General features: G+C 38.5%; 49 protein-coding genes, 11 tRNA genes and 2 rRNA genes (2 of these 62 only partly in view). 8 read left to right on the top strand and 54 right to left on the bottom strand.

From position 1 onward, the window contains the following. From Q5794_RS01255 to Q5794_RS01190, 14 genes are all read right to left on the bottom strand, one after another. Positions 1-498, bottom strand: a 23S ribosomal RNA gene (locus tag Q5794_RS01255); it reaches 2438 nt to the left of the window's first position. 225 nt (positions 499-723) lie between these two features. Continuing rightward, positions 724-2275 (bottom strand): 16S ribosomal RNA (locus Q5794_RS01250). Together the 16S and 23S rRNA genes with 11 tRNA genes alongside form the textbook arrangement of a ribosomal RNA operon. 87 nt (positions 2276-2362) lie before the next feature. Next, a tRNA-Gly gene (locus Q5794_RS01245) sits at positions 2363-2436 on the bottom strand. Positions 2437-2440: 4 nt separating this feature from the next. After that, a tRNA-Arg gene (locus Q5794_RS01240) sits at positions 2441-2517 on the bottom strand. 89 nt (positions 2518-2606) lie between these two features. Continuing rightward, a tRNA-Leu gene (locus tag Q5794_RS01235) sits at positions 2607-2692 on the bottom strand. Between the two features lie 22 nt (positions 2693-2714). After that, a tRNA-Leu gene (locus Q5794_RS01230) sits at positions 2715-2797 on the bottom strand. A gap of 12 nt (positions 2798-2809) precedes the next feature. Beyond that, positions 2810-2882: transfer RNA gene (locus tag Q5794_RS01225), tRNA-Lys, on the bottom strand. A gap of 4 nt (positions 2883-2886) precedes the next feature. Next, positions 2887-2961: transfer RNA gene (locus Q5794_RS01220), tRNA-Gln, on the bottom strand. An 11-nt stretch (positions 2962-2972) separates the two neighbouring features. Further along, positions 2973-3048 (bottom strand) — tRNA-Asp (locus Q5794_RS01215). Positions 3049-3076: 28 nt separating this feature from the next. After that, positions 3077-3152 (bottom strand) — tRNA-Val (locus Q5794_RS01210). A 24-nt stretch (positions 3153-3176) separates the two neighbouring features. Beyond that, positions 3177-3251, bottom strand: a tRNA-Glu gene (locus Q5794_RS01205). Between the two features lie 9 nt (positions 3252-3260). Then, positions 3261-3351: transfer RNA gene (locus Q5794_RS01200), tRNA-Ser, on the bottom strand. A gap of 3 nt (positions 3352-3354) precedes the next feature. Beyond that, positions 3355-3429: transfer RNA gene (locus Q5794_RS01195), tRNA-Asn, on the bottom strand. Between the two features lie 134 nt (positions 3430-3563). Next, a complete protein-coding gene (locus Q5794_RS01190; protein ID WP_192998191.1) occupies positions 3564-4013 on the bottom strand; it encodes a SprT family protein in 450 nt (149 codons plus the stop codon). A 109-nt stretch (positions 4014-4122) separates the two neighbouring features. Here Q5794_RS01190 and cmpA point away from each other — a divergent pair, with 109 nt between their 5' ends. Continuing rightward, complete coding sequence (cmpA, locus tag Q5794_RS01185) at positions 4123-4239, top strand: cortex morphogenetic protein CmpA (RefSeq protein ID WP_013055014.1); 117 nt, start codon at positions 4123-4125, stop codon at positions 4237-4239. A 57-nt stretch (positions 4240-4296) separates the two neighbouring features. On the opposite strand, the gene Q5794_RS01180 is transcribed toward cmpA, so the two are convergent. The 13 genes from Q5794_RS01180 to acpS all read right to left on the bottom strand — a co-directional run bounded on the left by Q5794_RS01180 (position 4297) and on the right by acpS (position 15198). Further along, positions 4297-6471 (bottom strand): Tex family protein, encoded by a 2175-nt coding sequence (locus Q5794_RS01180; protein WP_192998192.1) that lies wholly within the window; start codon positions 6469-6471, stop codon positions 4297-4299. Between the two features lie 84 nt (positions 6472-6555). Further along, positions 6556-7161, bottom strand: coding sequence for a PP2C family serine/threonine-protein phosphatase (locus Q5794_RS01175; protein WP_013081423.1), 606 nt, complete (start codon positions 7159-7161; stop codon positions 6556-6558). Then, on the bottom strand, positions 7161-7955 hold the full coding sequence (gene sigB, locus Q5794_RS01170) for an RNA polymerase sigma factor SigB (RefSeq protein WP_013055011.1): 795 nt from the start codon (positions 7953-7955) through the stop codon (positions 7161-7163). Before sigB ends, Q5794_RS01175 begins: the two co-directional genes overlap by 1 nt. Continuing rightward, positions 7921-8406: an anti-sigma B factor RsbW gene (gene rsbW / locus Q5794_RS01165; protein ID WP_013055010.1), complete on the bottom strand. Its 486-nt coding sequence runs from the start codon at positions 8404-8406 to the stop codon at positions 7921-7923. Before rsbW ends, sigB begins: the two co-directional genes overlap by 35 nt. Continuing rightward, complete coding sequence (locus Q5794_RS01160) at positions 8403-8735, bottom strand: anti-sigma factor antagonist (RefSeq protein WP_013055009.1); 333 nt, start codon at positions 8733-8735, stop codon at positions 8403-8405. The genes rsbW and Q5794_RS01160 overlap by 4 nt, the downstream gene beginning before the upstream one ends. 59 nt (positions 8736-8794) lie before the next feature. Continuing rightward, positions 8795-9805, bottom strand: a complete 1011-nt coding sequence (locus tag Q5794_RS01155) for a PP2C family protein-serine/threonine phosphatase (protein ID WP_013055008.1) — start codon at positions 9803-9805, stop codon at positions 8795-8797. A gap of 13 nt (positions 9806-9818) precedes the next feature. Next, entirely contained in the window at positions 9819-10220 is a 402-nt protein-coding gene (locus Q5794_RS01150) for an anti-sigma regulatory factor (protein ID WP_013055007.1), read from the bottom strand. A 3-nt stretch (positions 10221-10223) separates the two neighbouring features. Beyond that, positions 10224-10580, bottom strand: a complete 357-nt coding sequence (locus Q5794_RS01145) for an STAS domain-containing protein (RefSeq protein WP_013055006.1) — start codon at positions 10578-10580, stop codon at positions 10224-10226. 2 nt (positions 10581-10582) lie between these two features. Then, a complete protein-coding gene (locus tag Q5794_RS01140) occupies positions 10583-11419 on the bottom strand; it encodes an RsbT co-antagonist protein RsbRA (RefSeq protein ID WP_013055005.1) in 837 nt (278 codons plus the stop codon). A 157-nt stretch (positions 11420-11576) separates the two neighbouring features. Continuing rightward, positions 11577-11927, bottom strand: a complete 351-nt coding sequence (ndoA, locus tag Q5794_RS01135; RefSeq protein ID WP_013055004.1) for a type II toxin-antitoxin system endoribonuclease NdoA — start codon at positions 11925-11927, stop codon at positions 11577-11579. Positions 11928-12412: 485 nt separating this feature from the next. After that, complete coding sequence (gene alr / locus Q5794_RS01130) at positions 12413-13603, bottom strand: alanine racemase (protein WP_214988956.1); 1191 nt, start codon at positions 13601-13603, stop codon at positions 12413-12415. 113 nt (positions 13604-13716) lie between these two features. Continuing rightward, positions 13717-14775, bottom strand: a complete 1059-nt coding sequence (locus tag Q5794_RS01125) for an outer membrane lipoprotein carrier protein LolA (protein WP_192998194.1) — start codon at positions 14773-14775, stop codon at positions 13717-13719. A 57-nt stretch (positions 14776-14832) separates the two neighbouring features. Further along, positions 14833-15198, bottom strand: coding sequence for a holo-ACP synthase (acpS, locus tag Q5794_RS01120; RefSeq protein WP_214988972.1), 366 nt, complete (start codon positions 15196-15198; stop codon positions 14833-14835). Between the two features lie 64 nt (positions 15199-15262). On the opposite strand from acpS, the gene Q5794_RS01115 reads away from it, so the two are divergent. Both Q5794_RS01115 and Q5794_RS01110 read left to right on the top strand, forming a co-directional pair. Then, a complete protein-coding gene (locus tag Q5794_RS01115) occupies positions 15263-15499 on the top strand; it encodes a hypothetical protein (RefSeq protein WP_251034310.1) in 237 nt (78 codons plus the stop codon). Next, positions 15474-15836 (top strand): rhomboid family intramembrane serine protease, encoded by a 363-nt coding sequence (locus tag Q5794_RS01110; RefSeq protein ID WP_251034311.1) that lies wholly within the window; start codon positions 15474-15476, stop codon positions 15834-15836. The genes Q5794_RS01115 and Q5794_RS01110 overlap by 26 nt, the downstream gene beginning before the upstream one ends. 8 nt (positions 15837-15844) lie before the next feature. On the opposite strand, the gene uvsE is transcribed toward Q5794_RS01110, so the two are convergent. The 4 genes from uvsE to Q5794_RS01090 all read right to left on the bottom strand — a co-directional run bounded on the left by uvsE (position 15845) and on the right by Q5794_RS01090 (position 21180). Beyond that, positions 15845-16816 carry a UV DNA damage repair endonuclease UvsE gene (uvsE, locus tag Q5794_RS01105; protein WP_214988957.1) on the bottom strand — a complete coding sequence of 324 codons (972 nt, stop codon included), beginning with the start codon at positions 16814-16816 and terminating at the stop codon, positions 15845-15847. A gap of 94 nt (positions 16817-16910) precedes the next feature. Continuing rightward, positions 16911-18422, bottom strand: a complete 1512-nt coding sequence (locus tag Q5794_RS01100) for a DEAD/DEAH box helicase (RefSeq protein ID WP_214988958.1) — start codon at positions 18420-18422, stop codon at positions 16911-16913. 196 nt (positions 18423-18618) lie between these two features. Continuing rightward, positions 18619-20001, bottom strand: a complete 1383-nt coding sequence (murF, locus tag Q5794_RS01095; protein ID WP_192998197.1) for a UDP-N-acetylmuramoyl-tripeptide--D-alanyl-D-alanine ligase — start codon at positions 19999-20001, stop codon at positions 18619-18621. Between the two features lie 96 nt (positions 20002-20097). Then, the gene (locus Q5794_RS01090; RefSeq protein ID WP_013054995.1) at positions 20098-21180 is read right to left on the bottom strand and encodes a D-alanine--D-alanine ligase; all 1083 of its coding nucleotides are present in this window, start codon (positions 21178-21180) and stop codon (positions 20098-20100) included. Between the two features lie 293 nt (positions 21181-21473). Here Q5794_RS01090 and Q5794_RS01085 point away from each other — a divergent pair, with 293 nt between their 5' ends. The 3 genes from Q5794_RS01085 to Q5794_RS01075 are packed head-to-tail and all read left to right on the top strand — an operon-like array spanning position 21474 to position 23801. Further along, the gene (locus tag Q5794_RS01085) at positions 21474-21986 is read left to right on the top strand and encodes an FMN-binding protein (RefSeq protein ID WP_192998199.1); all 513 of its coding nucleotides are present in this window, start codon (positions 21474-21476) and stop codon (positions 21984-21986) included. A gap of 11 nt (positions 21987-21997) precedes the next feature. After that, positions 21998-22930: an FAD:protein FMN transferase gene (locus Q5794_RS01080; RefSeq protein WP_374988595.1), complete on the top strand. Its 933-nt coding sequence runs from the start codon at positions 21998-22000 to the stop codon at positions 22928-22930. Continuing rightward, positions 22914-23801: an RnfABCDGE type electron transport complex subunit D gene (locus Q5794_RS01075; protein WP_214988959.1), complete on the top strand. Its 888-nt coding sequence runs from the start codon at positions 22914-22916 to the stop codon at positions 23799-23801. The genes Q5794_RS01080 and Q5794_RS01075 overlap by 17 nt, the downstream gene beginning before the upstream one ends. 16 nt (positions 23802-23817) lie before the next feature. On the opposite strand, the gene Q5794_RS01070 is transcribed toward Q5794_RS01075, so the two are convergent. From Q5794_RS01070 to mscL, 10 genes are all read right to left on the bottom strand, one after another. Next, positions 23818-24684 carry a sensor histidine kinase gene (locus Q5794_RS01070; protein WP_374988594.1) on the bottom strand — a complete coding sequence of 289 codons (867 nt, stop codon included), beginning with the start codon at positions 24682-24684 and terminating at the stop codon, positions 23818-23820. A gap of 360 nt (positions 24685-25044) precedes the next feature. Next, entirely contained in the window at positions 25045-25722 is a 678-nt protein-coding gene (locus Q5794_RS01065; RefSeq protein ID WP_214988961.1) for a response regulator transcription factor, read from the bottom strand. A gap of 150 nt (positions 25723-25872) precedes the next feature. After that, a complete protein-coding gene (locus Q5794_RS01060; RefSeq protein ID WP_374988593.1) occupies positions 25873-26985 on the bottom strand; it encodes an acyltransferase in 1113 nt (370 codons plus the stop codon). Between the two features lie 225 nt (positions 26986-27210). Beyond that, positions 27211-28284 (bottom strand): PotD/PotF family extracellular solute-binding protein, encoded by a 1074-nt coding sequence (locus Q5794_RS01055; protein WP_042992389.1) that lies wholly within the window; start codon positions 28282-28284, stop codon positions 27211-27213. After that, the gene (locus Q5794_RS01050) at positions 28281-29087 is read right to left on the bottom strand and encodes an ABC transporter permease (protein ID WP_214988963.1); all 807 of its coding nucleotides are present in this window, start codon (positions 29085-29087) and stop codon (positions 28281-28283) included. The genes Q5794_RS01055 and Q5794_RS01050 overlap by 4 nt, the downstream gene beginning before the upstream one ends. 1 nt (position 29088) lies before the next feature. After that, positions 29089-29889, bottom strand: a complete 801-nt coding sequence (locus Q5794_RS01045; protein ID WP_192998206.1) for an ABC transporter permease — start codon at positions 29887-29889, stop codon at positions 29089-29091. Beyond that, complete coding sequence (locus tag Q5794_RS01040; RefSeq protein WP_374988592.1) at positions 29879-30988, bottom strand: ABC transporter ATP-binding protein; 1110 nt, start codon at positions 30986-30988, stop codon at positions 29879-29881. The genes Q5794_RS01045 and Q5794_RS01040 overlap by 11 nt, the downstream gene beginning before the upstream one ends. A gap of 20 nt (positions 30989-31008) precedes the next feature. Continuing rightward, positions 31009-31551, bottom strand: a complete 543-nt coding sequence (locus tag Q5794_RS01035) for a helix-turn-helix domain-containing protein (protein ID WP_214988964.1) — start codon at positions 31549-31551, stop codon at positions 31009-31011. A 133-nt stretch (positions 31552-31684) separates the two neighbouring features. Further along, entirely contained in the window at positions 31685-33754 is a 2070-nt protein-coding gene (locus Q5794_RS01030; protein ID WP_374988591.1) for an LTA synthase family protein, read from the bottom strand. 196 nt (positions 33755-33950) lie between these two features. After that, a complete protein-coding gene (mscL, locus tag Q5794_RS01025; protein ID WP_192998209.1) occupies positions 33951-34346 on the bottom strand; it encodes a large conductance mechanosensitive channel protein MscL in 396 nt (131 codons plus the stop codon). Positions 34347-34626: 280 nt separating this feature from the next. Here mscL and Q5794_RS01020 point away from each other — a divergent pair, with 280 nt between their 5' ends. Next, on the top strand, positions 34627-35163 hold the full coding sequence (locus tag Q5794_RS01020) for a L,D-transpeptidase (RefSeq protein ID WP_214988966.1): 537 nt from the start codon (positions 34627-34629) through the stop codon (positions 35161-35163). 37 nt (positions 35164-35200) lie between these two features. Here Q5794_RS01020 and Q5794_RS01015 read toward each other — a convergent pair whose 3' ends face one another. The 12 genes from Q5794_RS01015 to sigW all read right to left on the bottom strand — a co-directional run bounded on the left by Q5794_RS01015 (position 35201) and on the right by sigW (position 51381). Beyond that, positions 35201-35686 (bottom strand): VOC family protein, encoded by a 486-nt coding sequence (locus Q5794_RS01015; RefSeq protein WP_214988967.1) that lies wholly within the window; start codon positions 35684-35686, stop codon positions 35201-35203. An 89-nt stretch (positions 35687-35775) separates the two neighbouring features. Beyond that, positions 35776-36918: a mannitol-1-phosphate 5-dehydrogenase gene (locus tag Q5794_RS01010; protein WP_214988968.1), complete on the bottom strand. Its 1143-nt coding sequence runs from the start codon at positions 36916-36918 to the stop codon at positions 35776-35778. 5 nt (positions 36919-36923) lie between these two features. After that, on the bottom strand, positions 36924-39014 hold the full coding sequence (locus tag Q5794_RS01005; RefSeq protein WP_374988590.1) for a BglG family transcription antiterminator: 2091 nt from the start codon (positions 39012-39014) through the stop codon (positions 36924-36926). A 60-nt stretch (positions 39015-39074) separates the two neighbouring features. Next, on the bottom strand, positions 39075-40967 hold the full coding sequence (locus tag Q5794_RS01000; protein WP_374988589.1) for a PTS mannitol transporter subunit IICBA: 1893 nt from the start codon (positions 40965-40967) through the stop codon (positions 39075-39077). A gap of 160 nt (positions 40968-41127) precedes the next feature. Then, the gene (locus tag Q5794_RS00995) at positions 41128-42237 is read right to left on the bottom strand and encodes an SH3 domain-containing protein (protein WP_374988588.1); all 1110 of its coding nucleotides are present in this window, start codon (positions 42235-42237) and stop codon (positions 41128-41130) included. A 158-nt stretch (positions 42238-42395) separates the two neighbouring features. Further along, positions 42396-43112, bottom strand: a complete 717-nt coding sequence (locus tag Q5794_RS00990) for a YebC/PmpR family DNA-binding transcriptional regulator (protein ID WP_013054976.1) — start codon at positions 43110-43112, stop codon at positions 42396-42398. Positions 43113-44005: 893 nt separating this feature from the next. Then, entirely contained in the window at positions 44006-45808 is a 1803-nt protein-coding gene (gene glmS, locus Q5794_RS00985) for a glutamine--fructose-6-phosphate transaminase (isomerizing) (protein ID WP_192998215.1), read from the bottom strand. Positions 45809-46238: 430 nt separating this feature from the next. After that, positions 46239-47585 carry a phosphoglucosamine mutase gene (gene glmM, locus Q5794_RS00980; protein ID WP_013054973.1) on the bottom strand — a complete coding sequence of 449 codons (1347 nt, stop codon included), beginning with the start codon at positions 47583-47585 and terminating at the stop codon, positions 46239-46241. Between the two features lie 28 nt (positions 47586-47613). Continuing rightward, positions 47614-49191 carry a YbbR-like domain-containing protein gene (locus tag Q5794_RS00975; protein WP_374988587.1) on the bottom strand — a complete coding sequence of 526 codons (1578 nt, stop codon included), beginning with the start codon at positions 49189-49191 and terminating at the stop codon, positions 47614-47616. Then, entirely contained in the window at positions 49184-50005 is an 822-nt protein-coding gene (gene cdaA / locus Q5794_RS00970; protein WP_013054971.1) for a diadenylate cyclase CdaA, read from the bottom strand. The genes Q5794_RS00975 and cdaA overlap by 8 nt, the downstream gene beginning before the upstream one ends. Positions 50006-50197: 192 nt before the next feature. Continuing rightward, positions 50198-50803 carry an anti-sigma factor gene (locus tag Q5794_RS00965; RefSeq protein ID WP_214988953.1) on the bottom strand — a complete coding sequence of 202 codons (606 nt, stop codon included), beginning with the start codon at positions 50801-50803 and terminating at the stop codon, positions 50198-50200. A 14-nt stretch (positions 50804-50817) separates the two neighbouring features. Continuing rightward, complete coding sequence (gene sigW / locus Q5794_RS00960) at positions 50818-51381, bottom strand: RNA polymerase sigma factor SigW (RefSeq protein ID WP_374988586.1); 564 nt, start codon at positions 51379-51381, stop codon at positions 50818-50820. Positions 51382-51545: 164 nt separating this feature from the next. Here sigW and Q5794_RS00955 point away from each other — a divergent pair, with 164 nt between their 5' ends. Then, a complete protein-coding gene (locus Q5794_RS00955) occupies positions 51546-51707 on the top strand; it encodes an aspartyl-phosphate phosphatase Spo0E family protein (protein ID WP_013054968.1) in 162 nt (53 codons plus the stop codon). Between the two features lie 81 nt (positions 51708-51788). Here Q5794_RS00955 and rocF read toward each other — a convergent pair whose 3' ends face one another. Then, on the bottom strand, positions 51789-52500 hold the 3' portion of the coding sequence (gene rocF / locus Q5794_RS00950) for an arginase (protein ID WP_214988954.1). 188 nt of this gene lie beyond the right edge of the window; 712 of the gene's 900 nt are visible here — the last part of the coding sequence; its start codon lies beyond the right edge, outside the window; it ends in the stop codon at positions 51789-51791.

Below are 52500 nucleotides of genomic sequence, written 5' to 3'. Positions count from 1 at the left end.
CACTATCGGTCACTAGGTAGTATTTAGCCTTGGGAGATGGTCCTCCCAGCTTCCGACGGAATTTCACGTGTTCCGCCGTACTCAGGATCCACTCAAGAGGGAACGAAGTTTCAACTACAGGGTTGTTACCTTCTTCGACGGACCTTTCCAGGTCGCTTCATTTACTTCGTTCCTTTGTAACTCCGTATAGAGTGTCCTACAACCCCAAGAGGCAAGCCTCTTGGTTTGGGCTAATTCCGTTTCGCTCGCCGCTACTCAGGAAATCGCATTTGCTTTCTCTTCCTCCGGGTACTTAGATGTTTCAGTTCCCCGGGTCTGCCTTCAATATCCTATGTATTCAGATAAAGATACTGCTCCATTACGAACAGTGGGTTTCCCCATTCGGAAATCTCCGGATCAAAGCTCACTTACAGCTCCCCGAAGCATATCGGTGTTAGTCCCGTCCTTCATCGGCTCCTAGTGCCAAGGCATTCACCGTGCGCCCTTTCTAACTTAACCATTAGCGAATAAATGGTACAACATAATGTTGTGTTATTTATTGGTTTGATTAAAGAAAAGTTTCACTTTTCCTCAGCAATTACTGTTATCTAGTTTTCAAAGAACAATCGCAACCAAAATTCTTCTTATCTAATAAGAAGAAAGTAGTGTGCTTTCTATAATTGAGAGATTGAACTCTCAAAACTGAACAAAGTGTCAAAACGTACGTCATGTAAAAATCCTTAGAAAGGAGGTGATCCAGCCGCACCTTCCGATACGGCTACCTTGTTACGACTTCACCCCAATCATCTGTCCCACCTTAGGCGGCTAGCTCCTTACGGTTACTCCACCGACTTCGGGTGTTACAAACTCTCGTGGTGTGACGGGCGGTGTGTACAAGGCCCGGGAACGTATTCACCGCGGCATGCTGATCCGCGATTACTAGCGATTCCAGCTTCATGTAGGCGAGTTGCAGCCTACAATCCGAACTGAGAATGGTTTTATGGGATTGGCTTGACCTCGCGGTCTTGCAGCCCTTTGTACCATCCATTGTAGCACGTGTGTAGCCCAGGTCATAAGGGGCATGATGATTTGACGTCATCCCCACCTTCCTCCGGTTTGTCACCGGCAGTCACCTTAGAGTGCCCAACTGAATGCTGGCAACTAAGATCAAGGGTTGCGCTCGTTGCGGGACTTAACCCAACATCTCACGACACGAGCTGACGACAACCATGCACCACCTGTCACTCTGTCCCCCGAAGGGGAACGCTCTATCTCTAGAGTTGTCAGAGGATGTCAAGACCTGGTAAGGTTCTTCGCGTTGCTTCGAATTAAACCACATGCTCCACCGCTTGTGCGGGCCCCCGTCAATTCCTTTGAGTTTCAGTCTTGCGACCGTACTCCCCAGGCGGAGTGCTTAATGCGTTAGCTGCAGCACTAAAGGGCGGAAACCCTCTAACACTTAGCACTCATCGTTTACGGCGTGGACTACCAGGGTATCTAATCCTGTTTGCTCCCCACGCTTTCGCGCCTCAGCGTCAGTTACAGACCAAAAAGCCGCCTTCGCCACTGGTGTTCCTCCACATCTCTACGCATTTCACCGCTACACGTGGAATTCCGCTTTTCTCTTCTGCACTCAAGTTCCCCAGTTTCCAATGACCCTCCACGGTTGAGCCGTGGGCTTTCACATCAGACTTAAGAAACCGCCTGCGCGCGCTTTACGCCCAATAATTCCGGATAACGCTTGCCACCTACGTATTACCGCGGCTGCTGGCACGTAGTTAGCCGTGGCTTTCTGGTTAGGTACCGTCAAGGTACGAGCAGTTACTCTCGTACTTGTTCTTCCCTAACAACAGAGTTTTACGACCCGAAAGCCTTCATCACTCACGCGGCGTTGCTCCGTCAGACTTTCGTCCATTGCGGAAGATTCCCTACTGCTGCCTCCCGTAGGAGTCTGGGCCGTGTCTCAGTCCCAGTGTGGCCGATCACCCTCTCAGGTCGGCTATGCATCGTTGCCTTGGTGAGCCGTTACCTCACCAACTAGCTAATGCACCGCGGGCCCATCTGTAAGTGATAGCCGAAGCCATCTTTCAATCATCTCCCATGAAGGAGAAGATCCTATCCGGTATTAGCTTCGGTTTCCCGAAGTTATCCCAGTCTTACAGGCAGGTTGCCCACGTGTTACTCACCCGTCCGCCGCTAACGTCATAGAAGCAAGCTTCTAATCAGTTCGCTCGACTTGCATGTATTAGGCACGCCGCCAGCGTTCATCCTGAGCCAGGATCAAACTCTCCGAAGAAATGTTTGACTTGCTCAATTTAAAAATAAAAATTAACGTTGACGTTGACGTTTGTCGCTTTGTTCAGTTTTCAAAGTTCAATATGTTTGGAGCGGGTGATGAGAATCGAACTCACGACATCAGCTTGGAAGGCTGAGGTTTTACCACTAAACTACACCCGCAATATGGCGCGCCCGAGAGGAGTCGAACCCCTAACCTTTTGATCCGTAGTCAAACGCTCTATCCAATTGAGCTACGGGCGCTTCTTATGATGTTTACCGCTGTTGTTTTGGCGACTTTATTATAATATCATTTCTATCTTCTTATGTCAACACTTTTTAAAAAGTTTTTTTGGTGCGGCCGAGAGGACTTGAACCTCCACGGGGTCGCCCCCACTAGGCCCTCAACCTAGCGCGTCTGCCATTCCGCCACGACCGCTAAATACATAAAATGAATAAGATGCGGGTGAAGGGACTTGAACCCCCACGTCGTAAAGACACTAGATCCTAAGTCTAGCGCGTCTGCCAATTCCGCCACACCCGCAAGAAATGAAAATGAGCCATGAAGGACTCGAACCTTCGACCCTCTGATTAAAAGTCAGATGCTCTACCAACTGAGCTAATGGCTCTTTATGGCTGGGCTAGCTGGATTCGAACCAACGCATGACGGAATCAAAATCCGTTGCCTTACCGCTTGGCGATAGCCCAATAATTTAAAATGGCGGTCCCGACGGGAATCGAACCCGCGATCTCCTGCGTGACAGGCAGGCATGTTAACCGCTACACCACGGGACCATCCAAAATTATGTATAAAACAGTCAAATGGTGGAGGATGACGGGATCGAACCGCCGACCCCCTGCTTGTAAGGCAGGTGCTCTCCCAGCTGAGCTAATCCTCCACAGAGTATGTAAATAAAAATCAATGGTGACCCGTACGGGATTCGAACCCGTGTTACCGCCGTGAAAGGGCGGTGTCTTAACCGCTTGACCAACGGGCCATTATAAAATGGCGGAGAAGGAGGGATTTGAACCCTCGCGCCGCTTACACGACCTACACCCTTAGCAGGGGCGCCTCTTCAGCCACTTGAGTACTTCTCCATATGGCTCCACAGGTAGGACTCGAACCTACGACCGATCGGTTAACAGCCGATAGCTCTACCACTGAGCTACTGTGGAATAATATTTATCAGACTTCTTACATTGTAATCGACATTATATGTAATGTCAATAAGTTTTTGTGATTTCTTTGCCGTTTATTTGAGACGGCTTTATTAATTTATCATAATCAATCTATTTTAGTCAAGCATCTTCTACATTTTTTTTAATTTACCTTTACACTTGCCACAAACATATTTAACCGTGTTCACTTTTCTTTTTCGAACATATTTTTGATCACACTGCATACATACATATATGTACTCTTTTTTCTTTCCATCACTTTCTTTTTTCAATGCCTGACAAAAGCGGGGGGCGCCTACTTCTTTCATTAGCCTTTTAAAGTCTTGATCTCCATGCTTATACCCTTTCCCCTCAATATGCAAATGATAGTGACAGAGCTCATGTTTAATAATTTCTACTATTTCTTGTCTGCCATATTGTTCAAAGTATTTGTAGTTTACTTCTATATTAGATGTACGTAACAAATACCTTCCACCTGTCGTACGTAAACGAGAATTAAAAGTGGCTTCATGACGAAATGGTTTGTGAAACAGCTTCAATGAAATTTCTTCTACAAGTATTTGTAAATCCTTATCATTCATTTTATATACTCCTCTACTGTATGAAATCACCTGACTAGCTCTTTGGGCATACACTTCATTACATACTCACTATTCACCTTATCATAAATGAAAAGGAGTGATTGTCCTTATGCCAATGTGGCTACAAAAACAAATGAGGCGCGCTTATTCTGAAAAAGACCGTGCACAAATAAAATTGCTCAATCAATGTTGGTTTTTTTATCAAAAAAATAATTCCGCTTCTTAAATCACTTCTTTTTACAAATAAAATTGCCTTTTCAGAAAATCTGAAAAGGCAATTTTATTATTGATGGGGCGGAATCATCGTCAGTGCGACTCTTCCTTTTTTCATATCTACGTCTTCTACCCACACATTCACCAAATCTCCTACTGAAATGACATCGAGGGGGTGCTTAACGTACCGATTCGTTAATTTAGAAATATGGACTAGGCCGTCTTGCTTAACTCCTATATCGATGAACGCTCCGAAGTCTACGACGTTTCGCACCGTACCTTCAAGCTGAATACCTTTGGCAAGGTCCTCTAGCTTCAAAATATCCTGACGGAGCAAAGGTTTTGGCAGTTCATCACGAGGATCTCTTTCCGGTCTTACGAGCGCTTCTATAATGTCTTTTAAAGTAAGCTCCCCTATACTTAGTTCTTCTGATATTTCGGGTAAAGAAATATGTTTTAATGCTTCTTTTACTTTCTCCGTTCCAAGCTCAGTCTCTTTCACTTCAGCTTTCTTTAAAAGCTTTTTAACGTCTCCATATGTTTCAGGATGGATACCCGTTCTGTCTAAAGGTTCTTCACCTTCTATAATACGTAAAAACCCAATACACTGCTCATACGTTTTAGCGCCTAGACGCGGAATTTTCTTCAACTGTTTTCGGTTAGAGAATTTTCCGTTTTCATCCCGATATTTTACAATGTTTTGAGCAACTGTCTTATTTAGACCAGCAACGTATTGGAGAAGCGAAGCAGAAGCCGTGTTTGCATTTACTCCTACCTGATTTACTACTGTCTCTACAATAAAAGTCAGTGAATCATTTAATTGCTTTTGAGACACATCATGCTGATACTGCCCTACTCCTACCGACTTAGGATCGATTTTCACAAGTTCAGCCAGCGGATCTTGCAGCCTTCTGGCAATCGATACAGCGCTTCGCTCTTCTACTTGAAAATCAGGAAATTCCTCTCTAGCAACATCAGAAGCCGAATACACGCTTGCTCCCGCTTCATTCACAATCAAATAATAAACTGAGTTTTCAATTTCTTTAAGAACATCCGCTACAAATTGCTCCGTTTCGCGAGATGCCGTTCCGTTTCCAATGGCTACTACTTCAATAGGGTATTCAGCGAACATTTTCTTTAATTTATTTTGCGCTTCAGCTGCTTTTCTCACAGGAGGATGTGGATAAATAACATCAATTTTTAATACCTTGCCTGTTTCATCTACTACAGCTAATTTGCAACCTGTTCGAAAAGCTGGATCTACTCCTAATACCACTTTCCCTTTCAATGGAGGTTGGAGAAGAAGTTTTCGTAAGTTTTCAGAAAAGATGTGAATGGCTCTTTCTTCCGCTTTTTCTGATAGCTCTTTACGGATTTCGCGTTCAATAGATGGTTCTATTAAGCGTTTATAAGCATCTTCTGTAGCTGAGATGATATAACTTTCGGCTGAAGAATCCCTTTTTTTGATTACTTGTTTATGTAAATATGAAAGAATACGATCTGTAGGCGCATCAATACTCACTTTTAAAATACCGTCTTTTTCTCCTCTATTCATAGCTAAGATACGATGAGGAACGATTCGCTTTACCGCTTCTGTATATTCATAGTACATTTCATAGATATTTTTTTCATCTTTTTCCGGATCTTTGACTGAAGTAACAATTATGCCATCTTTTACAGTGGTCGTACGAATCCATTGACGATAAGACGCTTCGTCAGAAATTTGTTCTGCTACAATGTCTAGGGCTCCCTGAATAGCTTCGTCAGAAGATTGAACTCCCGCTTCTTCATTTATGTATGTTTGTGCTTCATTCTTCACGTCAGAACGTGGAAAACTTAGTAGCCACTCTGCTAATGGTTCAAGACCTTTTTCTTTTGCTACAGTTGCTTTTGTACGTCGTTTTTGCTTAAAAGGGCGGTATAAATCTTCTACTTGCTGCAATTTCTTCGCTTGATGAATTTGAGCAGCCAGTTCCTCAGTTAATTTCCCTTGCTCTTCAATTAATCGAAGAACTTCCTCTTTACGCTCCTCTAAATTCATTAAGTAGTTCCAGGAATCTAAAATATTCCGGATTTGGACTTCATCCAAAGCACCAGTTTGTTCTTTTCTATATCGAGCAATAAAGGGAACTGTATTACCGTCTTCTACTAAAGCAATTACGTTTTGTACTTGCTTTTGTGAAATCTCCACCTCTTTACTTACACGTTGAACAATTTGATTATCTAATTTCGTTGCGACAGACACAGCTTATCCTCCTACCTAAATGAAACTTTGTCTCTATTGTAACAAAACTCACATGCAATAACACATGTGAGCTAAAAAGAAAGGCTATGCAGTTGGAAGATGACCAGCGATATACGTAATATCGTCATTATGAGATCGAATTGCTGCCTGTAGCCGTGTCGACAATTGATCTACATTCATCGAGTTAGCAAAAACAGATTTAATCTCTTTTAATTCTAAGCCATCTGTATGAATCAAAAATTTAGAACCGGAGTCATATGGGAAGGTTTGTGTGCGGAACTTTTGAATTTTCCCTGATAAAAAACCTTGAATTGGCAGAGGGTACGTTAATTTCCCCTCCGGAGAATACAGATAAAAGCGGATATTACCTACATTTGTATAATGAAATTCGTTATGTTTTTTATCAATTTTCAAAATAGCTACTGCCGCGCCTCTTGTATGTCGAGTAGCTTTGTTGCACTTAGAAATGATCTCATCCACATCTAGATGATGATGAGCTTTCGCGACATCCGTAACAGCTACAGAAGCGGCTCTAGCTTGTTCACCGCTTCCTAATCCATCTGCCACTGCACATAGAAAATAGTCATCCGTTTCTTTGACATAGTAACTATCTCCACAACATACGTTCCCTTGCTTTGGCTCTTGGTATATATGAGTTTGAATCAACTTTGTATTAGGGTCTACTGTCATCACGACATATACTCCGAATCGTTAGAATCTGAGCGAGCTGCAGTCCTTAGCTTATCAAGAGCTCTTCTTTGCAGTCGAGATACATGCATTTGAGAAATCCCTAACTTCTCACCGGCATCTTTTTGACTCAGATTTTCAATAAATGTATAGCGAATCACTTCTTTTTCTCTATCGCTTAATACATGAAGAATCTTTTCTAACACTAAGCGTTGATCAGTTTTCTCATAACCTGACTCTTGTTCACCTACTAAATCAAGGATTGTAACAGTACTTCCATCAGAGTCTGCTTCAATGGAATGATCAACAGACAACGCTTGATAACTTTGCCCCATCTCCATCGTTTCTAAAATTTCTTCCTCTGTCACTCCGATATGATCAGCAATTTCTTTCACTTGAGGAGATCGCTGTAAACGGGTTGTTAGCTCTTCGACAGCTGCTTTAATTTTAGGACCTAATTCTTTGATGCGGCGCGGTACGTGAACACTCCACGTTTTATCGCGTAAAAATCGCTTAATCTCTCCAATGATTGTAGGAACAGCAAACGATTCAAAGCTTCTTCCAAATGAAGCATCATACCTTCTAATAGCTCCTAACAGTCCTAGCATCCCTACCTGCACAATATCTTCATGTAAGCTTCTGCCTTTTGAATAACGACGTGCAATAGATTCAACAAGATTCTTGTAATGTACTACTAGATCACTTTGTGCTTCTTCATCCTGCGTTTTTTGAAAGCGCTCAATTCGTTCCTGAACCTGTTCTTTAGTTAATTTCATAGGTTGAGACTGTGTTTTCATCACTCTCCACCTGCTCTCTTTGCACATACTTAGTCATCATTAGCGTTACACCTTTTGAATTGACCATTTTCACTTCGTCCATTAGTGTTTCAATTAAATATAAACCAAGTCCACCTTCAGGAAGAAATTCAACTTCTTTTGATGTTTCATAAGGTCCTATATGTTCCTTAAGCTCTTCAAAATTAAAGCTTTCACCTTTATCGACCACCATGATTTCTAAACGGTCATCAAATAAACCAAAACCTACTCTCACTTCACCATTTTCTTCATTCTTGTAAGCATGCTGTACGGCATTTGTACATGCCTCACTCACAGCAATTTTCATATCTTCAATTTCATCATAAGAAAAACCCATCCGGTTCGCTACACCAGACAGCGTCAGTCGAATAATCGCTACGTAGTCTGGCTTAGCAGGAATCTTCATCTCAACAAAGTCATAAGGCTGTTTCATTTTACGCCACCTTCTACTTGTGAATTCACGTTTAAAATGTCTGTGAGGCCCGTAATATCAAATAAGCGCTTGATGCGCTCTGATACACCAACAAATTTCAAAGAGCCGTTATTTTTCTTATTGGCTTTTAACAATGCAATAAATACACCTAGTCCTGTACTATCCATGTATGATACATCGGTTAAATCGACTATAATTTCCGGTTCAGTATGTTCAGTAATTTCCATGAACTTTTCTTTTAGCTTAGGTGCTGTATATGCGTCAATCTCTCCAGCCAGCTTAATACGATATGCTTGACCGTCTTTTTGTATATCTATTTTTAAATTCATCGTATTAGTAGACCCCCTCTAATTTTGTGCTATCTTTTCTTTACCCTTATTTAGAATACTTAAACTAAACTCTTCAAAATAATCAATGTAAAGTCATCTCTCAATTGAAAGTGCTGTAATTTTTCCAGCTCTTTATATACAGATTCTACAATTTCTTGAGGAGACAAATGCATGTATTTTCGAATTAATTTTATGATGTCCAATCTTTCAATAAATCCTTCTTCAGTTCTGCATTCTGTTACGCCATCTGTTAACAGAACAATCATATCGCCTTTTGAAAGCTGCTGCTCGTACTGAAGATATTTCACATGGCGATCGACTCCTAGCACGAGTCCTTTTGCTTCCAAATCTTCAAATGAATCAGCTTTGGCATCATAATAAAAACCTGGTTCATGCCCTGCAGATGCATAATCAAATAAGTTCGTCTCGGGATTATAGCTTCCGTAGAACATCGTAATAAACATACTTGGATCTACGTTTCGCTCTACAATATTATTCAAGTTTTCTAATACATAACTTGGATTTTTTCTTGAGTCCGGTAAGCTGTCCATTGCATACTTGATCATAGACATACACATTGCAGCTGGAATTCCTTTTCCAATCACATCGGCAATGGCAATACTTAACCCACCATGCTCTTCTTCTACAAAGTGAAAATAATCTCCGTTCATCTGTTTAGCCGGTACGCTAATCGCACCAATTTCTAAAGTTGAACTAGCCGGAACCTTTGTCCCCAACAGCGTCTGCTGGACGTTAGCGGCAACTTCAATTTCAGAACGAAGTTCCCGCTGCTTATTTTTTAATGTTTGATGCTCACGAAGAGCAAGACCGTAGCTAATCATTACCTCAAGTAAAAAGTCCAGAGAATGCAGCACTTTTTCTGGAATATCAGAATAAATTTCTTCAATCACTTCTTTATGAATACTCACAATATCTTCTGGCGATATTTCATTCTCTAAAGATTTTCTACTTAATTTTTGTCCTTGATACAAAATTTGTTCATTTTGTGTTTGGATATAGTTCCCCAAAATATCTTTGTATAAATCTCTCATCTCTTTATCAAAAGACATTATCTATTTCCTCCTACCGGAGCCACTTAACTGCTTTAATCTCAGTACCTTCTCCGACATTTGTTTCGATGTCAAACTCATCCATCAATCGTTTTACCCCAGGAAGCCCAGCTCCTAGTCCACCCGATGTTGAGTATCCATCTTCCATTACTTTGCGAACGTCGGGGATACCTGGCCCTTCATCTGTTGCTACGACAAGAAGACCGTTTTTTCCTCCACGATTTAATTTCTCAATATAGATTTGACCCTTACCCGCATATAGGTAAATATTACGAGCTAATTCAGAAATGGCGGTTGTAATACGAGCTTGGTCAACTGTTCCAAACCCTAGCTCTTTCGACACATTTCTACCTAATTGGCGTGCCGCTACGATGTCCCATTCTGTTACAATTTTTACGCTGGATTGGAATTCCATATACTAATCCCCCAATTCCGATTGGAGTTTCTCAAGACCTTTTTCTAAATCGAGTGCAGTAAGAACATCATTTAGGCCAATCCCTAACTCAACAAGTGTAATAGCTACTGCAGGCTGGATACCTGTTAATACTACTCTAGCCCCCATCAAATTAGACATGCTAACCACGTCACCTAACACTTTTGCGATGAATGAATCGATCATATCAATTGAAGTTAAATCGATTACCACTCCTTTTGCTCCAGTTTGATGAATTTTACTTAGCAAATCTTCTTGGAATTGAATAGCCGTTTGATCATCCAGCTCCCATTGAATGGATACCAATAAATAGTCGTACAATTTCAAAATGGGTATTCTCACGTTTATTCCTCCGATTCTATATCAACTATTTTCCGCTCAGTCATTTCTAACGCAAACTCTACGCCTTTTTTTAATGAGTTTTTCGTAATAATTTCGTTTAAGTTAATACCTAAGTTCACAATAGTCTGAGCAATTTCCGGACGAATTCCTACTAACAAACACTTGGCTCCAACCAAACGTACGGCTTCAGCAGCTTGAATGATATGATGGGCAACCATCGTATCCACTACTGGTACTCCGGTAATATCTATTAATACGACCTCTGATCGGTGCTTTACGACACCTTGCAGTAAATTTTCCATAATTTTCTTTGCACGATCAGTGTCAATTGTTCCTACAAGCGGCATTACTGTAATTTTATCAAATACCGGTATTAATGGAGCAGACAATTCTTGAAGTGCAACTTTTTGCAACATAACTGTATTTTCCCACGAGTTGGAGTATTGTTCTACTATTTTGTTATAAATAGGGCTTAACCACTTGTCAAACCGATAGAATAATTCAGAATGAGTTTGGTCAGCCTTCACATGTTCACTGTTTACATACCCTTCAACCACTACGTGACCCAAGTTACGTACACCCTGTGTCAAATAAGCAAGAGGCCATCCTAAACTCACAACTCGTCCTACTACTTCCTCTAGTTCCTCTGCAAAATTTTCCTGATCACGGAATGCTTTTGCCAAAAGTAAATTTACAAAATCAGAGCTTACATTTACGTACACTTGCTCGGATACAATGTTTTTAATCCGCTCTGTTTCCACATCATTCATTAACACTAGCCATCGATCAAAAATTTCTGATTTATGATTTTGTATATAATTGAATAAATCTTGATTCATGAGGTCCTCCTTGTGAGTCAATACACTCATTTATATCTATATATATATTATCATTTTTAAAACGTTTCTTATTACAATATACGTTTACTGATTATTCCTAGTCAAATTAAAAAAGTTGCTCATAAAGGAGCAACTTAGCATAAATGGAAGTATAATTCTAAAAGTCGATAAGTCCTACACTGATTTGCAAGGCTTCATCCACTCTGTCCATCATTTCATCATCTAAATGGGTAATCTTGTCTGTTAGCCTCTGTTTATCAATAGTACGAATTTGTTCTAGTAAAATAACTGAATCTCGCTCAAATCCATAGCGCTTTGCATCAATTTCAACATGCGTAGGTAACTTTGCCTTTTGAATTTGAGCAGTGATCGCAGCTACAATAACAGTTGGGCTAAAACGATTGCCTATATCATTTTGAATGACAAGTACAGGGCGAACGCCTCCTTGTTCTGAGCCAACAACAGGAGATAGGTCAGCAAAATAAACGTCGCCACGTTTGACTACCAAGTCATTACCCCCGCTTACTAAACGATCCACAGTATGATCAGCTTCATACTCTGCTAGAAAAGCCTCGGAAGCAATATTTAAGTTTATCTTTGCCATCTCCATATATCCACGTCTCATTGATTCGCGAATATGGCGTTTTTTTCGCTCACGAAGGTACAATTTTGTTGCTTGGTGAATAAAATCACTTCGGTTGCCATTTTCTTGTTTAACCATAAGATCGAGCTCCGATACTAAATTTTTCGGTAATCTTACTAGGATTTCTGTAGTTGCGCTCGCTTCAGACACAAACATACACCTCCAACATCAATACACACACCAATAGTCTCATCTTTCCTTATCATAACATTGATTAGCTTTAATGGAAAGTTAATTCTGTCAATTTCTACACTATTATCGTCAATTGATACCCTCTTTTATGCATGGAAGTTATTATTTTATTGTCTTTTGTTCTCAGACTTTTTATGTTGACTCAGGAAGATGTATATTCAGCGCAAGATATAATTATTAACATCAATATGCTGCAAATCTCTTGTATAAACCCTCGGAACCCTTGCTGCAATCATACAAGGGATTTCATAATTAATTGTTTCAAGATGCTTCGCTACTTCATCAATTGTAATTTCAGCATCTTTTTGTTTCCCAATAAATGTTACTTTTGTACCCATTTTATACATTTTAGGTAATTTAATCATCAATTGATCCATGCAGATTCTACCAACAATTGGCACTTTAACTCCATCTATTAATACTTCAAAATTACTTAATTTACGAATCCAGCCGTCTGCGTATCCTAATGGGATAGTAGCAATCCATTCATCTTCTTTAGCTTCATAAGTAGCTCCGTAACTGATATGACTCCCTTTTTTGACTTTTTTAACATGCACGATACGGCTGTGCAGCGAAAAAGCTTGTTTTAACGGAATTGGCAAAACTTCTTTTAATTCCTCAGAAGGACTCAAGCCATACATAGAGATACCTAAGCGTACGCCATTAAAGATATCTTTCGGACGACGAAACAAGGCTGCGCTATTTGCACAGTGAATCATCGGAGGTGTAAAATTATATTCTTTCACAATTCGAACCATTTCTTCGAAGAATGTGTATTGTTCTTCAAAATAAGATGAGTTTAGCTCGTCTGCTGTTGCAAAGTGTGTAAACACTCCATCCAGCACGAATCCCGAATGAGAAGCGATGATTTTCATCGTTTCGTGTAATTCTTCTTTTGTTCTAACTCCCAAGCGACCCATGCCTGTATCTATTTTTAAATGCATATGCAGCTGACTGTTTTCACCTAGAATGGACGCCGCTTCTTCAATCCAAGCTTTGCTATAAGCAGTGACCGTTACATCCCACTCCAATGCAGTTTGAATGTGTAGGATAGGCACGGCTCCTAATACTAAAATGGATTCCTTTATTCCTTTTTTCCGAAGAGCAATAGCTTCATCCAAAAAAGCTACAGCTAGCATATCAGCACCAGCTTGAAGCGCAATCTCTGCTACTTCTTTATCTCCATGCCCGTACGCATTCGCCTTCACTACGGCCATTAACGTTTTATGCCCCGGTATCAGTTCTCTTACATGATTAACATTTTGAAAAATGGCTTCTACATCAATTTCTGCCCATGTTTCTCTATAAAATGCATCCATTACTACGACACTTCCTTTTTTCAGAACCATTCTAAACGTACTTTCCTCTGTTAGTATAATACATCTATAGCCAAACTTCATCTCGATCTTTATTCAAATTAAGCAAGAACAAGCCTACATATATGCAGGCTTGTAAGCTTCTCTTATTTTCCCATCTGACTTTGCACAGATCTAGCAACTGTACTCAATTCATCTGGTGTTAGCTGATCAGAAGCCAGCATAAAGTCTACTCCATTATATGTCCAAGATAGACTTTTATCCGTCAAAGCTCCCACAGTAAAACCTAAATCAAATGGCTCTCCGGCAGTAACTGTAGATGTTGCTGTTTTAGCTACTTGCGCTTTTTCTTGCACAAGCGTAAACGGCTTTTCTCCTTTGTACATTAAAACGACTCTTTCGCCATTTTCTGTCTCAATTTTCTTTTCCTTGGACAGCTTTGTACCTTTTGGAACATCCTTAGGATAAAGGACGCTAAATGATTTTTGCTGAGCTAATGTCGGAACGTCAATCTTTGCACTTGTCATATTTCTTTTTGTATCAAAAGCCCCTTTATCAAACTTAGAATCGAATTTGACCTTAGAGAAATCAACTTTTATTAACACTTTATTATCCGTATCCATAATTTTAACCGAAACAGGCGCTAAGTCACTTTTGTTCAGCGTAATTTCTTGTTTAGGAAGCATCGTGCTATTTTGATAGTTGGTTTTTGTTTCAAAAATATAATGCTTATCCGTTGATTTAAAACTTGCCTTTTCATCCTTCACAATATCTTGGACAAGGGATTCATACAAATAAGCTTGACTGCTATTTTGCGGCCAGTCACTTTGAAAACGAAAGCTTTTATTTAAGGCAGGCGTTAAAACAAAAACCCCTTCATCATTACGCAAAATCATTTGGCTTTGATCTTTCTTTGTATTTTTCAAATTCACTCGATAATACATAGGCTTACTATGCCAAATCTCTACATCGTATACTTGAGCATCTTTCCCTGTATTCAATGTCATCTTAGCATCTGATTTATACCCCGTCATTTCTTGTACTTTGGCATCCAATGCATCTGTTACATCCTGCTGACTTTTTTCACCGCATGCTGATAAGGCTAAGAGAAAAAAGGCGCAAACAAATAAGCCAATCCATTTTTTATGCATTTCCCCAACTCCTTTATTTCGTATATTCACAGCTAAACGGAGAAGCAAGAACATATCTTGTCTCCCTATCCACACTATGAATATATGAACAAGAAATAGTGAATATGCAGACTAGCTTGACAAGCGTTCAATAATTACTTGAGCAATTGCATAGTGCGCACTGTGGGAAATAGATACGTGTACGGACGCGTCCAGTGGTTGTTTTGTAACAATGTGGGGTTTTCCTCTTTCATCATTCACGATTTCGATATCTTGGAAGCTGAAATCTTTTCCTATTCCTGTTCCAAGAGCTTTCGAATATGCTTCCTTCACAGCAAATCTTCCTGCTAAAAATTCGACCCTACGCCGGCTTGATAGCTTTTCATAGCGTTCTTTTTCATTTTTTGTTAAAATCCGAGTAATAAAAGCGCTTTGACGCTGCACCATTTTTTCAACCCGCTCTAACTCTGTAATATCAATTCCAGTTCCTATAATCATTTTCATTTAATCCTCTCTTACAGAATAGTATATAAAAATGCCTTTATAAAAAGGAGTGACAAATATGTTCGTACGCACAGAAAATGCAGCTGAATTTAAACGTTTTTATCCTGTTACCTTCACGCTTATCTGCATCCACATTGCGCTATGGTTACTTGCCGCTCTTCCCTCACACCTTGCAGAATCTTTTATACATCAGCTTATTGGCGTGAATAGCTTAATTTCTCAAGGAGACTACTGGCGACTTTTCACACCTTCTTTTCAACTCATTTTCATTGTTCTCGTTAGGGCCAGGTGCTGAGCGTATTCTTTCTTCTTATAAGTTTCTTCTATTCTACCTTACGTGTGGATTGCTTGGAAATATCGTTACATTTCTAATCCAATCTTCTTTCTACAGCCATGTGGGTGCATCCGGTGCCATTTTCGGACTGCTTGGGTTTTACCTCTACCTTGTAATAAAACAAAAGCACATGCTTTCTCAAAGTAACCAGCAAATCATTGTCGTCTTTTTAATTATTGGATTACTTTCAGGTCTGCTAACGCCAGGAACCAACAATACAGCTCATTTCGTTGGAGGTATTGCTGGATTTCTTCTCGCTTTTCTTGCGTTCAAACAGAAAAACAAGCCACAGATATGAGGCCTGCTTTAGGATTTAATATAAAAGGTGGATGAGTTAATAAATTCCACATCTTCATAAGACTTCAAGTCTCTTACTAACTGAAAGAGCGCTTCATCTTTTTTCTTAGCTTCAATCATGCAATCAATTTGCGGTATCGTTCCATTTACTTCTTTTAAAAAGCTGTAAAACCGATTAACATCGATATAATCCGCATGAGCTCTAAATTCTTTATCACTTTTAGGACTAGATATATGCATTTTTAAAGGGAGCGTTTCATGTTCCCATGTTCTAATGATACGGTCCCAATGCTCTTGCCATGAAGTTTCATTGTTGTTTGCCTGATGATGATGAAGATCAAAAATGATTGGGACATTTAGTTTTTCACATAAATACAAGACGTCCTTTATATGAAAGGTTGTATCGTCGTTTTCTAACATAATCATTTGCTGAAGGGATTGAGGTACAAGCCCCCAATTATGAATAAACTGCTCCAGTGCTTTTTCTTTATCATTATAAGCTCCTCCAACATGTAAAACACAGCGATTTTGAAGCGAAATATCCATTCCTTTCAGCAACTTTTGATGCATGCGAAGAGTTTGGATAGAATGCTTAAAAACCTCTTTATCCGTTGAGTTTAAAACAACAAAATGATCCGGGTGAAAATCTACTCTCATTGGATGTTCCTTCAAAAATACAGAAATACGCTGAAGAGCATCCTTTAAAGGAGCTATGTAGTTCCACTCTTTTAGCGCATCATGGTTAGCTAATGGAATTAACTTAGAACTGAATCGAAAAAACTCAATTTCACTCCACGCATTATGTTTTAATAACCGTAAGCAGTTTTCTAAGTTGGATATTGCAATACGTTCGAGCTTGCGAATGGCCGCTTCATGATCTTTCACACGCTGAAATTGTGCAAAAGTCATTGTTTGAGAAGGAGAACTATTTTCCAAATGAACGCTCATCGCCACATAACCTAACCGAACAATGGTCGACATCAGTGAACACCCCATTTTATTTTACTCATAGTGTGCACCAATAAAATAGCAATTAACACATAAAAAAACGAGCCTGTTAAGGCTCGTTTTTATTTTACGCTTTGCTGCGAGAATCTTTACGATTGCTGCTGCTATTGCGATTTCTATTATCACTGCCGTTGCTTCCACCGCGACGCTTGTCACCAAAACGCTTTGAGTTTCCACGACGATTTTGCTGTGAGTAGTTTTTAGAGTTAGAACGTGAACGGCCTCCGCCATTTCCACGTTTGTTTTTATCACCTTTTGCAATTACCGGTGGTTCAGCAGTTAATTGAATTGGTGATTCGTTTGGTTCTTTTGTAAATAATTTGATTGCCGCTGCCACTAATGAAACTGAATCGTGCTCTTCAAGTAACTCTTCTGCCAACTGTTTATAGTAAGATAAGTTGCCTTGTGTCACAGATTCTGTTAATTTGTCAGCTGCAATACGCTGTTGACCTTCCATTGCTTCATCAAGCGTTGGAGGAGTCATACGCTCCATTTTACGTTTTGTTGTACGCTCAATATTGTGTAACTGTCCAGTTTCTCTTGGCGTTACAAATGTTATAGCAGCACCCATTTTACCAGCACGTCCTGTACGTCCGATACGGTGTACATAGCTCTCTGGATCTTGAGGGATATCAAAGTTGTATACATGAGTAACACCAGAAATATCAAGTCCGCGTGCAGCTACGTCCGTCGCAACTAATACATCAATAGAACCTTCTTTAAATTGACGTAGTACAGATAGACGTTTCGATTGCGTCAAGTCACCATGGATACCTTGTGCAGAATAACCACGCATATTTAATGCTTCTGATAGCTCATCAACACGGCGCTTTGTACGACCAAAGATGATAGCTAATTCAGGTGATTGCATATCTAAAAGACGAGTAAGGATATCAAATTTACGCTTTTCTTGTACTTCTAAATAATACTGCGTAATGTTTGGCATCGTTACTTCTTTTGCTTTTACTTTTACCACTTTTGGTTCGTTCATGAATTTTTCAGCAATGCGACGGATTGGAGTAGGCATTGTTGCTGAGAATAAAAGTGTTTGGTGGTTCTCAGGTACGTTTGATAAGATTTTTTCAATGTCTTCGATGAATCCCATGTTTAACATTTCATCTGCTTCATCTAAAATAACTGTGTGAACATCTTGTAGACGAAGTGTACGACGATTAATATGATCTAGCATACGCCCTGGTGTCCCTACGATGATATGAGGGTGCTTTTTCAATGCACGAATTTGACGACTGATATCTTGACCACCGTAAATTGATAGCACGCGTACGCGCTTTGTTTGACCAATTTTGTAAAGTTCTTCAGATACCTGTACAGCAAGTTCACGAGTAGGAGCAATAATTAACCCTTGAATTGCATCTACGTTTACATCAACTTTTTCAATAAGAGGAATACCAAATGCCGCTGTTTTACCTGTTCCTGTTTGTGCTTGTCCGATCAAATCGTGACCTTCTAGTGCTAATGGGATAGTTTCTGATTGAATTGGTGTTGCTTCTTCAAAACCCATTTTACTCACAGCTTTATTAAGCTGTTGACTTAATCCTAAATCTTGAAATAATGCCAAGTTTTTCAAACTCCTTTTATATTTAGACTATCTATATTTTACAAAAAAAAGCATTCTCCGAGGAAACGGAAAATGCTCTAAACGACTACTTCAATAAATTCAACGTTTAGAGTATAAGCGCCTCAAGACACTCAGACTACATCATAACACTATGGCTTTCCGTTTGCAATAGAGCTTACTTATACTCTTTTTAATATCACGGTAATTTATGCATCATTTTTGAGATAACTTCCTCAAGCTTCATCCCTCGAGATGCTTTCACTAAAACCACATCTTCTCTTGTTGTAATCGCTGTTAATTTTTTAACAAGCTCATCTTTCTCCTCAAAGTGCATTACCTTATCTTCTGCAAAATTATTTTTTGCTCCTTGCTCAATTTCAACAGATAAGGGGCCGTATGTTAGAACATAATCAATTTTTTCTGCTTGAATAAACTCTCCCACTTCTTTGTGGAACTCTTTTTCCTGATCGCCTAATTCAAGCATATCGCCGAGAACAAGAATTTTTTGCTTATAGCCTTCTAAATCATGCATCAACGTGATAGCAGCTTTAACGGACGTTGGGCTTGCATTATATGCGTCATTAATGAAGGTCAAGCCATCTGTTCTTTTCACGAGCTCCATACGCATATTGGTTAGCTTTAATTCTTTTAATCCCTTAGCGATTGTTTCATTGTCTAGTCCAAAATAATGACCTACCGCAATAGCAGAAAGCGCATTGTGAACATTATGTTTACCTAATACCGGGATAAAGAATGAATATGTTGTTTCACGTGAAACAGTGAATGTTGTGCCTAACTCTTCAGCTGAAATAGCACTTGGATACAAATCGTTTTGTTCTGAGCTGCCAAATGTCACCGTTTCAAATACTGGATTAACAACGCGCGACGTTAAAAGTGGCTCATCACCATTATAGACAAGCTGACCTGTTGGCGCTAAGCCGCTTGTAATTTCTAATTTTGCCTCCGCAATTCCATCACGGCTTCCTAAGTCTTGAAGGTGCGATTCTCCGATATTTGTAATAATGGCCACATCAGGCTCCGCTAAATTAGAAAGAAACTCAATTTCCCCTCGGCTGCTCATGCCCATTTCTAAAACTGCAATATCATGAGTTTCATCTAAACGCAAAATAGTAAGCGGCATGCCAATATGATTATTAAAGTTTCCATCTGTTTTCAGAACACGGTAAGTTGTATCGAGCACAGCTTTCACCATGTCTTTTGCCGTTGTTTTTCCGTTACTTCCTGTAATGCCCACTACTTTAATATCTAACTCGTGACGATAGGATTTCGCTAATTGCTGAAGAGCTTCTAGCGTATCATCGACTAAAATAACACTAATGTCTGTCGGTGGATTTTCTTCATCTTTGTTCCACAGTGTAGCGACCGCTCCGTTTTCAATTGCTTTATTGACAAATGTATGCCCGTTAAAGCGTTCCCCTTTAATTGGGATATATAAATTACCTTGCTGAATGGTTCTCGTATCAATTGAGACTCCCTCAATTACAGCTTCTTCGTTTCCGCTATGAAATACACTTCCTGGAATCATTGTAGCTAGCTGTGTAAGCGTACGTTTAATCATCGTTGGTTTGCTCCTCTCGATATAAAGTAAACTATGGATAACATTAATTGAAACTAAATACAGAAACACTATTCATGATGAATAGTGTTGTGTGAGTTACATTGTGTGTTTAATTTGCTGCTTTTCGGTATGACGTTCAATTGCTAGTGATACAAGTTTTTCGATTAAATCTGGATATTCAACACCTGCGTGTTTCCACAATAACGGGAACATACTGAAAGGTGTAAAACCAGGCATCGTATTCACTTCATTAATAATGAATTTACCTTCTGATGTTAAGAAGAAATCTGCACGTACAAGACCAGATCCATCAATTGCTTTAAATGCTTTGATTGCTAGTGCTGACATTTCTTGATGCTGTTCTTCTGTAATTTCAGCTGGAATAATAAGGCCTGTATCGCCGTCTTCATATTTGGCTTTGTAATCGTAAAACGCTTTTTTAGGTAAGATTTCTCCAACTACTGAACAAGCTGCTTCATCATTCCCTAACACACCAATTTCAACTTCACGACCAACTGCTGCTGCTTCTACAATGATTTTCCGATCGAATAAGAAAGCTTCAACAAATGCCGCTTCTAACTCTTCGCGGTTATCACATTTGCTAATCCCAACGCTTGAACCTAAGTTTGCTGGTTTAACAAAGCAAGGGTATCCAAGTGTTTCTACTTTTTCATAAGCAGCCGTTCGATCTGCTTCCCACTCGCGGCGGATAAATGATACGTACTCTACTTGAGGGAGACCTGCCTGTGCAAACAGCTGCTTCATTACAACTTTATCCATACCAGCTGCTGAAGCTAATACACCGTTTCCAACATAAGGAATATTCAATAATTCTAATAATCCTTGTACCGTACCATCTTCTCCATTTGGACCATGAAGAAGTGGGAAAATAACATCTAGCTGATCATCTGTTTTTGAATCTGTTAATGCAAACATTTCCGTATTCAATGAAACTGGTGAAATAGCAGTTCCGTTATCTTGAATTTCTAATTGAGCAACTGTTTCAAGCGGACCAGTCAGCTGTGTGCCGCGAATCCACTTTCCTGTTTCTGTAATGTAAATTGGATGCACTTCATATTTATCGTGGTTAATTGCTTTTGAAACTGCTAGAGCTGTTTGTAAAGATACTTTATGTTCAGCGGATTTTCCTCCGTATAAAAGGCCAAGCTTAATTTTCACTGATGTTCCTCCTAACACATATTCATCTTTTCTATTTTATCATGCACGTTTAGATAGTAAACAGAAATATTAACTATTATTACGTATGTCAAAATAGCTAGGCTTGTGAAAGAAATTCCATCGCCTACCTTTATTATTTAGAATCAGCTTTTCCTTTGGCTCATTTGTTTTTGAAAAAACTTTCTTGATTTTAAATCTTTTTTAAAAGTTTATTTGTAAAGTTTATTTATGCTAAAGACAACCATCAATAATTGAAACTATCGTTCTGGTACAAATCAGGAGGTTCAACAAACATGAGTAAAATGGGAAAGAAGATGATTGCTGCATGCAGCGTAGCCATAGGAAGTATTTATGCAACTGGTTATATAAACACTCTATCTGATGCACAAGCTGTTCAAGTCACACCGGCTCATCATCAGAAGAAAACGACGGATCAGACAGACAACCAAACGATTGTCAATGACAGCTGGGGAGAAGATATTGCTCCCTCTAATAAGAAACAGTCATCAGCGAATGCCGAAAGTTCTGCTCCTAAAACAAAATACAAAGATGGAACATATTCTGGCCAAGGAAGCAACCGTATCGGAACTGTCTACGTATCCGTGAACATTAAAAACGACCGAATTGATACAGTTGAAATTACAGAAGCGGATACTCACTATTCTCAAAGTTACATTGAGGGCCTTCCGTCTCAAGTCGTACAAAGACAAAGCTCAGACGTCGACGTCGTCAGTGGAGCAACGCTTAGTACAGAAGATTTTCAAAATGCCGTGGATGACGCACTTCAGCAAGCAATGAATGCATAAAGGAGAAACGAATGATGTCCATAAAAACGTATAGCCGCTCTGTATTATGTATGGGAACAACCGTGTCACTCCAAGTAATTGCTCCCCAATCAGAAGAAGCAAATGTCCTTCACCATATCTCAAAGGCATTTACTATTTTTAAGACCGTTGAAACGACATGCAGTCGATTTGATGCAAAAAGCGAAGTTATGAAACTAATTAGACATGTCAAAGAGCCTGTTTCTGTTAGTCCTCTATTATTTGAAGCCCTTCATTTCGCTGTCTTAGTAGCAAATGAAACGCATGGAATCTTTGACCCAACGGTAGGAAAGCAATTAGAAAACCGCGGTTTTAACGAACACTACTTATATGGAAAGCCTGTACAAGTGAACGAAGCAGTCGATTTTGGAAGTTATAAAGACATCGTATTGGATACACATAAAAAAACGGTTTGTTTACAAAAACCGATGATTATAGATCTTGGAGCGGTCGCAAAAGGGTTGGCGATTGATTTGGCTGCCCGCTCCCTTCCTTATCAGCATTTTATGATTAATGCAGGAGGAGACATCCTAGTTAAAGGACGCAATCAACACGGAGAGTTATGGAAAGTCGGGATTCAGCACCCTGGTATTCAAACACAGTTATTACTGACTTTACATGTAACAGATACGGCTGTCTGCACATCAGGAAATTATGCTAGAAAAAATAAGACGCAACCATCCATGCATCATTTGGTTAATCCCTTATCTCCATCCACTCGAAGCAGTCTAATGAGTTGTACAGCTATTGCTCCTTCTGCCATGCTAGCCGATGCATTATCTACGTCAGCTTTTATTTTAGGAGCGGAAAAAGGAGTAAATTTATTGAATGATGCCGACATACGCGGCGTACTCTTCGATTCTAGTTTCACTCCTTTTTTTACATCAGATATGGAGGAATTAATGAATTATGACCACACGTTCTGAACGAAGAAGCGGTGTTAAATATATTAGCACACCAAAAGGTTATATTATTGTAGATGAAAACAAACCAAAAGAAATAAGTCCTTGGGCGCAGCTAGTTAAAACACCTAAAAGATACGTGATGGCTATGCTGCTGCTGTTAACCTTATTAGGTGAATTCAACTCTTCTGCCTTTCAAGGATTAGGACACCTACTGCTTGCCGTATGCTCGGCGGCCGCCTTAGATTTAGGATTTTCTTTTGCCTATAAAAAGAAAATTCAGCTTCCCGACGGCGGAATTATTACTGGATTAATTATTGCCTTAGTGCTCAGCACCTCTACACCTGCTTGGGTCACATTTTGCACTGTAGCTGTTGCGATTTTATCGAAACACTTAGTAAAAGTAAAAAAGAAGCCTATTTTTAACCCTGCCACTTTTGGTCTTCTCTTTTCACTTATTGTCTTTTCAAGCGGCCAAAGCTGGTGGGGAAGCTTATCTTTACTCCCCGTATGGCTCATTGTATTCGTGTTTGTGACGGGTTACCTTGTGACAAGCAAAGTAAATAAATTCCCTCAAGTATTTGCTTTTTTAAGCGTGTATTTTGCTATTTTTACGATTATGTCACTAATAGGGATAGGCGATGTAGCGGATGCTTTACGAGCTCCTTTTGTCAATTCTGCTTTATTTCTAGCCTTCTTTATGGTGACAGACCCTCCTACTTCTCCTGCCAAATATAAAGACCAAATTAAATTTGGATTGATTGCAGGGGCGATTAGCGCTGTAGATTATTTGCTTTTTGGCGGACTTGCCTATTTATTAATTGGTCTGTTACTTGCTAATGCCTGGAAAGCGTGGAAGACTACCAATAAAAAAGTGGTGAAAAAAGCTGCCTAATGATAGGCAGCTTTTTTCATAGCGGAATTTTCACATAAAATTCCGCACCTACGTTTTTTTGACTAAAAACCTTCATTTCTCCGTCATGAGCTTGTACAATCCACTTGGCAATCGCAAGACCTAAGCCTGATCCTCCTTCAGCACGGGCTCGGCTCTTATCACTTCGATAAAAGCGATCGAATACATACGGAAGATCTTCCGCTTCAATTCCAACGCCTGTGTCTCTGACAATTAATATCATAGAGTGATGATGTTTCTTTAGACTGACATGAATGCTTTCTCCAGATGGGGTGTACTTAAAAGCATTATCTAATAAAATCATACATAGCTGATGAATTCGTTCTTGATCTCCTCCGCACATTAACGATTCAATTTCCCTTGTGAAATGAAGCTCCTTTAGTTCAAATATGGGCTCAAACTGATTAGCTACTTTATCAACCAGCTCTCCCATATTAAAAACCGTTTTATTTAGCAGCTGTGCACTTGAATCAGATCTAGCCAGTGTTAATAAGTTGCCCACCAGCTTCGTCATCCGCTTCACTTCATTTAAGCTTTGATAAATATTTTCGCTTTCTTGCTCGATGGTATGATTTGGTCGTCTAAACAATAGCTCGAGATGCGTTTGCATCACTGAAAGAGGCGTTCTTAATTCATGAGATGCATCTGCAATAAATTCGACCTGTTTATTCCACGACTTTTGTATAGGTACAAGCGCTCGATTAGCTAAAAACAGGCCAGCTACAAGCGAAAGAAGCAGTCCAATAAAAGCTGAAATGATTAGAAGGAAAGCAAGATGCTCTAAGGTTTGAGTTTCTGGATCGACATTTAAGACAAGTTGAATGGTTGAAACGTCTTTATCTTTTATATAGCCTTTGTTTTTCACATTCATAACTCGATAAGCATGACCGTTTACCTCTTGTGCCGTTTGAGCTTTCCCTTCAGACAGCGCAGGCTTAAAGTCGTCAATATCGTTTGTATATAATCCTTTTTTAGGCGTGATTTTTATTAGTTTTTTATCACTGCTCCAAAGTAAAAACGCAACGCGCCTTTCTGTTTCTCTTTCATTATTTTCCTGAATTTCATGTAAGTTTCTTTTTTTACTTGTTCGCTCATCTCACTTAACCGATTGTCTGGGTTTTAAAAAATAACATGCTGTATGTAAAAATATAGAACTAAACTGAAGATGCTCAAAATAACCATCAGCACCATTGTGTTGAATAACACAAGCCTGATTCTCGTCTTTTTAAACATGCTCTTCCCCTTTTAACATGAATCCTACACCTCTAACTGTACGTATATAACCCTCACAATTAAAAGGCTGAAGCTTCTTTCTTAAATGGTGAACATAGACATCTACTACGCCTACTCCTACATCGGATGTAAATCCCCATACCCGATTAAAAATTTGATCTCGAATAAGAATTTGTTCTTTATTTCGAATAAAGTATTCCAAAAGCTGAAATTCTTTAATCGTTAACGTTAAGACACTTCCATTAATCATGACCTCATGATTGGCTTCTCTTATAGAAATTGGGCCATATGAAATCATGCCTTCTTCTGCCTGCAAGTCTCTGAGCATTACCCTTAACCTCGCAAAAAGTTCAGCCATTGCAAAAGGCTTAACCAAATAATCATCAGCTCCATAATCAAGCCCTTTCACTCGATCTTCTACACTATCTTTTGCAGTGAGAAAAATAACTTTCGTCAGCACCTTTTGTTTTCTTAACTTTTTTAGTATGTCAAGCCCTGTCATACCTGGGAGCATAATATCTAAAATTAAAGCATCATAAATGTTCTGCTCTGCTAAAAATAATCCTTCATCACCTTCAGACGCACAGTCAACTTCATAGCCTTCTTCTTTTAAGCTTTCTACGATACCGTGTAATAATGAAGCATCATCTTCTATCACAAGTACATGCATATCAGATTCCCCCTTTTGTGATTACCTAAATAATCATTATCTTAGCTTAGCATGTCACTTTTAAAAATAGTTTAAAACTACTGTGTTATCATCTCTTATACTTTATAAAAAAAGTTATGCCTGCAAGCAGGCATAACTTTTAACTAGACTCTATTTATGATCAGGACGTCGGTAAATGAATACCGCTTCTTTTGGCAGTTTACCAAACAAGAAGCTAGCAAACGGTAGAAGACGATGACATCCCCAAATGATAAGGTAACAGCCCGCTAACGTTAAAATATAGCGTGCCAAGATTTCAAAGTGAAACATATAGTTGCCCTGTATTGGTACTGCTTTTGCCACAAAGTTTAAAACCAGTGGGTGAATCAAGTAAAATCCAAACGAGTACATGGCAATATTTTTAACAATCGTCACGGACTTCACAGAAAGCTTTTCAGCTAATATCTCTGCAATCCGGAAGAGGAAATGACTTCCAGCGACCAAATAAAGCGTATTAACAGCCTCATACGTAAAGCCTGAAATTTGGATTGTCTTCATTGTGTACAAATGATAATTTAACAGTGAAATAGCTATTCCCGATCCGAGCGTCACTAGAAATAATACAATATTCGAACGACTGTACTTTTTATCCACTTGTTCGCGATAATAAATGCCAATCCAACCACCAAGTAAAAACGTAGCCATCGTATTTAAAAATAAATTAAATGAGGTAATATGATACGTATTATTAAGCATTAAATAACCAAGCTGAATGATAATGCCAAACAGCCACATATATTTTTTAAAAATGGTTACTTTCTGTGCTAACCATACAAAAATTGGCAGCACGAGATATACTTGTACAATTAAAAAGATAAAATGAAGCTGATAGTAAGACTCTCCACGCAAAATACGTTTCACAATGTCAGCTGCATTTAATTCTGTTGCTCCCACATAGTACGAATAAAATTCATAAATAAGTGCCCAAATAACATAAGGGACCAAAATATACGTTACCCTTCGAGCATAGTACGTTTTCCATAAAGTCTTTGTTAACGGCTTGTTAATATAGCTATAAAAGAAAACTAAACCTGTGATAACAATAAAGATCCCTGCTTCAATACGAACAATTCGGTTAAGAAAATGATATTTTTGATAAGCTTCGCTTGCAAATGGCAGTACTGTTGCATATGCTGCTGTTACGTGTACGAGCACAACCATCATCATAGCGAATAATCGTAAAAAATAAATGGATTGAATATGCTGCTTTTGTTTTTGCTTCACTTTTTCTCTCCTATATAATGTGAAATATAAATTCTAGATGAATAATAGAACATTCAATTTTTTCTTATCTTTCCCGTTTTACAAATAAAAAAGCTAATAACATAAAATAAATGTTATTAGCTTTACTCGTTTGTATTTTGTATTTTATCTTTCCTCTTGCTATCACGCAACTGAATTTACAAAAACAATAAAGAACTTGAGTACAAAGACTCAATTAAGTTCCTTTTATTTACGGTGCATTTTAAATTCTAAAAATAATTCATTGTAATAAGCAAGCATTCGTTTGCCTAAGTTATTATATACTTCAAGCTTTTTTGTTAGTTCTTCCTCTGGATAAAAACGTTCATCTTCCGCTACTTCTTTCGGCAAATAATCTAACGCTTTTTTATTAGGAGTAGAATACCCTACATATTCCGCATTTTGAGCAGCGTGTTTAGGATCTAGCATAAAGTTCATGAATTTATGTGCGCCTTCTACGTTTTTAGCCGTTTTTGGAATAACCATGTTATCAAACCATAAATTCGAACCTTCTTCTGGAACAACGTAATTCAGCTTATCGTTTTCACTCATAATCTCAGAAGCATCGCCTGACCAAACAACACCAATTGCCGCTTCTTCATTTGCTAGGAGCATCTTAATCTCGTCTCCTACAATGGCTTTAACATTTGGTGTTAATGTATCAAGCTTTCTTTTTGCTTCTTGAAGATGGGCTTTATTCGTATCATTTAATGAATAATTTAAGCTGTTTAGCCCCATTCCCATCACTTCTCTAGCGCCATCTGCAAGTAAAATTTGATTTTTCAGCTTAGGATCCCATAAATCATTCCAACTTTTTATCTTCTTACCATGAATCATATCAGAGTTATACACAATACCCACAGTTCCCCAAAAATAAGGAATAGAGTACTTATTGCCAGGATCAAAGGATAAGTCTAAAAAACGCGGATTAATGTATTTTAAATTAGGCAGCTTCGAATGATCAATTGGCAATAGTAAATTTTCTTCACGCATCTTGCTAATCGCGTACTCAGAAGGCACAGCAATATCAAATGTCGTACCGCCTTGTTCAATTTTGGTCATCATTGCTTCATTCGAATCAAAGGTCTGATAAATGACTTTAATTCCGGTTTCTTTTTCAAACTGATTCACTAAATCAGGATCAATATAATCTCCCCAATTATAGACAGTCAGCGTATCTCCTCCAGAGTACCCTTCGGCATTGTTCAAATGATGAACCACATACATAAGAACGAAAGAAAGGATGACGATGAAGATAAACGGCTTTGCTAATTGCTTCATTTTCCAGTCGCCACCCCTTTCACTTTATTGCTATATCGCTGACTGATAAAGTAATAACCAATTACAATAAGCACGGTAAACATGAAAATAAGAGTAGAAAGAGCATTGATTTTCAGCGAGACCCCTCTTCTTGCTAACGAATAAATTTCTACTGAAAGCGTAGAAAAACCGTTCCCGGTCACAAAGAACGTAACCGCAAAGTCATCCAAAGAGTAAGTTAAAGCCATAAAAAAGCCTGCAAAGATACCCGGACGAATAAATGGCAATACCACTTTCGAAAGTACTTCAAAGCGGCTTGCGCCCAAATCACGGGCTGCATCGAGCAGTGTCGGACTCATTTCCTGCAGCTTAGGCAGAACCATGATGACCACAATCGGTACACTGAATGCAATATGCGCTAATAATACCGATATAAATCCGAGCTTTATACCGATAATGGTAAATAGAATTAAAAAAGATGCGCCAATAATAACATCTGGACTCACAATTAACACATTATTAAATGTTAACAGCGTATTTTGAACACGTCTGCGCTTCACGTATACGATAGCAAGTGCCCCTATCACGCCAATAATAGTTGAAATAACCGAAGACAATAGAGCAATAATAAGGGTATTCAAGACAATAATAAGCAAACGTGTGTCTTGAAAGACTTCTTTGTACCAATCTAACGTAAACCCTTCAAATTCACGCATGTTTCCTCCGCTGTTAAAAGAGTAATACATTAAATAAAAAATGGGCGCGTATAAAATGAAAAATACAAAAAATAAATAAAGGTGGCTGAACTTCCACTTTCTCTTCATTTTACACACCTCTCTTTCCAGTGCCTGTTATGAGCATCATAACGGCCATCGCAATAATTAAAAAGACGGCTATTGTGGCGCCCATGCCCCAATCCTGCGTCACTAAAAAATGTTGTTCAATCGCTGTTCCCAGTGTAATGACGCGGTTTCCAGCAATTAAACGCGTAATCATAAAGAGTGATAGTGCTGGAATAAAAACAGCCTGACAACCTGATTTAACCCCTTCTAGCGTTAGCGGAAATACCACGCGCTTAAATGTCACCCATGAAGATGCCCCCAAGTCTCGCGAAGCGTAGATAAGCGAGGGATTAAGTTCTTCTAAAGAGTTAAAGATCGGCAAAATCATAAAGGGGATAAAAATATACACCGATACAAATACAAAACTAAAGTCAGTAAATAAAATTTGGTGAGTACCAAGTCCCAGAAATTCAGTAAACTTATTAACCGTACCATACGTTCCAAATATACCCAAAAAAGCATAAGCTTTTAATAATAGGTTAATCCACGTCGGTAAAATAATCAGTAGAAGCCACAGCTGCTTGTGCTTAAGCTTCGTTAGTAAATAAGCTGTAGGATAAGAAAAAAATAATGAAAATAACGTAATTAAAAAGGCATACCAAAATGAACTCAGCGTCATCTGTAAATAAACTGGGGTAAAAAATTTCTTATAGTTTTCAAGCGTCAGCTCATTATCGATGTTGAAAAAAGAATAATAGACAACTAATACAATGGGAGCAACTACAAAAAGCAAAATCCATAACACGTACGGGACTAAGTAAATATTTCTTGATTTAGTTTGCATCGTAATCCTCTTCATAACCTTCGAGTCGCTTATCGAATTCTTCTTCCGTTTCATTAAATCGCATAACATGAATAGCTTCAGGTTCAAAATATAAATCAATTTCTTCGCCAACCGTTGCCTTTTTCGTAGAGTGAACGAGCCACTCATTCCCTGCATGGTCATAGCCTAAAATTTCATAATGGACTCCTCTGAACAGCTGTGAATCTACACGAACCTGCAGCTTTCCTTGATCGGAGCTTGTAATGGCTAAATCTTCAGGGCGAATCACAATTTCAACCTGCTCATTTTGGTTTAATCCTTGATCGACACATTCAAATTGCTGGCCGCCAAACTCCACTAAAAAGTCAGCAATCATTTTACCTGGTACAATATTTGATTCACCAATAAAATCGGCAACAAAACGATTAATTGGCTCATCATAAATATCTGTAGGTTCCCCGCTCTGCTGAATTCTTCCTTTATTCAAAACAAAGATTTCATCGGACATCGCAAGCGCTTCTTCTTGATCGTGCGTAACAAAAATGAACGTAATACCTAGACGACGCTGTAATTCTCTTAACTCGTATTGCATTTCCGTACGCAATTTTAGATCAAGAGCTGAAAGCGGCTCGTCCAGCAAAATGACTTCGGGCTGATTTACAATTGCTCGTGCAATTGCTACGCGCTGTCTTTGGCCGCCCGACATTTCCTTTATTTCTCTGTTTTCATATCCTTCTAAGTTAACAAAACGAAGGGCTTCTTTAACTTTTATTGCAATATCAGCATTTTTCAGCTTCTTGATTCGAAGACCAAATGCTACATTTTCAAATACATTCAAATGGGGGAAAAGCGCGTAGTCTTGAAACACCGTATTAACCTGACGTTTGTTAGCCGGGACATCATTAATTCTTTTCCCATTAAAATAAATCGTTCCGCTTGAGGCTTCCGTAAAGCCTGCAATTAATCTTAAAATCGTTGTCTTTCCACATCCCGATGGACCTAAGAGGGTATAAAATTTCCCTTTTTCAATTTCAAAGCTTACATGATCCAATACAACTGAATCATTATCATATTGCTTGGTCACATTTTCAAATTGAATAATTGTATTCGTAGATGTCATTTCACTTCACCTCTTTTGTTCTATAAATAAGACTCTGTCGCCACGATAATTAACTCTGTTATTCCGTCATGAGCATTTAAAATCTGATGTTCTTCAGAAGCTTGAAAATAGATGGTTTCTCCTTGTTTGGCTTCATATATTCTGCTTCCAAGCTTCACCTTCACACACCCGCGCAAAATGTAGCCAAACGTTTCTGAAAGGGAAGGCTCAAATCTCTTAAATGCACCTTTTTCATGAAGAATAAGACGAATTGGCTCCATTTCTTTTTCATTTGATTCATGCACAAGCCACTGAATATGGTAACCTTTTTCATCTTCGCAATAACTCGTGTAGTCTTCCTCTCTGTATACAACCTTTTGAACATGCGTATCAATTTCGAAGAATTCTTTCGGTTCGCACCCTAGCACTTCCAAAATACTAAAAAATGTTTCTAAAGACGGCGAACTTAAATCGCGCTCTAGCTGCGAAATATAGCCTTTGCTTAAATCAGTACGTTCTCCTAGCTCTTCTTGTGTTAAACCTTTTTTTAATCGTAAATTTTTAATTTTCTTTCCTATTTCCATACTCTCGATCCTCAACTGTATTTAAAATTAGCAAACAGCATGAATGATTGTTCATGCTGTTCCAAACTCAAGTTTTGTTTTACTTAACTTAAAGTTTACTTTTAACCTTAAAATATTATACATGAATTATTTTTTATTTATACAACTTATGCGTTTCGTACTGTTTCCCAGATAATGTATCAAACTCAACTTCATGGTAATCTTGAAGGTCTTTTGCAGCTTTTTTAGATAGAGCTGCCGGATCATCCACTAGCTTTCCTTTTGAATCTATATACATATTTGAACGAAAAGCCGGCACTTCTGTTTTCATTTGATTCAACTGATCGTAGAACAGATTACTTTTGTAACCAAGAGATTGAGCAAGCGTCGGAGCAATATAAATAGGACTCATCGTACCGAGATTTTTATCTATTTTCGTATCGTAATTAGATAAAAATAAGAGCGGCGTCTCATAAAATTTTTGAGATGTTTGCTGCGTTTTCTCGTTTCCAAAACCCGTTTCTTTGTAAGCTTGAAGGTTTTGTCCAAGTGCTGGCAAATGATCTCCCCAAAATACTACAATGGTCGGCTCGTCCAGCTTTTGAATTTCATCGTTCAATCGTTTTAAAGCAGCATCTGAACGTTTAATTCCTTCAGCATAAATTTCAATTTCCTTTTGCATTTCCGGTGATAACCCTTTACCGGTTACTTTAATGGTTTCCTGACCATTATACTTATCCGCTGAATAAGGAAGATGATTTGCAATCGTTACAGCATGCACAAATGCAGGCTTTTTCGACTGACGAAGCGTATCGAGTACTTCATCAACTACCGCTTCATCGGAAACAAATTCTTTGTTATCTTTTTGCGTATGCTTCATTTGATCAATAAACTTCACTTGATCAAATCCCAAATTTGGATACACATTTTGCCTCATATAAAGCATACCGCTGTTTGGATGCATAGCTGTTGTAGCATAGCCTTGTTTTTTTAAATAAGAAACAAAAGACGGATATTCTTTTTTACTCAATACATGCTGATAAGGAAGGCCTCCAGGGTTAAAGAAAGACAAAGAGTAGCTCGTCAGCGCTTCAAATTCCACATTAGCTGTCTCCCCGCCAAATGAAGGACTTAAAGACCACCCAGAAGGATATTTCTTTTGAAGTTCTCTTGTATTTTTCATTGGATCTTCAGAGAACGTCACGTTAAGCTTTGTTGGGTCCCAAAACGTTTCGTTCATCACAAACACGACGTTTGGTTTGACTTCAGCCTTGCTTTCTTGTGTTTTCTCTTCCTTTGACTGAATGCGCTTTGCCACTTTGGCCATCACTTCCTGTGAGTAGTCATCCGGCTCTTGCAGCACATCTGTTTTAACATTTGAAATCATGCCAATAACAGGTCCATTATAGTAATAATTATTTTGCTGATTCCAAGGCATCAGCGCAGCATATTGATCATAATATTTTTGAGCAAACGAGTGTTCAAAGAATAAAAATGATTTCATTAAAAAGATGAGCGGCAGAATCATAATAATTCGAAGAAACCATCGAATTTTAATTTTGGGCAAGAAAAACCAAAGAGCGATCAGTACGACAATAGATCCAATAACTCCTATTACAATAGGAATTGAAATCGAATCTTTAATCATCGGAATAACTTCTTTTAACTGACTTGCCTGAATAAAATCGTTCGGGAACAATGGTTCATTTCGAAAGATTTTTTTATAATAGTTTACAAGAGCTAAAATAAAATACAGAACAAAGGTAATCCCAGCCCCTAAATAAGCTTCCCCTACTAGCATAATGATCGCTAGTGTTAACAGCGACAATAAAAATACTGTAAAAAGATAGCGTTCGGGATATGCTTGCATCCACTCTATTGTTTTGCCTGGATTATGTATATCAATATGATATATAACAAAAACCATAGCAGAAACGGCTGCTACCGCAATTGAAAACACAATTGCCGTAAAAATGGCATACCACTGCGAACCTTGTATTCTCTCTATCTGATTAAATCGAAGTAGCAAATAGAAAGTGAGCGCCCATAAGACAAGTGAGCATCCCCCTATTAATACTACGAACCCAGCTGTATGGATTTGGGCCCAGTCAAACAACATTTTTTTGTCATTTGATACATTAAACATAACAACACTGTATAAAAAAACGCTAAGCAGGCCATACGCTGCCAGCATTGGCAAAGAACGATACACATGTTTAAACATAACCTTAAGCCTCCTATTTACAATATCTTAACACTTTTAATATGATTTTAACATTCCTATCTCTCTCGCTTTCACGCCTAATTTCCCCATGATTATACCACTAACATTTCCCCAGAAATTTCACACGAAAAAAAGCCCGCTTTTCTTATGAAAAGACGGGTCTCTTAGCCGTTTTATACGTATGTAAAAATTGCTGTTATGAACGCTCTTTCACTGCTTCTGCTTTTAGCAGATCACGAATTTCTGTTAAGATCTCTTCTTCTTTTGACAGAACAGCCACTTCTTCCTCTACTTTCTCTTCTTCTTTTCTCTTAAAACGATTAAAGAAACGAACAAATAAGAAAATCGAGAATGCGACAATTAAGAAATCAACAATTGTTTGAATAAAAGATCCATATAATACCGTAGCATCTCCAACCGTGAAGGATAAATCTTTAAAGTCTATCCCTGCTAACAACAAACCAATCAGCGGCATAATAATATCATTTACAAGAGACGTTACAATTTTCCCAAATGCCGCTCCAATAATCACACCGACAGCTAAATCCAATACATTTCCTCGCAAAGCAAACTCTTTAAATTCTTTAAGCATCTGTTTCTTCCACCTCCTGCCCTTCATTTCAAACTTTTATGATAATACATCCTAAATTAAACATACAAGGTGCATTTTCACTTTTCTCTTTTTCATGAGATATGTACCAGACCTTTAGTTGTATTTCTGCCCAGATTTTCACTTTATATTCGCTTATAAATAAAATGCACTTTCAGTTTTCATTCAGGAAAGATTCATATTCAGTCCATTTTCCTTTTATACACTAATAGCATGTAATTCATCAAATATGTAAACGAACAATAGAGGAGATGGCTAGAACGTGAGAAAAATTATACTGCGAGCAGCTGCTTTATGCCTCGCAGCTATTATCAGCATTTCTTATACAGCAAGTGCGGCGAATGCAAGTGAAAACGCAGCAAGTGGAGATTTAATTATTATTAATAAAAAAACAAATCAGCTTGCTTATTTTCATAATGGAAAGTTAGAAAAGACGTATTCAGTAGCTACGGGAAAAACATGGAGCGATACGCCGGTAGGCTTTTTCAAGATTGTTAACAAAATTAAAAATCGCCCTTACTATACAGGGCATATTGCAGGAGGCGCTTCTAATAATCCTCTTGGCTCTCGCTGGCTAGGGCTTAATGCAAACGGCACAACCGGCGACACATACGCTATTCACGGCAATAACTCAGAAGATAGCATCGGCAAATATGTAAGCCACGGCTGCGTACGAATGCATAATGCGGATGTCGAAGAATTATTTGATAAAGTGGCATTAGGAACATCTGTAACTATTACCTATTCATCAAAAACCTTCGAAGAGCTGGCAAAGGTATACAGCTACGGGCAGCCATGAAAGAATAAAAGCTTATCCAAGAAATCTGGATAAGCTTTTATTCTTCTCTATTCCCATACATGAGCTCCGTACTGTGTGAATATAGCTCAATAATATTCCCAAACGGATCTTCGCAATAAATTAAGTAATAAGGTTTTCCAGGTCTTGTATTCCATACTTGGCTGCGCTTTTTACCGCCTGATTGTTCAATTTTATCCGCTAATTTTTCCACGTCATCGGCTATTAAACACATGTGAAAATAACTTTGATACTGCTCATCGCTGTCTTTTAATACAAGCGGCATTTGCGGCTTATTAAATTCAAACAGTTCAATACCTACCTGGTTGTCAGCTGTCATGTGAGCATTTTTCATTTTTTTGATATGAGACCCCAGTAAATCTTGAGTCATATTTTCAGCTTGTTCTCCCTCCGCATTAAACGTATAGGGACCAGCAATCAGCTTAAAACCTAAAACTTTTTCATACCACTGCACGGCTTCTTCTACATCAGGCACGGCTAACCCAACGTGTGTAATAGCTATCATTTTATCATCCTCCTATACACAAACATTCCCTTTCTGCTAAAAGAAAAACAGCCGATTTAAAATGGACTGTTTACACGCACTAAATTCATTCACGACTTTAAAGCATTATATTGAGCAATGATTTCTTTTGTTAAATCATCACTCGTCTCTAACCCACTAACCTCTTTTAACACGTACTCAATACCATACTCATGAATATTCGCTTGAAGCTTCATAGCCTCTTTATCTTCTTGCGGGTCAAATAAAAGCGCAGCGGCGATAGCCTTTGCCAAGTAGGTGTAAGAAAGGCCCGCTTTTTTTGCTTCTAGCGCTGGACGAATCAAGCGATCCTGAGGTCCAAGCTTGCGAATTGGCGCTCTTCCTACCCTTTTAACTGAATCATTTAAATGAGGATTTTTAAAGCGTTCAATGATTTTAGTAATATAGGCTTCGTGTTCCTCTCTATCTAAGTCATATCTTTTAATTAGATAGTTTCCTGTTTCTTGTAGCGTTTGCTGGACTTGTTCGTAAATATCTGAATCTCTTAACGTTTGATCAATCGTTTCTTTTCCTTTTAAATAACCAAAATATGCAATTACCGCGTGTCCCGTATTCACTGTAAATAACTTTCTTTCAATAAAAGGAGCAAGGTCAGGCACAATGGTCATTCCTTCTACAAAAGGAATATCTTCAGGTGCCTCTACTACCCATTCATAATAGGATTCTACTAAAACATCAAGCGAACCTTGGTTATGCTGAATAGGGACGATACGATCTACAGCTGAATTAAAGAAAAAGACCTTATTTATCATATGAGCTTTTGTATCTTCATCCAGCGCGTCAAAAATATAGCCTTTTAATAAATCTGTCGCAGAGATTTGATTTTCACATGCAATCACATATACATTTTCGTCGCTTGTTTTTACACGTTCAGCCAAACCTTTAGCAATTAAAGGAGCAATTCGGGGCAGAACGTTCGGTCCAATGGCCGTCGTAATGTACGTTGCTTCTTTAATCGCTTTAATGACCGCTTGTTCTTGTGTCAGATTATTTAAACCAGATACGTTTTGAACAGCTAATGTCTCCGGGTGCTCTGCAGCTGTCACTACGTTATACCCTTTATCTGCGTTTAACTGATTAATAACCTTCTCAGCAATATCTACGAATGTGACGTGATAGTTGCTTTGAGAAAACAATGCCCCAATGAATCCTCGACCAATATTGCCTGCTCCAAAATGAACTGCTTGCTTCACAAAAATCATTCCTTTATCAAATTATTTCGAAGGTACTCATGAAACGTATCCTCTAGCTTTTTGCGAATTATCTCTTCGTTCGAAGACGAAAAAATCATCATTGCTTCATGGTCTTCAATTAAACTGGTACTAATTAAACTTAAGATTTCTTGCTGTGCTTCACTTAACTCTTCAGGTGCGAGCATTAATAGAAGGTTACGCGCCTGCATGTTTGTTCCGTCCATGCCTTTAACTGTGCAAGGCTGTTCTAAATGTGAAACTTGAAAAATCAGCTCTTTCACGTGATGTTCACGGCAATGGAACAGTGCCATACTCGTTTGCGGAATGCCTAAACCGCCTTTGTTTTCTCGTTCCTTAAGCTGATGAATAACGCAGTTGGCATTGGTTATCAAACGTTCTTTTTCAGCAGCTTTTACTACGTGCGAAATCACTTGATCGTGACTCACTGCATCCGAAAATCGATACATTCTAAGGTTTTGAAGAATTGATTCGATACTTCCATGCACATCTTTAATTTGTTTCATCGTTTCCTCAAAAGACGGTTTTTCTGTAGAAACGGTCTTATTTTTATATTGGAACGAACGATAGTCCTTATCCTTGGTTAACTTTTGAATGTTTTTCTGTAAAAAATTCTGGACGGATTGAATATCCTCTTCGGTTAAGAGTGGATTGACTAAAATGTAATCTACATTTAAAAAAGGCAGTCTTACTGTTGAAATCACTACGTCATACCCTTCAAGGGCGGCTTCTTTGATTTCTTTTACCGATTTAATGACAACTGAATTAATCTCCGGAATCTCTTTACGAATACGGCTAGCTAACATTTTCGAGGTGCCAATTCCAGTTGGACAGACAATCAGTGCCTGAATTTCCATGACTTCTTCTTTTAGCACTAGCGTTGAACCAAAATGCAAAACAAGATATGCTACTTCATCATCTGGAAAAACTAAATCCGGCAGCTCTTGATCGATACTGTTTCTCACAGCCATAAATAAAACAGGGTACTTTTTCTTAATCTCTTCTGTTAATGGATTAAAAAGCTCCATTTTTTGCTTAAGACGAAAAATTGCCGGTTCCATATGAGCAAGCAGCCCTTGGTAAAGGGAAAAATCACCGGTTAAGTCGGTGTTAAGCTGAACAGAAACATGAGCAATCATATTCTTAATAATCTGCCCAACCACTACGCTGTCGTAATATACGTCTCTAGTAGTTTGGAACTTTGCTGCACGCAGCCGCACTGCTAAGAAATGAATATCTTTTTCTGTAAAAGAAAGAGAAAATACCCGTTCAATTTCGCGGCAAATATCCTTCATTAAGAACATTTCACTCGCCAGTTCTTCCGTTTGGCGGCCGTCGTCTTCTAGATACATTTGCTTTTTCGTTCGCTGTATCATAATGCAAATATGAACAATGAGCCCTATATAATCGCTGTCGGCCAGCTTAGAATGATGCTGATTAATCGCTTGATGTACAATTCGGTCTACTTCTGCTAAATAATCCGGATAAAAATAATGCAAAATCGTTTCATCCGTATGCTGCTGATTTTCTGCTAAAAACAAGCACTCAATTAACTCTTCATTAAAGTAAACAAGAAAATAATTAGCTAATGCTTTTCGTTTATTGGCTTCAGTAGCTTGAACCTCTACTCCCACCCCTCTCTTTCGATGAAGGAAAACGTCAAATGTTGTTAACCACTCTGTTAATTCATCTAAATAAGCAGTTAGTGTAGTAATACTTACTTCTAAGTCTTTAGCCAGCGTTTGTAATTTAAATGAATCTCCTTCTTCTAGAAGAAGAATTAAAAGAATTAATTTTCTTTCCTGTGGAGACTGATCCGTCGCTTTAATCTTCATCAGCTCTTGGATAAGACGAAAAATTTGTTCATTTTTACCTTCAATCATTAGTCCTTCATCTTGTGTACGAATCAGCTTCAAATCAAATTTTTCAAGTATTGATTCAATTGCCTTCAAATCTCGGTGAACGGTTCTTACACTTACATTCAAAAAAGTAGCAAGTGTAAGGGCTGTATGCTTTCCTGCCGTTTTAATAATTAACTCAATGATTGATTTTTCTCTTGAAGTAATAAACAAGAACATCAACTCTTTTCTTATTTATAAACAAAGGATAAAAAGGCATCTTCATGCCTTTCTATCCCGTTAGTTACGTTGAATAATAGCCATTAATTCTTTAGCTGATTTGGCATGAACCATCTTTTCAATATTGTCCATATCGGAACATGTAATCGCGATACCAGATAAAATTTCTAAATGGGTGCCGTCTTTTCCAGCAATTCCAAAAATCAAACGAACCTTCTCACCATCAAAATCAACGCCTTCTGGCACTTGAATCACTGTAAAACCCGATCTTAAAACGTTCTTTTTCGCTTCTTCCGTACCGTGCGGAATCGCCACGTCATTTCCCATATAAGTAGAAGTCATATTGTCGCGCTCAATCATCGCTTCAACGTAGTTTTCTTCTACATATCCGCCTTTTACTAACACGCTTCCTGCAAATCGAATTGCTTCTTCCTTAGAAGAAAAGTGCTGATTCAAGAAAACATTTTCTTCTTTTAATAAACCATCATTACTATCTGTATTATTTTCTGCAGATACTCTCTTTTCTTCTTCCGCTTTAGAAGTAGTATGATCATTTTTTAGTTGATCAATTAGTTTGTCATATTCTGGACTAGATAGAAAGTTATCAACCGAGATATGATACGCATCTGGAACTTTGTTTTGAGCTCTTGGCGTTAGTTCTTCCTGTGTAATAACGATTTGAGCATCACTTGGAATATTACTGATCGCTGTATTCGTTACCGAAATATTTAAATCTGCTTGTTTAACTTTCTTGCGAAGAAGAGAGGCGCCCATCGCACTTGATCCCATACCTGCGTCACAGGCAAAAACAATTTGCTGAACGCTTGCTGGTACTTCACCTTGCTGTTTTGTAAAGCTTCCTGCTACAGAACTCTTCTTGCCCTTCATCTCTTGCATTTTGCGAGCTGCTTCGTCCAAATCTTCTGTTTGCTTGCCTGTTTTTAAAATTAACGAACCTACAATAAACGATACGATGGCTGCAACGAGAACACCTGAGATATTTGCAACATAGCTGCCTGCATTACCTGGTGTAGCAGCTAAAATAGCCAAAATACTTCCTGGTGAAGCAACCGCTTGTAAGCCTCCGCCTAAAAGAACAAATGTAAATACGCCGCTCATTCCTCCTAAAATAGCCGCAATGATTAGAAGCGGACGCATTAAAACGTAAGGGAAGTAAATTTCGTGAATTCCGCCAATAAAATGAATGATGGCCGCTCCCGGCGCTGACTGTTTTGCTGTTCCTTTTCCAAAGAAGCAATACGCTAACAGAATTCCTAACCCCGGACCAGGGTTTGTTTCTAATAACAATAGAATGGACTGTCCATTTGTTCGAATTTGTTCTGCTCCGATCGGAGATAAGATACCGTGATTAATAGCATTGTTTAAGAATAAAATTTTAGCTGGTTCAATTAGAATACTTGTAAGTGGAAGAAGGCCATGTGCAACCATCCAATCTACACCCACTACAAGCGCACCTGTAAATCCGTCCACGGCTGGACTAACTCCTAAAAAGGCTAGAATTGCTAGAATTCCTCCAAGAATACCTGCTGAGAAATTATTAATTAACATCTCAAATCCTGTTTTGACTTTACCTTCAATAAACTGATCAAACTTCTTGATGATATAACCGCCAAGCGGTCCCATAATCATAGCGCCCAGAAACATCGGAATATCAGACCCAACGATGACGCCCATGGTCGCGATAGCACCTACAATGCCTCCGCGCTGATCGTGTACAAGCTTTCCTCCTGTGTAGCCGATTAGCAGCGGAAGCAAATACTTGACCATTGGATCCACTAGTTTGGCAAGGCTTTCATTTGGAAAAAAGCCTGTGGGAATAAATAAAGCAGTAATAAGTCCCCATGCAATAAATGCTCCGATATTTGGCATAACCATTGAACTTAGAAAGTTCCCAAACTTTTGTACAGCTACTTTTATATTAGATTGAGCCATTTGCTCTCTTCCTTTCTCTACGTGATGATACTTTAATCGTAAGAGATTAAACGCTTTCATTCAATGAATAGGAAAACTAACTTTGTCGTACCACGGACAGACAAAGCTTTTAATTACATAAAAAAGCAGCTGAACTGTAAGAGTTCAGCTGCTTTCTAACTTAATATTTATCTAATTCACTTACAGGAGATTGAATAATAACCGGATTTTTCTCTGGATTTAACCATTTTAAAATAGAGACAACTTGTTCTTTAGAAGTAGCCGTACATCCTGCAGTATAATTTGTTCCTACATGGAAGAAGATTGCACTTCCCTTTCCTGGCGTTCTAGATTCATTATAATTAATGACAAACCCATAGTCGTAAGCCGGGATGTCCATGTTCTCAGCGCTCGTCCAGCGGCCATTAGCCGGCTTTTGCTGCCACGTATTATATAGAGAGCTTTTTGAATCGTCTACCCACACATCATTTGCTGTAATCTTTCGATATGGAAGCTTAGTTCCAGGATTTGCATAGCGTCCGAATGCTGTACCAATTGTATATTTCCCTGTCGGAGATTCCATATCTCCTTCTTTTTTCGATAAAGCGAATCCTTTTTGTCCAAGTACACCGTTCGCGATTAAAACTTGCTTCCATTTCCCATCAGCTTTTTCAAACGTTTGAATTTTAGCAGACTTCGTATCGTAGTTATCTGCTGTAACCAAGATGACTTGCTGAGCATTACCTAACGTTTTAAATGAATCAACTACGAGCTTTGGCGATGTGGTAGCTGAAACCTGTACATAATCACTGCTTACATAGCCTGTGCGGCCGTTGTAATTAATTTTGTACCAGCTTCCGCTTTTGCTCACCACAGACAGCTTCTGGCCTTTTGTCACACTTCCTATGGATGCATAGTTAGTGCCCGCTCCGCTTCTTACATTCAGCGTGCTTGCCGTTACTGTGTACGTTGTGCTTTCTGCTGGCGGCGTTGTTGTTCCTGATGCTTGTACATAATCGCTGCTTACGTAGCCCGTGCGGCCGTTATAGTTAATTTTGTACCAGCTTCCGCTTTTGCTCATTACAGATAACGTTTGACCTTTCGCTACGCTGCCGATAATCCCGTAAGTCGTTCCCGCTCCGCTTCTCACATTTAACTTGCTTGCCGTTACTTTATATGTAACTGTCGCTGCATATGCCTTTCCTTGATTTCCCCCAATTGAGCCAAACCCAGGCGTTACAGCCGTTGCAAGTGTAGCTGTTAATGCCATCCCCACCATTAATTTTTTCAACTGCTTTCCCTCCATTTATCTCTTATAAAATTCTACTATTTTCTATTCTTAATTCATTATCTTACCATATTCCAAACGAAGGGAAAGGGTCAATAGATGCTTTTCACACGGCCTATAAAAAGAGACAGACCTCTTTGATAGGTCTGCCTCTTTCACTATTATCCTAAATCAACGTTATGATATACTTGCTGCACATCTTCTAAGTCCTCTAATGCATCAATCATTTTTTCAAACTGAGCTTGTGCATCTTCAGGAAGAGTTACATCATTTTGAGCAAGCATCGTTTGCTCAGCTACTGTAAATTCCGTAATACCAGCATCGTTGAACGCTTTTTGTACCGCATGGAATTGATCTGGATCAGCATAAACAATTACAGAATCTTCTTCTTCTAAAATGTCACGCACGTCTACATCTGCTTCCATTAACAGTTCTAGCGTCTCTTCTTCATCCTTACCTTCTACACCAATAACAGCTGTTGGATCAAACATGTACGCTACTGATCCGCTTACTCCCATATTACCGCCGTTTTTACCAAAGGCAGCACGCACGTCTGAAGCTGTTCTGTTTACGTTATTCGTAAGAGCATCTACGATAACCATTGATCCATTTGGTCCAAAACCTTCGTAACGAAGATTATCGTAATTTTCTTCTGATCCGCCTTTTGCTTTTTCAATTGCACGGTCAATAATTGCTTTTGGCACATTGTATGTTTTCGCGCGTTCTAATACAACTTTTAACGCTTGGTTTGATTCTGGATCTGGCTCGCCTTGTTTCGCAGCCACATAAATCTCACGGCCAAACTTGGCATATATACGACTTGTATTAGCATCTTTTGACGCTTTCTTTTCTTTAATATTGTTCCACTTACGGCCCATATTGTTTCACTCTCTTTCAAAATTGAATCTAATAAAATAAATAGGCAATGATATATCCGTTTTTATTATACATCAATTCCCTCTTATCTTTCGAGTTTAATACTTAAAAAAGAAAAGCAATCTTTTGGTATATTTCGTTAACTAAATAAATGAGAAAACCATTTGAGAACAGGCTGAATGATTTTGATATATACTTTTTTAAACGGTTTATATATACATGTCACCCAAAACCAGCGTAAAGGGTAATAGATTATATGAATTCCAATCCACTTAAATCCCTTCCAGAAACAGAAAAAGATACGCTGACACAATGAAAGCACAGGAAGAATAATTTCATTGTAAAAAGGCAGCACAAGATATTTCCATAACAGATAACAGGGGTAGCAAATTAGATACAAAATAGGGTATACGGCATATCTCCATATAAATCTAGTTATAGGCAAAAAACACCGTTTCCAAACAAAGAGAATAAAAGGATATATTATCTCATTCCATAGCCAAGAAATAGGGTAGACGAACAGAAAACGTATGATATATATCCAAATGAAATAAATGACGGGTTGAATAATTCTTTTCCCTATCCACATGAGGGGCTGAGCGATGAAATATATCCATACTTTACAAAAGACTTGAAATACAAAATAAAAGGGAAAATACAAGACAAAAAAGATGCCTCGCAACACGTACTTTATACTTTGAGCCAATCCACTAATGCTTTCCACATCCTTTTTAATAGCTGAGGTTCGTTCCTTTACCTATTTCATTATATAAAATAAATGGAGCAAGCAAATATATTTTTTAGCTCAATGAAACTTCTAGCATAAACGGTGTTTGTTCTCTTTCTCAGACATACAAAAACACCCTTCTATAGTAGAAGGGTGTCTAGAACCTTATTATTCTACAGTAACTGATTTAGCTAAGTTACGTGGTTTATCTACATCGCAATCGCGGTGCAATGCAGCATAGTAAGAGATTAATTGTAAAGGAATAACCACTGCTAGCGGTGAAAGTGTTTCGTGAACTTTCGGAATCACGTAGCGATCTTCTTCTGTTTCTAATCCTTTCATTGAAATGATACACGGATTAGCTCCACGTGCTACTACTTCTTTTACGTTACCGCGGATGCTTAAATTTACATGCTCTTGTGTTGCTAATGCAATAATTGGCGTATTGTTTTCAATTAAAGCGATTGTCCCGTGCTTAAGCTCTCCTCCAGCAAATCCTTCTGCTTGGATGTAAGAGATTTCTTTTAGTTTTAACGCACCTTCTAAACCTACATAATAATCAACAGAACGTCCAATAAAGAATGCGTTGCGAGTTGTTGCTAAGAATTGAAGAGCAATACTTTCCATTTCTTCTTTATCGTCGCAAAGTACTTCCATTGTGTTTGCTACGATTGCTAACTCTTGAACTAAATCAAATTCTAATTCAATGCCGCGTGTTTTTGCTGTTACAGCCGCTAGAATTGATAGCACTGCTAATTGAGCTGTATAAGCTTTTGTTGATGCTACAGCAATTTCCGGACCTGCATGAAGTAATAACGTATAATCAGATTCACGAGATAATGTTGATCCCGGAACGTTTGTGATTGTTAACGCTTTGTAACCTAATTCTTTAATTTGAACTAATACTGCACGGCTGTCAGCTGTTTCTCCACTTTGAGAGATAAAGATAAACAATGGCTTTTCAGATAAAAGCGGCATATTATAAGAGAATTCACTTGCTACGTGCACTTCTACTGGAACCTTCGCCCACGTTTCAATGAATTGTTTACCTACTAGGCCTGCATGATAGCTTGTTCCACATGCTACGATATAGATGCGGTCTGCTTCATCCATTGCTCCTAAAATGTCTGCATCAATGTGCAGTTCATTGTTCTCATTTTGATACTCTTGAATGATTTTACGAACAACTAAAGGCTGCTCATCAATTTCTTTTAACATATAGTGAGGGTACGTACCTTTTTCAATATCACTTGCATCAAGCTCTGCTGTATAAGGTGCTCTTTCTACCACTTCACCATCAAGCGTTTTAATTGTTACGCCTTCTTTTGTAACAATTACTGTTTCTTTATCCATTAATTCTACGTACTGATCTGTTACTTGAAGCATTGCCATAGCATCGCTCGCTACAACGTTAAATCCTTCGCCAACACCTACAAGAAGCGGGCTTTTGTTTTTAGCTACGTAGATTGTATTTTTATCTTCGTTATCAACAAGAGCTAGTGCATAAGAACCGTGAAGCAAGCTCACTGTCTTACGGAACGCTTCTTCTACATCTAAGCCTTCTGCTGCGATTTTTTCAATTAACTGAACGATTACTTCTGTATCCGTTTCGCTTTTGAACGTTACATTTTGTAAATATTCACGTTTTAAAATAGCGTAGTTTTCAATTACACCGTTATGCACAAGTGTGAAGCGTCCAGATGTACTTTGATGCGGATGAGCATTTTCTTGGCTTGGTACACCATGAGTTGCCCAACGCGTATGACCGATACCTGCTGGTGCTACAACACTGTTATCTACTGCCTGACGCAATTCTGCAATACGGCCTTTTTCTTTGAATACGTGTACGCCTTCATTGTTAACAACTGCAATACCTGCTGAGTCATAGCCACGATATTCTAACTTTTCAAGACCACGTAATAAAATTTCTTTCGAATCTTCTGTTCCAATATATCCTACAATTCCGCACATAGATAAAATCCTCCTTCATGTATGAAAAGAGAGTCTCTTTTCATCATCAATGATTATCATCTCAATGCTTTTGTCCAATAAGTCACCTCATTGTTTTTCACATCAAGTTTTCGGCCGTGATAATCAACAACCGGGAGGCATCCGCCGATACTTCGATAAACCTCCTCCTCGTCAACTAAGTCGTTTCCGTCCCTTTACTTAGTTCAGGCGCTTTGTATTCACTTTTAAACTAGATTGTTCACTCCTTTACATAAATTAAGAGACGAACAGATTTAATATTACAATAAGAAGTGAGAAAACGTCAATTATCTTCTTTACTATCTGTAAAAACAGCCTTTAGCATCAGATAATTTCCAAGAATTTTTCTCAACAATATAAAAATATGCATAAACGGCTTGAAACGTCACCGCTTATGCATATAATTAATGAATTACTCTAAGCCCATTTCTTCTTTTACTACTTCTACGATACGCGTTACATAAGTTTCACATTCTTCTTGTGTTTGTGCTTCAACCATTACACGTACTAACGGCTCTGTTCCTGAAGGGCGTACAAGTACTCGGCCATTACCGTTCATTTCTTTTTCCACTTCTTCAATAACCACTTTTACCTTCTCGTTATCTGTAACATGATGCTTATCTGTTACTTTAACATTTACAAGAAGCTGAGGATATTTCTTCATTTCAGCTGCTAATTCTGATAAAGGCTTTTTCGTTGCTTGCATAATGTTTACAAGCTGAATAGCTGAAAGCATACCGTCACCTGTTGTGTTGTAATCTAAGAAAATAATATGACCTGACTGTTCTCCACCTAGGTTATATTGATTAGCTTTCATTTCTTCTACTACATAACGGTCGCCTACACCAGTTTGTGCACTTTCAATCCCGCTAGCTTCTAGTGCTTTATAGAAGCCTAAGTTACTCATAACGGTAGAAACAAGCGTATTTTTCTTTAAACGTCCTTGTTCATACAAGTATTTTGCACAGATGAACATGATTTGATCACCGTCTACAATCTCGCCTTTTTCATCGATTGCAATTAAACGATCTCCGTCTCCATCAAATGCTAACCCAACATCCGCTCCTTTTTCTTTTAAGAAGGCACTTAATGCTTCCGGATGTGTAGATCCTACACCGTCATTGATGTTTAATCCGTTGGGAGATGCTCCCATTGTAGAGATATCTGCATCTAGATCTGCAAATAAATGTGCTGCTAAAGATGACGTTGCCCCGTGCGCACAGTCTAATGCCACATGAATACCTGAGAAGTCTTCATCAACCGTTTGTTTTAAGTATTGAAGATATTTTTGTCCACCTTCGAAGTAGTCATTTACCTGACCTAAGTCTCCCCCAACAGGTCTTGGTAATTGATCTGTGTCACTATCCATTAACGCTTCAATTTCATTCTCTTGGGCATCTGAAAGTTTAAATCCATCTGGACCAAAGAATTTAATTCCGTTATCTTGAACTGGGTTATGCGAAGCAGAGATCATGACTCCTGCTTGTGCGCCAAGTGCTTTTGTTAAATACGCTACCCCTGGAGTTGAAATAACGCCTAGTCGCATAACTTCTGCTCCAATTGAAAGCAACCCTGCAACAAGCGCTCCTTCTAACATATGACCAGAAACGCGTGTATCGCGTCCGATTAATACTTTTGGTCGCTCTGAATCTTTTGTTAGAACGTAACCACCTAAGCGTCCAATTTTAAAAGCAAGCTCAGGAGTTAATTCACTATTAGCAACTCCTCGTACTCCGTCTGTTCCAAAATACTTACCCATTAATTTTCTCTCCTTCATGTCAAAACATTTAGTTTCCTGATGTATTATCTGTCTGTCCATCTACGGGTGTAGAATTTTCATCACTTTGATTACTACTGTCGTCACCAGTTTCTGTACTATCTGTTGGTGTATCTGTATTGTCTTCAGGTGTATCAGTCTCTTCGTGTGGTTTATCAGCTGAATCAGCTGAATCAGCTGAATCACCTGAATCACCTGAATTTCCCGTCCCAGGATTTGTTCCTGATCCAGTTCCCGTGTCTGGCTTTGTTTCTTTATCGCTCGTGCTTCCACTTGTTTCTTTATCTGTTTGCTCATCATTTGTCCCTGATTTTTTTTTCGCTGTTACACGAACTTTTGCCTGTTTAGTCGATAGAGTTGATGTAACGGAGTCGGGACTATTTATTATAATAGGAACCGTGTGCTCCCCGGCAGATAAATTCCCTACATTCGCTGACAAGCTAATGCCGCTTTTCGTCAACTTATCTAAATCAGATTTTGGTCCTTTTACATCCGCATCTACTGAAGTAGGAGAAAGCATTTCATACGTGTACTTTGAGGATTGACCAGTTAAAGAAACCGGTAAATTCTTAAATGACTTAGTCTCAGCTGCACTTGCGTCTGTTTCTTCTGCGTCTTTCTCATCACCTTGTTTGTCTACTTCCACATGAACGGTAATTTGTTTAGGACTTACACTATCTATTCCGTCTGGAACAGGGACGTTCACCTTAATATCTTTAGATTTCGTAATACCGGTAACATCGACTGGAATATTATCAATTTTGTCAATTTTTTCTAAATAATCAGATGGACCGATAATTTTCACTGTATCTGTTTTAGGCTCTAGCTTCGTAATGTTGACACCGTCGCCTGGCGTGCCTTCTTGAATCACATCGATCGGCACTTTTTTACTAATATTTCTCACTGGGATTGTTACATTGACCGTTTCTGGTTGAACTGTTACATTCAATTTATTTAAATTCTTATCTAGTGCGACAACAGTTGCTTGTTTCGTCACTGTTTTTGAAGCATTATCTAAATCAATAATAGCTTTCACATAAGCAACTTGATCCAATTGGCTTGATGCGCCCGTTACCGTGACGGCTCTTGGACTAACGGTTGCTTCCCCTGCTTCATATCCATTCTTGACCTTGTTTTTATCATAGCTTGCCTCTACTGAAAACTGTTTTGAATCGCGTTCTTCAATTGTTACGTTTACAATATCAGGCTTAACCACTACGTTTAAATTATCAGAGATATTTCGATACTGAACCTTGACTCTATGCTGCCCTAAGCTTAAATTATCAAGGTCAATATAAGCTTGATAATCTTTTTGTAACTTTGTTTGAGCCAAAATATTTTTAGGACCTTCCAGCGTCATAATAACCGTATCCGGAACACCTCTTACAATTCTGTTCTTCTCATTATAGGATACTTGAACCGGAACATCTGTTAATGTTTCTACTCCAGTGTTGGCAGAACTGCTTCGGTTCAGAATCTTATTTGATGAACTGGCACCATCATCTAAATTAACAGATAAATATAACATGAAGGCTAACAGCAACGCGATAATTTTCATAACCCACGATCGATTCATCAATTTATCCATTCTTCTTCAACCTCCATTGCCAACGAGTGGAAGAAGTTGCTTTAGAAGTTGTGACTAATTCTTTTTCTAGCATTTCTCTCAATGTATCAATTGTCAATTCACGATACAATTCACCATTTTTGGTAACGGAAATGCCTCCAGTTTCTTCGGATACAATAACAGTCACACTATCTGTTACTTCACTTATTCCTACAGCAGCACGATGGCGAGTACCTAATTCTTTTGAAATAAAAGGACTTTCAGATAAAGGTAAGTAACATGCTGCAGCGGCTACTTGATCCCGCTGTAAAATAACCGCTCCATCATGAAGTGGTGTATTTGGTATAAATAAGTTGATTAATAATTCAGAAGAAATATTAGAGTTGAGCGGTATACCTGTTTCAATATAATCACCCATACCCGTCTCTCTTTCGATTGAGATCAATGCACCTATGCGTCTTTTAGCCATATAATGCGTTGCTTTTATAATCGCCTCAATCGTAACGGTACGTTCATCTTCTTCAGGCAAATTACTGCGTGAAAACAAACGTCCTCTCCCAAGCTGTTCAAGCGCTCGGCGCAGCTCTGGCTGGAAGATAATAATGATAGCTAAAAACCCATACGTTAACGCTTGGTCCATTAACCATTGCAGCGTATTTAGTCCAAGGAAGTTACTTATAAAGCGGACAACTAAAATCACCGTGATTCCTTTTAAAAGCTGTACTGCTTTTGTACCTCTTATGACCATAATTAATTTATATATGACGAACCATACCAGGAGAACATCAACAATTTTTCCTAAATATGAGAGGATTGGCAGGTCTCCAATAGGCATCTTCTCACTTCCTCTATATATGTAATAAAGATAACATAACCGTTTTATTATACCATAAAACAAAATTACACTGTAAATTACATCTTATTTTTAAATCCTTGTTCCTATATAATGTAGCCTTCTTTTTATATAAATAAAACCGTCCACTGTTCCTCTCTAACAAGATAAGCGGACGGTTTTATGTTTCAACTATTAAAAGTCAACAGCTTGTTTGGCATGAGTTTTGACGTTATACCATAACCAGTCAAAAATCTTGTCTAACTCTTCAATATTGCCTGTCACTTCTCCTGCAGAAGCTAGATACTTATCACCATGTATAACAGTAACGTTTCCATCTACTTTTCCTTCAATTTTAATATCGCCATTTCTCACAGTAATATCACCTTTGACGGTCTCACCTTTTGGTACAACGACTGTTTTATCGTGAATGACCAAGTTCGGCTGCTTTGAAACAGAAAAGTCTTCATCCGTTTCCCAAGCTGAAAACACGGTGCCGGACATTAACAGCACAAATACAGCAGCTGCACTAAGAATCGGGTGGTTTGTAAACCATCTATTCATTCGAATTCGATTCTTCTCACGTGGTAACCCAGCCATGACACCTGCTGTAAAGTTCATAGGTAATTCTATATGAGAAGTGCTTTGCACAAATGCAATGGTTCTTTTTAACTGATGCATATGCTGCTGACAACCTTTGCATTGATGCAAATGCTCTTTTAATAACAGTTCATTTTCTTTTGTAATATCTCCATCTAAATGCTCATGAATGAGATTTACATACATTTTTGGACATTTCATTCTTAGTTCACTCCTTACAAGTGGCGAAGTCGATTTCTTAAAGCTTCACGTCCTCTGTGAATTCTAGTCTTTACCGTACCAAGAGGCAGGTCTAAAATATCGCTGATTTCTTTTAACGACAGCTCATCTATATATTTTAGGACAATGACAGTTCGATATTTCTCAGGTAGCTTTAATATTTCCGACTGAATGAATTCTTGCAATTCTACTTGCTCTAGTTCTTCCTCTGGTAAGGCCTGATCGGCAACTATTTGAGAGTACATATTTAACCCGTCGGTCCCGGCTACTTCTGCATCTAAATAATAGTCTGGCTTTTTTTTACGAATTCGATCAATACAAAGATTTGTAGCAATTCGATATAACCAGGTAGAAAACTTTTTACTCGTGTCATAGCTATGAATATTTACATAGGCTCGAATAAACGCTTCTTGGGCAGCGTCTTGCGCTTCTTCCCGGTTTCCTAACATTCGATAACATAGATGAAAAAGTTTATCCTTGTGATATTCTACTATGTCAGCAAATGCATCCTGGTCACCTTTTTTTACTTTTTTTATTTTTCTTTTTAATAATAAATCCATGTAACGGTTACCTCCGCCCATTGCGGGATAGTATATATACGTGTACTTTATCATAAAGTTTCACTTATGCTTAATTATTTTAACAAAAATTTGTCAAATACGTTTAAAAAGATCGTACGTAGGTTATGTAATTATTATAGATGAAAAGAAGAGGAGTGGAAAGCTTGACTCATACAAAAGAGAACCTTTTGAATCAAATTGAAGAATGCAGAAATAACATGGTCACTCTTGCAGCAGAAAACCCTTTATCATCACTAACAGTAGTGAGAGTAAGTTCAGAGCTAGATGGTTTATTAAATGAATATGAAAAGTTTTTCTCTATATAAAGAAGCTCTCGAATCCGAACTAAGAGCTTCTTTTTTTATCTTCATATATATTTCATGTACCTTTTGGTAGGCACTAATGTTTTATACTAATTTCTCTCCTAAAAGTGAGCCCATTAATGCAACAGCTACGGTAGCTGTTTTATTCCGTTCATCTAAAATAGGATTCACTTCCACAAACTCAGCAGAAGTGATTAGCTGAGATTCTGCTAACATCTCCATAGCTAAATGACTTTCTCTGTAGCTTATTCCACCGATAACTGGCGTTCCTACTCCAGGTGCATCATGTGGATCCAATCCATCTAAATCGAGTGATAGATGAACGCCATCTGTTTTATCACGCAAATATAAAATTGTTTCTTCCATTACTTTTGTCATACCCATTCGATCTATCTCATGCATCGTATACACTTTAATCCCTTTTTCCTTTATTAACTCTTTTTCTCCTTCATCTAAAGAACGTGCTCCGATAATCACAATATTTTCAGGCTTGACTTTAGGTGTATAACCACCAATTCGAGTCAATGCGTCGTCTCCTATACCTATACTTGCCGCCAATGGCATACCGTGAATATTTCCTGAAGGAGACGTATCTGCTGTATTCAAATCTCCGTGTGCATCATACCAAATCACGCCCAAGTTTTTATAATGACGACTTACTCCTGCTAGTGTTCCGATAGCGATGCTGTGATCTCCCCCTAGCACTAAAGGAAACCTTTTATTTGTAATAACATCACTTACGGTCTGAGCAAGCCTCTCGCTAGCATCTGCTACAGCTTTTAAATTCTTTAAGCTT

It is taken from the genome of Priestia megaterium, assembly GCF_041941685.1.
Taxonomy (GTDB): Bacteria; Bacillota; Bacilli; order Bacillales; family Bacillaceae_H; genus Priestia; species Priestia megaterium_C.
This window is presented reverse-complemented; position numbering and strand designations above follow the sequence as displayed.

What these genes read in the sequence shown, in the direction of transcription:
- murF (WP_192998197.1), bottom strand. Translation starts at nt 20,001, where the DNA reads ATGATTAAACGTACGCTTACACAGCTAGCTACAATGATTCCAGGAAGT.
- Q5794_RS01190 (WP_192998191.1), bottom strand. Translation starts at nt 4,013, where the DNA reads ATGAATGATAAGGATTTACAAATACTTGTAGAAGAAATTTCATTGAAG.
- acpS (WP_214988972.1), bottom strand. Translation starts at nt 15,198, where the DNA reads ATGATTATAGGAACTGGAATTGATATTACAGAGTTAGAGCGGGTTGAA.
- Q5794_RS01065 (WP_214988961.1), bottom strand. Translation starts at nt 25,722, where the DNA reads ATGCATGTACTTGTGATAGAAGATGATGCTTCATTATTACACGGTATC.
- Q5794_RS01040 (WP_374988592.1), bottom strand. Translation starts at nt 30,988, where the DNA reads ATGACATCTACGAATACAATTATTCAATTTGAAAATGTGACCAAGCAA.
- Q5794_RS01115 (WP_251034310.1), top strand. Translation starts at nt 15,263, where the DNA reads ATGTTCGTACGCACAGAAAATGCAGCTGAATTTAAACGTTTTTATCCT.
- Q5794_RS01000 (WP_374988589.1), bottom strand. Translation starts at nt 40,967, where the DNA reads ATGGCTCAATCTAATATAAAAGTAGCTGTACAAAAGTTTGGGAACTTT.
- glmM (WP_013054973.1), bottom strand. Translation starts at nt 47,585, where the DNA reads ATGGGTAAGTATTTTGGAACAGACGGAGTACGAGGAGTTGCTAATAGT.
- Q5794_RS01160 (WP_013055009.1), bottom strand. Translation starts at nt 8,735, where the DNA reads ATGAATTTAAAAATAGATATACAAAAAGACGGTCAAGCATATCGTATT.
- Q5794_RS01055 (WP_042992389.1), bottom strand. Translation starts at nt 28,284, where the DNA reads ATGAAGCAATTAGCAAAGCCGTTTATCTTCATCGTCATCCTTTCTTTC.
- Q5794_RS01150 (WP_013055007.1), bottom strand. Translation starts at nt 10,220, where the DNA reads ATGGAATTCCAATCCAGCGTAAAAATTGTAACAGAATGGGACATCGTA.
- Q5794_RS01050 (WP_214988963.1), bottom strand. Translation starts at nt 29,087, where the DNA reads ATGAAGAGAAAGTGGAAGTTCAGCCACCTTTATTTATTTTTTGTATTT.
- Q5794_RS01035 (WP_214988964.1), bottom strand. Translation starts at nt 31,551, where the DNA reads ATGGAAATAGGAAAGAAAATTAAAAATTTACGATTAAAAAAAGGTTTA.
- glmS (WP_192998215.1), bottom strand. Translation starts at nt 45,808, where the DNA reads ATGTGCGGAATTGTAGGATATATTGGAACAGAAGATTCGAAAGAAATT.
- Q5794_RS01155 (WP_013055008.1), bottom strand. Translation starts at nt 9,805, where the DNA reads ATGTCTTTTGATAAAGAGATGAGAGATTTATACAAAGATATTTTGGGG.
- Q5794_RS01175 (WP_013081423.1), bottom strand. Translation starts at nt 7,161, where the DNA reads ATGACAGTAGACCCTAATACAAAGTTGATTCAAACTCATATATACCAA.
- Q5794_RS01080 (WP_374988595.1), top strand. Translation starts at nt 21,998, where the DNA reads ATGATGTCCATAAAAACGTATAGCCGCTCTGTATTATGTATGGGAACA.
- Q5794_RS00975 (WP_374988587.1), bottom strand. Translation starts at nt 49,191, where the DNA reads ATGGATAAATTGATGAATCGATCGTGGGTTATGAAAATTATCGCGTTG.
- rsbW (WP_013055010.1), bottom strand. Translation starts at nt 8,406, where the DNA reads ATGAAACAGCCTTATGACTTTGTTGAGATGAAGATTCCTGCTAAGCCA.
- Q5794_RS01140 (WP_013055005.1), bottom strand. Translation starts at nt 11,419, where the DNA reads ATGAATCAAGATTTATTCAATTATATACAAAATCATAAATCAGAAATT.
- Q5794_RS01085 (WP_192998199.1), top strand. Translation starts at nt 21,474, where the DNA reads ATGAGTAAAATGGGAAAGAAGATGATTGCTGCATGCAGCGTAGCCATA.
- Q5794_RS01075 (WP_214988959.1), top strand. Translation starts at nt 22,914, where the DNA reads ATGACCACACGTTCTGAACGAAGAAGCGGTGTTAAATATATTAGCACA.
- Q5794_RS01015 (WP_214988967.1), bottom strand. Translation starts at nt 35,686, where the DNA reads ATGATAGCTATTACACACGTTGGGTTAGCCGTGCCTGATGTAGAAGAA.
- Q5794_RS01030 (WP_374988591.1), bottom strand. Translation starts at nt 33,754, where the DNA reads ATGTTTAAACATGTGTATCGTTCTTTGCCAATGCTGGCAGCGTATGGC.
- Q5794_RS01045 (WP_192998206.1), bottom strand. Translation starts at nt 29,889, where the DNA reads ATGCAAACTAAATCAAGAAATATTTACTTAGTCCCGTACGTGTTATGG.
- Q5794_RS00990 (WP_013054976.1), bottom strand. Translation starts at nt 43,112, where the DNA reads ATGGGCCGTAAGTGGAACAATATTAAAGAAAAGAAAGCGTCAAAAGAT.
- Q5794_RS01005 (WP_374988590.1), bottom strand. Translation starts at nt 39,014, where the DNA reads ATGTTCTTGTTTATTACTTCAAGAGAAAAATCAATCATTGAGTTAATT.
- mscL (WP_192998209.1), bottom strand. Translation starts at nt 34,346, where the DNA reads ATGCTTAAAGAATTTAAAGAGTTTGCTTTGCGAGGAAATGTATTGGAT.
- alr (WP_214988956.1), bottom strand. Translation starts at nt 13,603, where the DNA reads ATGGTTCTGAAAAAAGGAAGTGTCGTAGTAATGGATGCATTTTATAGA.
- Q5794_RS01125 (WP_192998194.1), bottom strand. Translation starts at nt 14,775, where the DNA reads ATGTTCTTGCTTCTCCGTTTAGCTGTGAATATACGAAATAAAGGAGTT.
- cdaA (WP_013054971.1), bottom strand. Translation starts at nt 50,005, where the DNA reads ATGCCTATTGGAGACCTGCCAATCCTCTCATATTTAGGAAAAATTGTT.
- uvsE (WP_214988957.1), bottom strand. Translation starts at nt 16,816, where the DNA reads ATGTCGACCATTGTTCGGTTAGGTTATGTGGCGATGAGCGTTCATTTG.
- cmpA (WP_013055014.1), top strand. Translation starts at nt 4,123, where the DNA reads ATGCCAATGTGGCTACAAAAACAAATGAGGCGCGCTTATTCTGAAAAA.
- sigB (WP_013055011.1), bottom strand. Translation starts at nt 7,955, where the DNA reads ATGAAAACACAGTCTCAACCTATGAAATTAACTAAAGAACAGGTTCAG.
- sigW (WP_374988586.1), bottom strand. Translation starts at nt 51,381, where the DNA reads ATGGATTTATTATTAAAAAGAAAAATAAAAAAAGTAAAAAAAGGTGAC.
- Q5794_RS00965 (WP_214988953.1), bottom strand. Translation starts at nt 50,803, where the DNA reads ATGAAATGTCCAAAAATGTATGTAAATCTCATTCATGAGCATTTAGAT.